This is a genomic window from Pedobacter xixiisoli (assembly GCF_900215335.1).
Classification (GTDB): Bacteria; Bacteroidota; Bacteroidia; order Sphingobacteriales; family Sphingobacteriaceae; genus Pedobacter; species Pedobacter xixiisoli.
Window position 1 is genome coordinate 1,441,535 of sequence record NZ_OCMT01000001.1, and the last position, 57,671, is coordinate 1,499,205.

Genomic DNA, 57,671 nt, shown 5'->3' on the forward strand with positions numbered 1-57,671 from the left:
ACTATCGCTTGGAGCAAAAATTTGATGGAAAGAATTTACTGGAAGAGAAATATTTTGGGAAGGATAATGAAATCTACAGAGAAATTAAAAACACTTACAACGATAAAAAGCAACTCATTAAAACGATTAATAATGACCAAGTTTACGCTGAAGTTTACTATACCTACAATGAGCATAACGATGTAATTAAGCGTAAACACACTGATAGAGAAGACTTTGTTTCGGAGATAACTTTTACCTACAAATATGATTGCTACGGCAATTGGATAGAGAAAACCGAGGAAGAAGTCACTAAATCGAACAGCAAAAATGAGGCGGAGCCTAAATACGTGGTAAAAAGAGCAATTGTATATTATTAAGAATTAAAATGAAAGATTAAACATGAAAATTATCTTTACATTTCTACTTGCATTAACTACTACCCTAACCTTTGGCCAAAAAAGCATTTATGTAAAAACGGTAGACGGTTTTTTGCTTGCTAACCAGCCCGATAAGGTACTGCCCTATTTGGAAGCACAGTTAAAGCAGCATCCTAAAAACGAGGAACTGTTGAGGATGCTAGGTTTCCATAACCTACAGCGCAACAATTTGGTGAATGCAGAGAAGTATTATCGAGAGGCACTGGTGGTAAACCCGAAATGCGCTCGTTGTGAAATGAACTTGGGAAATATCTTTGCCCTAAAAAATGATTTTAAAACCGCACTCACTTACTTAGAAAAAGCGGTAAAAATAGACGCCAAAGATGCGATGGTGTGGGTAACCAGAGGTCGTTTAAAAGAGATGTTAGGAGACGGAACTGGCGCTTTAAATGACTACAATACAGCTATTGAACTGGAACCAGCAAATGCGCAACATTATGTACAACGTGGCAGATATAATTTAAATGGTGGTTATAATTCTTTGGCATTAGCCGATTTTAACAAAGCGATTGCACTTGCGCCAACCGAATACGAAGGCTACTATTTTAGGTCTAATGTTTACTTTGGTCAGCAGAAATACAACGATGCACTACAAGATGTAAATAAGGCAATTGAAATTGATCCAAAGCATGACGAACTTTACATTAGCAGAGGTGTGATCTATAATAGCTTGCAAAATTACGAAAAGACTTTAGCGAATTATACGAAGGCTATTGAGCTAAATCCGAACTACTTTTTAGCTTACCTAAACCGTTCTAAAACCTATTATGCGCTAGAAAATCTAGATGCTTCGTGTACGGATTTGCAGACTGTAAAGCGCTTATTAAAAGAAAGTAATATTAACGACCAAGAGCTATTAAAGGAAATTGATGGCGAGCTGAATGATTATTGCGACGATAGCAAAGCCAGTTATTATTACCAACGGGGAATTGCCAACTACAACCTTAATGAATATGCAAAAGCGATTGATTTGTATAACTTGGGCTTAAAGAAATTCCCTAAGCATGTGATGTTATCCATCTTTAAAGGAAACGCCTTGTTGGCGATAAAAGAGAACGAAAATGCACTGAATACTTACGAGGAAGCGTTGAGCAACCAGAAAACTTTATTAGCGGAACTTAAAGAAGCTAGAAATTTAGAAAATGCTGGCGAAGCCGATGCTCAAAAAGCGTACGATGCTACTTTAGCAGATATCCATTTCGGAATAGCGAGTTCCAAAGCAAATTTGAATGATTTTGCAGCAGCGCTTACGCAAATCAATACAGCTATCAAACTAAAAGGCACTGTTAACGAAGGCTTAGAAAGCTACTATAATTTACGTGGAAATATCTATTTGGCACTTACAAATTACAAACTGGCTCAGACAGATTTTAGCAAAAGCATTGCCATTAACAAAAGTTACGCTATAGCTTATGTAAATAGGGCTATTGCCAAGGCCAGTTTAGCAGAGAAAAGCAAAATATCTGCTTATAGTTTTGGAGGAAAAGCAGTCCTTCAGCCTTTGCAGGTGGTTTGGGGAACAGCTAAAACTGTTAAGAAGACGATGGAAAGCAATTTAATTTCAGCTATTGAGGATTGTAATGTTGCTATTGGGATGGACAAAAACTTAGGCTTTGCTTATTACGTTAGAGGACAACTAAAGCAGCTCTTAAACCAAAAAGATTACTGCGTGGATTTATTAACAGCGCAAAAATTAGGGCTACAGATTGAACCGAATTTGCTAAAAAACTGCATCAACTAAATTGAAGTCTATAAGAATGAAAAACTATAAGTTAACAATCCACATGATGTGCTTAGTGCTCCTGCTTTTCTCCTGCTCGGAGCGAATACATGATTACCATGCAGGCTTTGTAGTAGATGAGCAAGGCAAACCTATAGATAGCGCATTGGTTTACGAAGATTTAGCAGAAAGCCATGTGACTAAAACTTACACGGATAGCACTGGTTATTTCAAGCAAAAACGACAAGCATTAATGGATTTAATTGTCGCTAAGGAAGGATACCTAACTGATACAATTAAGGTAGTTTGGCATCAAGCTGGAGAAACTACTGAATATTCGCCGATAGTAAAAAAAGACAGCACTAAAATTGTGTTGAAAGCCGATAATGCAAAACAACGGTCTACAATTGTTTTAGGTTTTTATAGCATTTGCTGTGGTACGCCAAATGGCGAAGAACTGTTGAAGTACGTGGGGATGTTTATTCAGCATCATGATTTAAAGGACGTAAAAATCACTTTAGTAAGCGGATTGGGCAAAGAAGGCGAACATGATTTCTTGATTGAAATACCAACTATTACCAAAATGCAGAAGGCGGTATTCCTTGAAAACCTTAAGAATTTGGCTAAAATGGCTCCAAAAAAAAATTCTGATGGTGGTATTAACGTAAGCGAAACCGAAAATATTAAGGGACGCTACACCAACAGTGATAGGTTGACCTTTAAAGAAATCGATTTAAAATCTCTACCAAATGAATAAATTACTGGCCATAATCTTTTTGGTGGTATCTTGCAATACCAGCCCTGCTCCTTTTCTGAGCGATTTTGTAGTGATTAGCTACAGCAGTCAGTGTTGTGGTGTACCCAGCGATAAACCGTTATTAAGCGCCATTAAACAGTTTAAACGAGCACACAAGATCAAAGTGATTAAAGGCGTTATCATTACTAATATTGGCGACGAAGGCGAGATAGAATATGTTTTAAATCTTCAGCCTTTAAACACAAAACAAAAGACTGAATTTATTAAAGCGCTTTATAAATTAACCAAACCCAGACTCTTGTTTAAAGAGCCTGGCTCGGTTGGAGTTAATGAGAGCCATGTCAAGTATTGGAATGAGCTACAGACAGAAAAATCCCATCGAAATATAGCTAAAACCGATTTTTAATGTTTTGCTTTAATGATATAGTAGGCTCTTTCATTTAATCTTAACAAACTAAAATTAAAGCCTGGAAGCTGATAGTATTCCAGCTTTTTCTCATAACAGTTTTGGATGTTATCAATATGTAAAAACACACTATCTATTCTAAATTTTAACGCTTCACTGCCAGTTCTAACTTCATAGTATTTGTTGCCGTTGTATTTCACATCGGTAATATCGTTACAATAAAAAGTATTGGTTTTGTAGAAGTGCACCATCTTTACAGCGTCAGAATTAGCTTTGATGGTATCAATTTTCCAATCATCTCTAAAATTGAATTGCTCTGCGGCTTGCTTTTCTATATTGCTATCAAACACCCAACTAATCAATTTCTTTCCTTTAAAATCTGTTAAAATACCATTTTTGCAAATCAGTGGAAAAAAATCATTATCGCTATCGTTAACGACATCACTTTCTCTAAGGGTTTCTATGATATCACCATTCTTATTAATTCGATAAACAGCGTAAACTGCTTGGTCTTTATTTGCATCATCATAATTTGTAATAATGATTAACTCGTTTCTATTTGGTAAAAAATAAGGTGGTTTGGTATGCATATAATCATTAGTATCGAGTAGTTTTCCGATGCTGAAATTTTCAGAAGTATTGATTTCATCTAAGCTTTTATAGTCAGCGTAATCGTTAGTTAAGGCAGATTGATTTATCTTTTTAGTAATAAAAATCAGCACTATACTCACCAAAAACACACCGAATGTAGCACCTAAATACCATTGATTTTTTCTTAATAAAAGCTCATTTGGTATTTTATCCTTTAAATTTGGGAAAAAGGTAAGTCCAATGGCAATAGAACAAATGGCAGTAAACAGTAAATGCTTACTTACAAAAACTTTGACCAGATGAAGGAACTCGCGATTTGGGCCAAATGGTTCGACGTAAAAAAGTCCGTAAATAAACCAGCCTAGAAGAGACATCACCGCAAATGGCCATAAAATATGAAAGGCTAAATGAGGATAAACTTTTCCGCTCGCTAAGGTGTGACCAATAAACTTAATGGTGAAGAAATATACAACCAGCGCAACTACTGCCAATACACCAAATACAATTACAGCAGCAAAAGCTATAAAATTCGGCTCAGACTTCATGTAGTAAGAATAGGTGAAAATGAGTAAGGCAATAGCAAGCGCAAATGCCTTAATATTCAGATTTTCCATAGTTGTATTTTAACTAACTTAGGCTAAACTAACAATTAAATAAAACGCATTTGGATTGCTTTAGTATTCGTTAATACTTTACCGATATTCGCTCATTTATATTTATTATCTGCAACATCAAAATCTCTGATGACATCCCTCATCTGCATTTAGCTAAAGAATAGGCAACGAATAATTATAGCTATCCCACAGATAAAAGCTTAAACACAGCGAATAATAAAGTGGCTATTTTTTATTGAAAAAGAGAGGTATTTTAGATTGGTAATCACTTGTAAACTCGATTCGCATGAAATGTAAATACCTTGTTTTTCTAGCGTTTTTAATGCCAATGGCAACCATTGCCCAAATGAAGTTAAAATCTGTTGGCACTGCTAAGCCCATTGAACTTACCTTGGGCTGGCAAGACAGAAAAGCTGCTTTTGTTTGGTACAAAGGACAAAAAGAACCCATTTCTTTAAAATTCAAATCTTTAGATATAGATAGCTCTGACAGGGAAAGCGGTCAACCGAACTTCAATTCTTATAAGTTTACCGAAATGTACCAAGGCAAAGCAACTGGTGAGTATGGTTTTACCGAATGGCCCAGAAACGTTGACGATATTTATTACATCCGTTACAGAGATGGAAAGAAGTTTAAGTTTGAATTGGTTGAAGATGAGGAACCTTATGATGGTAAGAGCATGGCATTCCTACATCAAGTACAGTTTCATTACTATTCATTTTTTAAAGATAGCTTGACGATAGTTTATCCAAATGGCAGTCGGTCTAAGCTGCTTCTAAATGAACTTGACGAAGGTAAAAGTAGACGAATGGACATTAAGGATTATAACTTTGATGGCATAAGCGATATTTCTTTCGACATTACCAGTGCTGATGGTTTAAATGTGGCCTACGATATTTTCATTTATAACAGTACTACCAAAAAATTTGAGAAATTAAAGGAACCTGCTAATGTTGGTTGTGGAAATATGGTTAATTTGAAAATCAATAATCAGCGTAAAGAGCTCATTACAATGTGCAAATCTGGCCCACGATGGAAGAGTTTTACTTATAAATTTAACCAATCAGGTAAACTTGTATTAGTTAGAAAAGAGTAAATCCAGTTGCTCAATTGGGTTTCACTTAATCCTGTAGTGAGCAAACAGCTATGCTCACCAGATATCATCAAACTAAATCAACTAATGAAGCAACATCCTTTATACATCCAGATTTTAATTAGACTAGCATTTTTAATTGTGCCTTTGCTCGGTCTGTATCTATTAATGGTATTTACTTACGATCCTCATAAATTATGTGACGGCGACTATCATCGTCATACGATGGGCCCAGTTGGCTATGTGCTTATGGGTGGTTTTATCTGCGTGATTTGGTTTATCGCCATGATTATTGAAATTATTTGGAGGTATTTTAATAGCGATAAGAAAGTGCTTTCCCTGCTTATTTTCCTATTGGCGATAGGGTTTCTAGCGGTGATGTTCTTTATTTAAGCTTTAGCTTACAAAAAAGCTCCCTCTAAAATAGAAGGAGCTTCGCCATTTTTATAAACACCAGAAGAATTGGTGAAGTTTACCACTCATGAAGTTTCTTCGGTAGTAAACCTTTCCCTCCGCTTCCTATTCCTTAACTCGATAGCTACTTGCGTACGTATCGAAGCTTGTATTTCATTGTAGGTAGCTGCAGTAAGTTGTGCCAAACGAAGCACCTGAATCGTCTCATCATAAGCACGTTGCAGATCATCTAAAACAGTTTTCCAATGCGAAGCTTGTTCATTTCCGTTAGAAAGGTGTAACAAACCTTCAATCAGCTTTTTGTGTGTCGTCTTATCTATTCCTACCGCCAATTTTTTTTAAGATTAAATCGTTATCGTCAACCAAATGCTGACGATAACGATTGTTAGATTTTATTTTAAGAATATCTTCCTTACGGCTTTATTCTGTGCATCCAAAATATAGATATTGCCATCTTTGTCTACAGCAATATCGTTCATAGAGCTAATTTTTGCAGTCGCGAAATCACCGTCGGCATATCCAGATCTTAACTTAACCAAGGTGGAAACTGTTCTGCTTTGAATATCGATTTGTCTGATAGCGTAGTTGTACATATCTCCTGCCACTAGCTTTCCATTACCGTACAACGCCAAACCACCAGCAATGCCATTAAATCTAGCTTGGTTTCCCAACCCATCAAAATAGCCCCCATCAGGACTGCCAATCCAACCGCCTAGGGTACCACCGCCCGCAGCAATACGTGAAATCGCATTATTGCTATCTGTTCCAGAATCTACGTAATAAACATTTCCGGCGGCATCTGCTACTGGGCGTGCCATAGGCCAAAGCGGACCTGTAACCTTTGAAAAACCTCCTGCAGTATTTACCTTGTTCATACCTGCAAATGAGCTATTGATGTTTACGTATAAATTACCACTGTTGTCTAATGCCATTAATCCTGGAGAAAAACCTGAAGCATATATCGTATTTTGTCCAGAGGGAGTGATTTTACGGATATGATTACGCCCGATATCAGCAACATAAATATTATTCTGTGGGTCGATGACGATGCCAAAAGGGGTATCAAAAGCCACATCTGATCCATTAACTTGTAAAACACTTACCACTCCACTTGGCGTGATTTTTTTTACTACCTTATTAGATCTATCTGTGATATAAACATTACCATCGCTATCTATGGCAATTCCACCTGCGAATGAACCAAATGTATTACTATTTGGTCCGCCAGCCAAAGTGGTTACCCCTGCCCTTTTGAATCCTTGTGGTGCCAAAGCTTCCTCGCTACCTACTACCACCTTTAGTTCACCTGTGGTTAATCCAGTCGGTGCATCTAAGGTTAAAGTATTTTCGGATGCTGTTTTAACCGTGGCCAACACATTGTTAAAATAAACCCTGTTATTACTTGCGGTAGCACTAAATCCAGAACCCTTGATGGTTACAGTAGTTCCTGCCAAACCATTATCTGGACTTACCGAAGTAATTCCCAAGGTTTGATCCTTAAACTGTGGTCCTTGTACGGCTTGATCATTCACCACAACGCGTATTGCCCCCGTACCTGTGCCACCAGGTATTACCAATTTAAGTTGACCTGCAGTAGCCGATTGAATGGGCACCAATACATTGTTGATGTAGACCTGATTTTCGTCTAATACCGTACTAAAAAGTGTACCAGAAATGGTCATATCTGAACCCCTTGGACCGCTTAACGGCGTCACAACCTCAATAGATGGTGCTCCAACAACATTAAAAACTGGTCCGGTAATTTTCTGTCCGTTAATGGTTACCGATAGTGGACCTGTGCTAACGCCATCTGGGGCCAATACCACTAAACGGCTATCAGTTGCTTCTACTACTGTTGCTGATTTTCCATTAAAATCTACAATGTTTCCTGCTACCAAATTCTCGAAGCCAACACCGTTGATGGTTACCTTCGTATTTTTACCACCTGTTAATGGTTTAATGCTACTTACAGCCTGATAAATAAAGTTCTGCCCAGTAGATTCTTTGCCATTTACTTTTACCGTGATTGGACCAAATCCGGCATCAGCAGGTACTTCAGCCACAATGATATTGTCCGATACGCTTACTACCAATGCGGGCTTACCATTGATAAGTACCGTTACTGGATCTTTAATACTACTGAATCCCTCACCTGTAATCCTAATCTGCGAACCAGCTGGCCCATTGGCAGGGAAAACCGTCTTTATGCTCAGCTCTTGGTAAGTATATTGTCCTACTTCAAAGCTCTGTTCTTCATATTTAAGCGAAAGCAAACCAGTACTCCCTCCAGCGGGCATGCGCATGACTAAAGTATTGGATGTTGCGCTAATCACTTCTACAGCCTTGCCAGAAACAGTCGCCGAATATTTATCAATTGCAGTTCCAAAGCCTTCGCCCTCTACCGTAACCAACGTACCTGCGTTACCACTGTTAGGATAATAGCTGTTAATTTTAAACGCCACTGTAGGTGCCTCGGTTTTATCCTTTTTACAAGCACCAATGAATAGCAGAAGAAGTAGCATGATAGCCACGCCAATTTTCCTTATATGTTGAATGACCATATTCATTTCAATTTTTTATGATTTAATTAAGAAATTAAAAACTATACCTTAAGCCCAATTGCATTTGGGTTCTCGATCCAAAATAATCAATACTGTAAGGCTGTCCTGGATTTGAAAACGTGAAAACCGGGTAGTTACCTGCATTTTGTTGTGGTGGAAATAATGTTGGTGTTAAGCCTACACTACTGGTAGAATTGAATGTATTTGGTGAAAAATACTGTATTCCCCAGTTTTTATGAATCAAGTTGGCCACATTCATTACATCCAATGTAAAACTTAGCGTTTGAGAACCTTTGTTATTCACAAATAACTCATGGGCAATGTGTAAATCGGTCTGGATATTCCAAGGTGTACGACCTTTGTTACGCTCCGTAAACATTCCTCTTCTACTACTCAAATACTCTTTTCCATCAATAAATTGGTTAAACGCCGTAGCTTGTTGAGCAGCCGTTTGACCTGCAGCATCTTTAAAGTAACGTACGGCCTCATCACGTAGTGGAATATAAGCTAAGCTCACCTGTTGTGGCAAACCTTGCGTACTACCATTTACGATACCGTAGCTAAAAGGACTGCCAGATTGAGCACTAAAAAATAAACTGATATTGGTTTTCCCAGCTCTTTTCCAATCGTAATTATAGCTGATACTTGAAACAATGCGGTGTCGAATATCAAAATTACTATAACTTAAGGCTGGGTTATTAGGTACTAAAGCTTGGTTCAACTGCCAGTTACTTTCCATAGAGTTACGTACACCATTACTCAAATCTTTAGATTGTCCATAAGTGTAAGAGGTACTCACATTTAATGCTTTTATAAAAGTTCTAGCAACAGTACCTATTAAACTGTAACGATAGCCTTCTTTGGTATTGCTTAATAAGTAGATATTCGAAAACCTCGCATCTACCGTACCGCTATATACAGGTTGTTGTTTTTCCTTGTCATAACCATAATAAAGAGGATTGTCTTTGGTATTCAGTTGTTGAAATAGCACATCTTTTAAACTTTTGGTGTACATCCCTTCCAATGTGAATTTCCATTGGTTATCGGTTTCGTAATCAATACCTAAGCTACCACGCAATACTTGTGGCATGGTAAATCCATTATCCACCAAATCTATTTGTGTACGACCACTGTTTGGATTGTTGACGATAGTTCCATTCTGTTCTATAAAGCCAGCAATTCCGTTAGGATTTGGTCTTACCGGATCCGTTCCTGGAATAAAAGCTTGTTGATCTGCTCTTTGGTCAATTGCTCCAAAACTATTACCTGTATTGTAATAGGCATAGGCTAGCCAAGCAAAAGGAATACGTCCAGTGAACATACCTACACCACCCCTAAGTATCAATTTTTGATTACCTAGCGCATCGTACCTGAAACCTAAACGTGGCGACAATTGCACCTTGTTTAAGAACTTATTGTTGATACGGTTTAGTGGTGTATAGCTGTAAGTATTGCTAAAATTAGGATCATCTAAAATGTCGCTAACTTTATCACTCAGGGTTGGCATAGTAGGCAAGTGAACCAAATCTGCCCTAAGCCCTGGAGTAATGCGTAATTTATCACTTACCCTGATTTCATCTTGTACATATAAACTATACATGTTTACATTAAAATCTGCGGCAGGATTAGCTAACAAATAATCCCTACTGTTATTGGTGTAATTGTAACTTCCTCTTACTCTGTAAGGATTATTATTGGTAAAATCTTCAATGCTTTGATAGTCTACACGACCATTCCACGCATTTACAAAGCCGTACTTAATGTTGTATAGCTCATTATGCGTACCAATTAAAAATTTGTGACGACCTTTGGTATAGTTCAAATTTGCTGTAAATTCCCAAGTCTGTTGTTTCATATCGAAAATACTTGCTTCACGATCTGTACCCAAATAAATGGTAGTTCCAGGCGTACGCCCCATAATTTGTACCTGTGGTAAAGTTGGATCACTCAACGGATCTCTACTATCATTTACATTGGTAAAACCTACCACCAAATTACCAGAAAGTTGATTGCTAAAACGGCTTTTCAGCTCTGCTACCGTACTGCTCTGGTTATTTTCTTGTTGAAATGCCATACTACTGAAACGGAAATCCTGTTGATCACGATCCATGTGCGTAGCCTTACTGAAAATGGTATTATTTCTAATCGCTAATTGGTGTTTATCACTGATATTCCAATCCAAACGATTAAAGAATTTTTGAGATTTGCTCCAGTTGGTATAAACACCAGCAGTGCCTGCGTCAAAAATATTTCCATATCTGTTTTTTACCGTGTTCGCTATAGACTGAGCATCAGCTACGCTAAAAATGTGGTTAGTTTCTTGAGTTCCCGCCAATAGTTGTGTAGGGTCTTGGCGGTTGGTTATTTCTTCGTTGCTAAAAAAGAACAGCTTGTTTTTGATGATTGGAAAACCAATACGAAAGCCGGCTTGGTAATCCTGAAAATCGCTGTTCATTTTACCTAAGCTACCAATGCGATCACTACCTGTTAAAGCTGCGTTTCGGCCAAATCCATAAACAGAACCACTTATTTTATTAGTACCACTACGGGTTACTGCATTCACAGATCCACCAGTAAAGTTACCAATCTTGACATCGAAAGGAGCTAAATAAACCTGCATGTCTTCAATTGCATCTAACGAAACCGGATTGGTTCTTGTGCTACTTCCATTCATCCCAGAAGTACCTGTTTGTCCTCCTAAAGATGGACTAAAACCAATCGCATCGTTATTTACAGCACCATCGATAGTTACGTTATTGTAACGAAAGTTAGTACCGCCAAAGCTATTATCGCGACTACCTTGAGGTGTTAAACGGGTAACATCGGTAATACTTCTATTAATTGTAGGCATATTTTTGACCTGCTCGGCACTGATGTTTTTACCCGTACCATAACTATCTGCCTTATTTTTTGGACCTGCTTTACCGGCAACAACCACAGTTGCCAAGGTTTGTGCATTTTCCTGTAGCACAAAATCCAATCGCTGGCTACCACCTAAACGCACATCTATGTTTTCACGTACTTCACTTTTCATTCCTGTTAGTGAAGCCGTTACAGTATAACCCGCACCAATACGCAGGTTGTTTAAAAAGTAACGACCATCAACATCGGCAGCAACACCATAACGTGTACCCGTTGGTGTATGGACAGCGACTACACTTGCACCTGGAACCACCTCTCCTTTAGCATCTTTAACCTGTCCAGTTAAAGCACCACTGGTTTCTTGGGCCATGCTATGAAATGACACTAAAGCAAGTGCACAAAACATAACCATTGCATATATTTTCTTCATTTTCTAGTTTTAATTATTTACGCATCAACTATTTATTGGGTCATGCGCAAAACGCCATCAATAATATGTAATACACCGTTGCCGGCCAGTAAATCCTGTTTACTCAATTTTACATCGGCAGTATTTCCAATTCCCCTTAATGTAATTCCGCTGAAACTTCCAGGTGCGTTGCTATCTGGCACTAATTTCATCGTCACAGAATTTCCGTCGAGCATGGCCTGTCTACTGCTGTTGGATGTTCCTGTACTTAAAATGTAGTCGTAAACAAACCTCCTATCTCTTAAGATGTGATAATTGACTAAACGCTTTAGTTCTTCTACATCTGTGTTAGTTACCTGTTCGATGGTTTGATAGCCAAAAGCTTGCATTGCTGTATTATTTGGAGCGAAAATGGTGTAAGGTCCAGCACCGTTAATGGTTTCCAATACGCCAGAAGTTTTTAATGCCTGTGTAAAAAGTGTGGCGCTAGCTTCCGCAGCAATCGCATCGCCTAATAAATCGTGTACATAAGGTGTAAGTACACGGTTAAGTACTTGTATCAGGCCATTTGATGCAGGAATATTTTGTGATACTACTCTTGAACCGTTCAAGGTGAGTACCGTATCCTGACCTTTTATCCAATGAGTGGCATACAATTTTCCACCACGAGAACGTAACTCCTGATTGAATAAAAACGGTAGTTTATTTAACTCATACTTACCATCGAGGGTATGATAGTTAGCGATGCCAGAAATGGTAGATGGATTAGCCGTTAATACCGCCACAGCATTGTTGTAGCCTGCCAAAGTAAAGGCTGCATCAGAAGGCACCAGCGTTGTGTAAGGACCATTGCCTTCTTGTAACTTTTTATCTAAACCACTAAGCCTTAAAGCCGCACTAAAAGCCGATAAATTAAAGTTATCAGCAATGACCAAATTGATTTTGTTATTATCATAATCGCTGAGTTTATTTTCGTCTTTTCTACAGGATACCCCTAGTGCAGCCATCAGCAGTAAAGCAAAAAGTTTATTTTTTTGATTGATTTTGATTCGCTGTGCCATATTATTTAAGTTTAAAACCTTTGGGAAAAAGTAGATGATCAACTACGTGGATGGGGCCATTAAGGGTATTGATGTCGCCTTCAATAACATTTGCTGCAGGATATTCAGATCCTTTTACTTTTAGTTGAACAGCATTTCCATTTTTAGTAAAATCCAGTGGCATTTTAAAGGCATATTCTATGGTTGGGTTACCACCAGCACTTACTAGATAATCGTTTAAGGAAGAACTAAGGACATTGCTGTAGAATACGGTGGCATTGCTAATAGCTCTATCGCCTCCCTGAGTTGCTGGCCTCAACATCCTACCAAAATCACGATGAAAATTAAAAACCGTGTCTAAAGGAAATCCGCCCACCACCGTAAACAGGTTCTCATCAAAGCGAATACCATCCAAACTGCGTTCATTAAAACTAATCACATCGGCCACGCTCATAAAACCTGCCTTATGAAAAGCTTCATCAGTAGGCGCAAATAAAGTAGATATCACAATGTTTGGACCACCTAAAGCATTTTCGTTGATCGTCCAGTTGTTTTTATAATAATTACGTTCGTAAGCGTATTGCACGATTTCATCAGGCGATGGTTTATAGCCGAACAAAGGTTCCATATCCGTGGCGATCTTATCGATAAAAAGATCATCGCCCATTCGCTGCGCCTCCAGAAACATGGTAAACCTACCATCAGCCTCTAAAGCCTCTAATATTGTTTTGGTAGGTATTTCTATCGCTTTCTCTATGACGTATATGCCGCCATTTGTAGCTGGCTGATAGTTCAGTTTCCCTACATTTTTGCCATTGATAAGTAATTGATCTTCTCTAACAATCATATAGTTACGATAGTGATAGGGATCTGCCCTTTGACCATTACCAAGGCCGCCTTCATAAAATGGTAGAAATAGCTGAGGATTCACCAGCATACTCTTCACCATAAAATTGTCGGTTCGCGTTTTTAATTCCTCCGGTGCAACTGGGCCTAAAGTGATGTAAAACTTCATCAAATCGGCTAATTCAGCTACAGATTTTTGGCCGATTTGACTTGCACCTAAACCAGCAGCCTGCATTGCAGCATCATTAGGAACAAACACCGTAAAAATTTGCTTACTAGTGGTTGCATTAAGGACATCCTTAATATTACTTTTTTGCCAAGCACTGTAAAATAACTTTGCTGGTGAAGCCGCTAGCAATTCTTCTACGGTTTGTGTGGCATCACTTTGAAAGGGAATTTTTGCACCTTCTGGCTCTGGCAGAAACTCGGTTTTACTACATGCACCCAAAAGGAAGATGGCAAATAGCGAAATTGCTAATGCAATATATCTTGATTTATTAATCTTCATGATTTTATTGTTTAATTGCTTGTGCAGGAGAAAGCAGTGCGGTTACCATGTGATGCACTATTCCATTACTGCATAAATTGTCATTTTTAGCAACGATGTCGCCAGTCCCACTTGTGATTACTGGATCAAATCCCCCCTTACCAGCACGTATAGAAACCCAATAGGCAAGTTTAAAAGTTGGATAGGCCTTTGAAGCCGAGAATGTCATATAATAACTGTCGTTATTCAGTATGTACTCGAAATTGGAACTTGAATTAATTCTTGAAAATACCTGAGCGTCTGAAACGAAGAAGTGTCTATGGTGCATCAAATAAGTGCCAAATAATCGCTCTCCAACATATTTATTAATATCCATTGCTTCTATGGAGGCCGATGTAATGCCAATTTCCTCCAAAGCAGCATTACTTGGTGCAAAAACAGTGAAAGATCCCTGTCCTGCCAGTTGATTCCATAGACTAAACTTTTTTAAGCCTTGCACAAATACGCTGTATTCTGCACGTTCAGCAAGCCATTGCTGTATGTTCTTGGTAAAATTAGGCTTCATTACACTTCCAAGGAGATGTAAGGTACCATTGGCAACCTGCACATCCGTACGGGTAACCTCTGCTCCAGAAAAATAAGTTTCATTCTCTACCCCGCCATTGGGGTTAAAACTAGCTCTCGAAACGTAGAGGTCAGAACCTTCCAAAGTGGTGTAACGTACATCAATGCCGTTGCTAGGAATATCATCCACTCTTAACCGACGTGGCAAAATGTGGTATCCTATTACTTTTTTCAAGCTATCTTGGTTCATCTTATCAAAATCACTTGCACTATAAATACCCAAGGCATTAAAAGCTGCATCTGTTGGTGCCAATACGGTGAAAGGCCCTGCTGCGTTTAACTTTGAAAAGTAGTCTGTTTTTTGAAGTGCGGCACTAAACAGTCGCATTTCGTAGTTGTTCTTTACAAAATCACCGGCTGGTCTCACATTTTCATTTGGAGCAGCCACCGTTAAGTCGTCATGCTTGCAGGCAGCAAGCAAAAGCATGCACAATGCCATCAGTATGTACTTATATTTTCTTATCGAGATCATCTTCTTAATAAATAGGTGCTGGATATTTTCTTTGAATGGTAGTGAGGTAAACGCGGCCATTTACCACCTCTATGGTATTTACAGTAGCAAAAGTGGCTGGGTTGTTTTTACCAGAATGGATATTTACCAATAAATTGGGCAAGAGGGCCCCGTTGTCGTTACTGGTTAAGCCCACCTGTCCATTAAACAAACAATTTACCGAGACCCAATTACCACCGTTACTAATATTTCCTGCATAAAATGGATTGTTGGTGATATCCATTCCTGGAATGAAAAAGTCGAAACGCTGCCAGATATTTGTTGCAATACCATTGGCATCTTTAGCTGCCCACAATGGAAAACTTGCATATGGACTCACTACCGGAGTTTCCGTATTACGCTTAACGTTAGCCAAGTATTTCCCCTTAAAACCTGGGATTGTAGGACTATTATGATCCAGATTTGTCTGACTTTCGTATAGTGATAAGAATACATTCATCTCATCCTTCATCCCTCCCTGAAAACTTCTTAATCTCCAATTCTCTGGTTTAAGTGATGCATCTGCTTCCCAAAAACCTTTTGAGCTCATATTATAGAAGTTTACGTAAGCAAGCGAGTCGGACAGGGGTAGTTTATGAAAATTCTCCTGACGCAATAAAACCCCTGTTTTTTTGGTTACGAAATCTTTTTGCAAAAGATGTAAGGTATACACCTCCTTGGTAGTAAGATCAATTGTAGTATCGATCAGGATATCCTTCTTTAAATGATTTTCTAACTGAAAAAATGGAATGGTATTTTTTGGACGGTAGGCAAACATAATGCGTACTCTTCCAGAAGGAACCTGTGCCCAGCTGCTCAAATCAAAACCATTTAATATGGGACCAACCAATACATTTTCCTTACCAGGATATTCTGGATTGTTTACCGAAGTACTGGTTCCAATATGCGATGGATATGGTGGTGCATAAGCCTCACGCTGATCTAAAAAATCACCTGTAATTTCTGCTCCTGTAGGTACTCCATTAGCATCAACAACGGGATTGATGAACATGCAGAGAAATGGGACTTTATCATCTTTGCTACCAAGCGTTTGCACATAATTAAGGTTATTAAACACACGCAGATACGCTGGATCATCTATCTTACTATATTCTACTTTAACACAGCCAGAAGCAAATAGCAAAAAGCTTAGTGCTAAAAGCCATGCGCTAAAACTAAAGCTTAGCTCATTTCTTTGGTATAATCTTTCGTTTTTCATTATTTGTTATGTTTAACAATGATCATTTTAGCTTGGGTTGCTAGCGAAGTTGCAGCTGTTTTGCCAATCAAAGCAATGGTATAGATACCTGCTTCCTGTACTGGGATTTTTCTCGAAGCTTGTGTGTAAAGCTCTTTTTTAGCGATGAAGTCGTCATTTTTAAGCTTATTGATGTCATTAGCCCAAATACCTGGCACCACATTAGGTTTAGAGCGGTAAACCATCAAATCAAATGCAGGTTGATTATAACTTCCACTAGCAAAAGGTCTTTCAAATAATGGAACACCAGGTTGCATATTTACGCCTACCGCCGAATTGCCAGCTCCTACCGGCTGTCCATTGTTTGACGTGAAGGTGATGTATGGATTATCACCAGAGAAATTCAGGAATCTTTTAAAGAAGAAAAATTTCTGTTGAGTTCTGGCGAATGTTGCATCATCTTGGTTGGTATTTTGAGAAGAAATAGCACCACTTAAATCGTTAGCAACGATCAACAATTTTGCCGCTCCAGAAGGATCTTGATAAAGCCAAGCAGTGTAGTTTTGCGCCGGACGCAATGTTTGTTGTGCGCTTGCAATTACTTTCCCTTTGGCATCTAAAGCTTCTACAGTGTGGTTTCCATGTACAAAATTCGCGTACTCACTTACATTACCGAAATCTAAGTTGTTGGCAATAACTTTTCCATTTGAACGAAAACTTATCTGCTGTGCATCCCAAGCATTGGCACCATGTATCCTAAAATAGGTATTGTTAGCTGGTACACTATTGTCGTTAATGATTTGAAACGAATTCTGATAAGTATCTGAGGTTTCGCCAATTTCATTGATTAAATAATTGTAACGCTGTGGGGCAACAAGAATGGTGTAAATGCCTCCAGGTTGGTACGTTTGAATAGGCGCATAAGTAAGCGCTGTAGAATTCATCAAGTTGTTGGGAATGGTAGATGTAGGTGGATCAATTAGCGTAAACTCATAAAGCTCGCTACCCAAAGCCGGCATTTGTCTGCCATTTTGCATCAAGATTTTAAACTGGTAAGTTCCATAAGGTATTTCTATGTATTCGGAACTTTGTTTAGCCGAACTAATGTTGTTCGTTTGCGGATCAACCAACGTTCCATCTGCAAAAGCCAAAGAAACACTTCCCGTTAAGTCTTCCAAAAGACCGCTGGCATTATTTCCCTTATTTTTAATTTCACCCGACAGGTTTACGATCCTGATTTTGAAATGATCTGGTTTTGATGGTGCAGCCACTCCTCTCTTAATAGGAACTACCTCTGGCTGCCCGGTCATAAACACGCTTGGCATCAAGAAATAATCAGTTGGATTGCTGTAATCATTTTTCACTTCAACTTTAATATCAGGCAGTAAGGTTGGTTGATATAGCCTACTCATGAAATCGAATTTTGCGCTTCCCTGTGCATCAAATAAATCTTGAGGGACATTCCAAGTTTTGCCCAATCTCCCATCTATAGGAAAATAAGAGGTACCTGGAAATTTATAGCTATCTGGTCCAATATTATTTCGTACCACAAAATTTGTCAAGCTATCGCCATTGGCTATTACTTGGTTAAAACCACCGAGGTTGATGATACGAGCCGTAGAATTGGCTCTATTATCGGTCAACACCCTGTTATCCAAAATATGATCTACCTTGTCTTTTTTACAGGCTTGCCCCATAAAAAGTAAGGTTAAACAAAGTAGACTAAGCAATTTATAGGTTATCTTCTTCATTAGTTTAACAGGTTATAGGTAAAGCCTAACATAATTTCGGCACCACGATTAAAGCTTCGGTTAATGTATTCGTTACCATACCATTTACCCCCAGTTTGCGGGTTAGCGTAAACAGTTTTGATTGCTGGATTCAGTAAATTTTTCGCGTAGCCTTTAAACTTGATGTTTTTGCTCAAACGTTGGCTAAACACAAAATCTAAAACAGGTACGGGCATGGTGTACAGATCAGGTTCGCCGGTAAGGTTAATTTGCACTAAACGTTCACCTACCACATTAAAAGTCATGGTAAAATCAGAACCTGATTTTTGATTATCGTAGTTTAAATAAGCGTTAATAGAATAGGGAGCTTGCTCAAACAGCGGACTATTTTTTGGCGTATAACGATCTAGGGAACGTATAGCCTCATAACGTTGTGGTGTTTTCTTGATTTCACTTTGTGCTAATAATAAGTTAGAACCGAAATAGAAGTTTTTCAATGGATCCCACATGGCACCTAAGTTTTTCACTACCTCTAACTCAATTCCCCAAACCTTACCAATATTAGGATCATTTTGGAATTGTATGGTTGGAAACTCTGGATAAGTGGCAGCTAAACCTGCCGTTTGCAAACTAAATACCTTTACCAATTGATTTTCTATTTGCTTCCCAAAAGCAGAAATAGCCAATACTTCGCCTTTTGCTGGAAACCATTCCCATCTAAAATCTAAGTTTTGGGTAAATTGATTTTTAAGGTTTGGATTACCTACCACTAAGCCCATTTGAAAGGCATCAAATTCGAATACATTGGTAATCTCCCTTAATTCTGGTCTTGCCAAAGTAGTATTGTAGGCCGCACGAAAATTCATGTTCTGATTAAGCGTATACGTTGCATTTACAGAGTAGAAAGGCTTGTATCCCGTTTTGTACACTGAATTAGGATTAATTGGGTTTAACGGGATCTGACTTCCACCTGCTGTTAGTGAAGGATCTAGAAACACATCTGCAGTATCTACCGCAGAACCTATATTGGTCATTTCAAAACGTACACCGCCCGCTACACGCAATTTCTCGGAGAGCTTCAAATCAACCATACCGTAAAAAGCATTGGTTTCGAAATAACCTTTGTAGTTATTTGGCGATTTCTGGCTATTGTACAAGAATCCACCAACTGGCATCATCCCTTCTCCCTGGTTTGCCGAAGGAAGCTTGACACCTATAAATTCGCTGCTTACTAAACGGTTAAGGTTACCTTCTGCATCGTATAACGGCACTGCCTTATTTGTTGTAAAATTAGAGCCTGGCAGAAAAAGCTGATTTTCTGCGAATGAACGGTCTCTGAACAAGTAATTCACCCCTGTTTTAAAGGTTTGCGTTTGCCCCAATAACTTAAAAGGAATGTTTAAATCTGCTTTGTAGTTATAGTTTTGCTCATCAAGGTTACGCCATCTACGTCCATTGGGCTCGGCCTGTATAATCCCAAAGGGACCAAATCCGTTAACATAGCCAGACGTTAGTGCATACAAATGCTTGCTATAAGTGGGTGTACTACCTGTACCACCAGCACCAACTACAGGTCTGTTGTACCAACCTCCGTTTCTTGGCATATAATCAGCCAAGCTAGAGAAGCGGAAATCTGGATCATTTTGTGTTGAGTTAGAACTAGCTACATTATAGCTTAAACGTGGCGACAATTCTTTATCAAAAAACTTATGCTCGCCCTGTAGATTAAAGGTATTAAGTGTGCGGAAAGTTTGTTTTAGTGAATTAGTAGTGGTTAAAACATCGCCTGGCAAACCAGTGTATTCGTAACGTCCCGAGAGATTGGTTGCCTTACTCTCTCCGCCCCAGCTGCCCAAATACTGCATACTGATCTCGTTACGGTTATTAAAGCGATAGGTTAAACCTGCCAAAGTACCGTAGTTAAGTGTTTCTACGCCTGTGTTCTCTTTATAGGTTTGATATTTACCCATATACAAACTATTTGGCGTAATGTAATTTGGAATATTACGGAAGCTGTATACATCTGGATTTCCAGTCACTACACCTTGGTAAATACTATATTGGGTCAAATCACCTCCATTGATATCTGTAATTCGTCTATAATAATTCCCTCCCAATATCAAGCCTAGCTTGTGCTTTTTAAACACATCAAAACTATTTCCGTAAGTAGCAGAGTACAATTGGTTAAGTGGTGCTTTTCTAAATTGAGTGGTCATTACGGGATCAAAAGACTGCATGATACCGTTGATACGACTTACCTCTTGATAGGCATTAGGACTATAATTGCTATTGGCAACCATTTGTTGTATAGCACTTAAGCCGCCTGGGTATTGCTTCGATAGATTTTTGAAATCTTCACTTAAATTCTTCTGGTTAATTTTATTTCCAAAAGCACCCATATCGCTGTTCCAAAAACTATTGTACTGGCCATTCATGCCCACATTAGAGTTGAGCCCCGTTTGAGCAATAATTTCAAAAGTTTCCTTTTCAGGAACAGACTTGGTTTTCAGTTCCACAATACCTGCTGCTGCATCTGCTGGCTTATCGGGAGTTACTGTTTTATAGATCGTGATGTTATCCAATAATGAAGCAGGCACTAAATCTAGCGGAATTGTACTTCTATCTGGATCTGAAGAAGCCAAACGAACTCCGTTCAATTGTCCAATTACACTTCTGTCTCCCAAACCACGGATAGCCACATATTTATCGTCGGTAACAGTTACGCCAGAAACACGCTGTAAAGCCTGTGTAGTAGTGATACTTCCTGTTCTTTCAATCAGTTGCGAAGAAATAGCGTCCTGTATAATAGAGGCATTTTTCCGTTCATCCAATACAGCAATATCTGTATTTGCTTTTCTACGAGCCTGCACTACCACCTCTCCCAATGTGGTAGAAGAAGCAGTTAATGCAATAGTCAGATTTTTGGTATTGGCATCAACTTTAATTTCTCTGGTTTCGTAACCGATGTAAGAAATAACCAAGGTAGCGCCTCCTTCTGGTATGGTTAACCTGAATTTACCATCAGTATCTGTAGAAGCAGCAACATTAGCTCCTTTTATTCTTACACCAACACCGATTAAAGTTTCTTTGGTTTTGGCATCTATTACTGTACCGTTAATTACAATAGGCACTGGTTTTTTGGTGATTACCACGTAACCTTCTACTACTTTATATTGCAAGTTGGTATGCGACAAAACTAATTTCAGTGCATCTGCCACGGTAATTTCGGCGTCAACATTGACTTTTTTAGAACTATTATCTAGCAGCGCAACTTGAGCATTAATTTGAACTTTGCTTTGCTTTTCTATGGTGGCCAAACTAGTACCTAAAGTTGCGTTATCTAACTTTAGCTTAATTTTTTGATTGAGATTTTGACCTAGTGCACTATTAGCCAAAAGTACTCCCACACAGGCAAGTTTGATAGCTATCAGAAGAAACGAGCACTTCATATAGAAATAAATTTTATCTGTAGACAGATGGTCTTTAAGCACCCGACTATATTTCTTTCGCATATTTGGGGCAAGTGCAAGCAACTGCCTTACATATCGAGAAGAAATATGCAGGTGTAATAATTTTTGCATATTTTTGATCGTTATGGGTTTTCGCCATTGGCGGATATCTATTACTTATCTTGGGGCTGATGCGTCTTCGAAAACAACCAACCTTAGGATATTCCCGTCCTCCTCTCAAGGGAGGGCGTTTTTTATTTCATAGTCGAGATATTACATAGTCGTCCTTTCCTTGTTTTTAATAATGATTTCCTTACCATTGATTTGATATTGAAAATCACCGGCTACACTTAAAATATTCATGATTTTTGCAATAGAAATGTTGGTAGTTAAATTCACCTTCACCAATCTATTTGCCAAGGTTTTGCTATTTATTTTGATATCTACATTATACCATCGTTTCAAAATTTCAGCAATATCTTCCAACTTGGTTTCATTGAAGAAGAGCCTTCCCTCTTTCCAACCTAACACATCAGCAACTGCTACACTGTTTAAAGTTTTCTTGTTAAGATGTTCGTCCCAGGTTACTGTTTCGCCTGGCAATAACATTGCAATTGGTTCAATTCTATTATCTACGTGACGGTCTACTCGTACTTTCCCCGTACTTACCAAAACAGATATCGGCTTACCTGCAAAAGCATCAATTTTAAAAGAAGTACCTAAAACTTGCGTGCTTACATTTCCAGTTCTGATAATAAATGGTTTGTGAGGATTCTTGGTTACTTCAAAAAATGCCTCGCCTTCTAGCTCTACCTCTCTGGTTTTACCTGAGAAATTTTTAACGAAACGTAACTTACTCATGGCGCCTAAATAAACTGTCGAACTATCTGGCAACACAATCTTACTTCTCTGTCCTTGCGGATTTAGTTTTTCTTCAAAAGCAATTGCTTGGGGTAGTTCGTCATTTTTTTGAGCGTTATTTAATTGCCATAAGCTTAACCCTACAACTCCGATTATTAACACCGCAGCATAACGCCAAAATGTATTACGTTGGTAAAAAGGTTTTATCACCTCCGTGGGAGTTTTGGCCGCGTCATCAAAAATGCGTTGTTCTAGCTTTTGTTTCCAGCGTAGCTTTTGGGAAAGTGGTGCGTTATTAGTTTCTGGCGTAATTTTATCTACCCATTCTTCATCCCATATTTGGTTAAAGATTTGCTGGGCATCAGTGCGCTGGAGTATATCTTTTACTGATTTTATTTCCTGCAGGCTACAATTGCCAGCTAGGTATTTCTTAATCAGTATTTTTTCTTCTTCTGAATTCATTATTGTTGTCCTTCATTTTAAAAGACAGCGATAACAAAGCGATAGGGTGAGTGGAAATGAAAAAAATTAAAAAAATAAATACAGGAACAGAACAAGTGTCATATCTACGTGTTCTCTCATGTTTTCTCTAAGGAATTTTAGAGACATCAACATTTGGGTTTTGATGGTGTTGATGGATAAATTCATATTTTCGGCAATTTGCGGATAAGTCATCTGCTCTTCTCTACTTAACCTAAATATTTTTTGACGTTGCGGACTTAACTGCTCCAACTTTTGATGGTACAGTTTCTCCAATTCCTTAAAAGCGATTTCTTGCGAAACGGTTTCAGAAGAAAGCTGAGTCATTTCAGGAAGTTCATCAATAGTAACCGTAGCCATTTGCTTTTTCTTGATATAATTGAAGAGTACATTTTTCATGGCACCAAATAGATAGTGCTTTACTTCTCCTTGTATCTCGATGGTATTTCGCTTTCTCCAAATGTTATGCATCATATCCATGGTTAGCTCTTCAGCAGCTTCCATATTTTTCACATAATTGAGAGAAAATTTATACAAGGGTTCAAAATATCTATCAAAAAGTTGATTGAATGCCCTAAGGTTATCTTGGCTGCACTCTAGCATCAAACATTTATCAGAAAGCTTTGTATAATCCTTGGCCATTTTGCTATAAATACTACAATGCCAAAAGTATCCTTACAAAACCTACTTTAAATTACGCCAATATTAACTTATGGTAAAGTTGAAAATAGATTTACCAAAAATTTTGATCAAAAAAAATCATTTACTCATATAAAGAATAGTTTTAGGGATAAGAATTATTAAAAACCAAAGAAATATCACTTGTCGAAACCTAACTAAAAGATAGAGGTTAGATTAAAATATCAATACTAACCACTATTTATCAATTTGCTGCAACGCTAATCTTATTATTTTGCAACATCATTCTGGTTGCCAAAATATGCTCGCAAGGTCCTTTCTTAAGTTTATTACTCTGAAAAAATGAACATTCGCAAGCGCCATCTATTAGACGCTGATCTTTATCAATCAAAGCTAGCGTACTTAAAGTCTCATTTTTTGTTTTCACTTTACCTTTAATCTCTAGTACATCGTTAGCTATTCTAGTAACGATTTTTACCTGATCTTGGACGATAAAATCGTTAGCTAGCTTTTCTTGTTCGCTACCAAAACGTAAAGCAGCAAAATCAAGCGGTTCTTGATTCAGTTCTCTCACTCGATAAACGCCATTTTTCAAATCATAAATCACTCGCCCAGCTTGTGTGAACGCAGTTAATGCCGATGATACTACTGCAGAACTTAATCCAGATTTATTTGCAATTTCATCTGTAGTTGCAAACCAAGTTTCTTTCAAAGTATTAAAAACTTGTTGCTTGGTTAATAAATCTACATGACCACGAGGTGCCATTAAGTCAAAGTTTCCTGCTCGGCTCCAATCATTATTTGTCCAGCCCGATAAACCAAGCGTAAAAGTCATATCACCTAAATCAGCCATAAAAAACGAAGGTAAACCAGAACCTAGCAATACCACTTTAAAGCTTTTTGTAATTGGAATTAAGCGTTCCAAAATCATCAATCTCCTCCTACCCCAAATTCTAATTGTTTTTTCTTCTGAACCTGTATAAATAGATCGATGAAAAGTCAAGGTTTCATACCAAGGCTCTACTACCAAACGCACTGGCTTATCTGGTTCCAAAATGAAACGCAATGCTCTCGGACCATTGGTTTCCTTAAAGCGACGTAAATACTGGCAAAGGCTAAAAACGTCCATCGGATGTAATTCGAAAGTAGTTGCAGGCAAAGTCATTGCCGCACTTACTTGTAAAAAACCACGTACCCAAGAATCTGGCAAATCTATTTTTACTTCTTTGTAAACCTCTTCATTGGTGGTTTTAGTTTCAAATCCAGAGGGATCAATTTTAAATGAAGTATCCTTGTAACCTCTTATTTTTTGAAATTCACCATACAACTCTGCAGAATAATCTATATTGGTTGTACCACACTTAAAATCACTTATTTCTGTAAACACGTTATAATTACAGCTCAATTTACCATAAGATGATTCATCTTGGCTAAAGCATTCGAAAAAAAGCTCGTCTGGATGAATAGTAATTACAGGATCTAGTACAATCCACGCATCACGATCATTTTTATATAAATAATCGAAGTATTTACTTTTTGCTCTGTTAAATGGCCCAAGTACTCTATCTTTCTCTTGATAGATAGACTTCAGATCTTTTCTAATTTCGTCAATACGATTTCTTACCTGGTCAATCTGAAAGTTGGCCATATATTCGCCAAGCCAAAGTTTTTCCTGTTCTTCTGCCCAAGCCTTATACTCGGTTTTATCCTTTGGTTGGTAACGTAAATCAGAAACAACCACATCATGCAAGGCTGAAATGGCTTCTCTAAAAGCGATTTTTTTATTTAGTTTTCCAACAAAAAATGTGGGTTCACGCAGCGCATCTGGTGCAAAATTCATTGCCGTTTCGTTTGCATCATTACTGATGGAGGTATCTCCACTGTATTTATAATTGAATAACATGCGCTTAATTTTTGATGGTCAGGTGCATATCCAACTCAGGATAATACGCTTTAATTTTTGTTAAAATATCAATACAAGTGGCCTTATCTTGAACAGTAGATTGAGCTGAAACATCATCTAAAATACCTACGGCCCAGGCGGCAGTTTCTTGATTAGTTAGTGCTTCTTCAGATATAAAGCTAAAGACTCGATTTTTGGCTACCCTAGCTTTATTGACACGTGTAAGCACCGAGCGGAAATAAAAGGTTAACTCCTGCAGTAAATGTGGTTGGTTTTTAGCGTAAGTTGATAAGTAACTACTCACAAAAGACTGAACGTTTACGCTTGGATGTTCGCTCAGCTTTGTTAAATACGTTAAAGCATTTTCTGCATTAAAAAACCTCGTAATCATCTCTTTACCAAAACTCTCTACATCTGGTCTAATCGAATCTACAATGCTTATTAATGTATCTGCATCCCAATCTGTAGCTGTAAACTCGGTTTTAAAGAAATGAAATGCGTAAGCTCTGGTGTCGTCCCATTTGGAATCTGTTAAATAAAGTGATTGATTTCTCTGTTCACGGATTCGTTCCACATTTTGTTTGAAATAATTCCAGCTCCATTGACGAATTGCCAGAATTTCGTGGCTACCAAAAGAAATGATTTGTCTTAAAGAAAAACGATTAGAATCGGCATAAGCTTTCAAAATTTCGTAACCAGCCAATTGACTTGTTCTATATTGAGCATGAACTAATTTTGTAATTTCTTTTGGCTGTAAACCCGTATTCCAATACCCTTTTAGTTGGTTCAGCAAAAACCCGCTCAGCTTAGCATGCGCACCCTCAAATTTCTCTTTACGCATTAAAGCATAAACCAAAGCTGGCACAACAGTATTTCCTATCTCTGGCTGATGAACAACCAGTCGGTTGATTGTAGCAAAAACGGCATCCAGAATTCGTTCATCACTTTGGTCAATCAGCTTGAGTAAAAAATGGATATGTTGACTTAAAAAATGGTCTGGATATCGGTTCAGTAAATCTATACCACCATCCCTCACTTCAGCAAACTCGCTCAGCAACAACATTTCAGTTAAAGTAATGGGTATTTCTGTAGCCGAAACATTTTCAACTTTACTCAACAATATTTTTGCGGCTAAAATTTGATTACTACTCAAAGAAGAAGCCATCAACTGCTCTACAATAGTCCAGCTGAGCTTCTCTGCCTGAGCTTGAGCAATTAAAAACAATCTATTAATGGCGCTTTTGGCTTGAAGATTATTTTCTTCTGTATTTTCAAGATTTAAGAGCTCAGCAATGGTTTTACCTAAAATAGCTTGTGCCCGTTCATCAGAAAACTCATGTATTTGTAGCCTTTCATCAATCCAACTTTTGGTTTCTTCCTTGATGTTGAAAAGTGTAGTCAGCACAAATTCAATATCATTGAAATACAATGCACTGTTTGTATTTACCAATTGTTGCGCCCAATTTCTAGCTTGCTCCGTATTACTTCCCAATATTTTAGCCACAAAAGATAGCTTTCCGGCAAATTTGCTTTCATCGCTTTTCAATATCTCGAAGCCGAACTTATTTGGTAAATCGAATTTACTATTGAGTAACTGTAATATCGCCCGTTCGTCAAATCGTTGGCTAATTTCTTCAAATTTAGGATGAGCTTTTAACCTTTCATAAGCGAAAAGATGAATCCTACCCATCTCCGCCTGCATAAGCAATTGCACATAAGCTTCAGGCATTGCATCCCAAAGTTCTGGATATAATTCTAAACGAGGTAGCATTTCAACCTCATTTTTTTGTTCAATTTCAGTATGAATAACTGGAGCCGCAGATGGTGGAGGAACTACATTTTTTTTCCCAAATAAATTTTTGAAGATATTTTTAGCTGCGTCGATTACAGAACCTGTACTAGTATGATCAACAAAACCACTGTTCTGAGCTGGTGCCGCAAAAACAGTAGAAGAATTATAATAATAACTAGAGCTAACCACTGTTCTACTATTGGTAATAAACTTTAAGTTAGCCTGCAATTTACGCTCTGAATCATTGCCGAACAGAATAGTTGAAAGCAGTAGAGCATCTGAACATTCTGGATAATTTACAATATAGTAGGTATAAAGTTTGGTCTTGTAATCATACCTTCCATAATCGCTTAACGGCTTTTCTTGAGCAATGGTGTAATCTTTTTCTTTATACTGCAGCAAAATATTCACCGCAAGTTTCAAATACGCAGTGCTACCCCCAGCAATAGCAGTCTGTTTTAAAAAATCGACTGCATTTTTCTGAAAATAAGCTTTAGTATACTGCGAGAAAGCCAATTTACTATCTTTATTTTTTAGCTCTGCGCCCACCTTAACAGCTTGGTCAATAACGGTTAAATATGGCCTCGAGTTAGAATCTAGCGCATATGTTCGTCTAAACATGGCGGGCTGCTTTTCAAAACCATAAGATAAAAGAGCCAATGTTACAGCATCATTTCTTAGTTGCGCTAACTTATAAATTGCCCTTAAATGTTTAAAATATGGAGGTCGATAGTTCCAAGTTTTTAGTACTGCACTGAATACGGATAATATTTGCGGTTTTATCTTGCACAATAAATAAATGGATGTAAAATGATCTACTTCTTTATTTTCCGTATTTTGATGTAAAGCGGCAGTTAATAACTCCAAATCATCTATTTCAATGGCATATCTTACCTCTGTGGGCAGTTTCTCTAATAACTGATTGCATAACTTTTGCTGTTCAGTTTCGTTAGCAATGGTTAAAAGACCTTCGAAAGCTACATTTAATATATGACTTTTTTGCTTCACGTTATTTGCCAAGGCTGTAAACAAAGGTTCGGCGGTGGTAGCATTTAATTTAATTAAAGCGTACAAAGCCGCATAAGTTTGCATTTCATTACCTCTTGTAGCTAACTTTATAATAAAGGGAATAGCCTCTTGCAAACCCAACAAGCCTGCTTTCCAAATTACTCTGCTTGTCTTCCATTCGGTCTTAAAGCTATTTCTGCCCACTATGGCATCTTGCAAGCGTTGTAAAATTACACCATTCAAAGTATCAGGTTCAATGGCATCCAAAGACGGCAGTTCCATAAACACTTCTGTTTCTGTTTGATACCCCTTTTTTCGCTTTTCATTTTCTAGTTCCGCAAAAAGGATTTCGGCTTTATCCAATTGCAGAGCAGATGGAGTTTTTGTGCCTTCCTTAAGTGTATTTCCTCGTCTTCCGTATCTAAAATTTACTAAGAACTCGTTTGTAGAAAGTTCGCAGAGGTCAATTTCGTAGACTTTATCAGATTTTCCTTCCTTAAAAAATAACCTGCTTTGTTTAATAAGTTTCATATGCAAATCGTTTTAAAGAACATTCCACCAATCGTACTGTTTGGCTTCTGTATCTGTTTTTAAGGGAGTTTCTATTTTAACTTCTGTAGCTTTTTCTTCTGCAATAATTTTGCTTTCTTCTTCTACCACAGCTTGTTCTACCGGTGGATGACCATGTTTAGCTAAAATACTTGTTAATTGGGCTTTAAAAACCATTGCTTTACTCTCGTTCACCATTTTCACAAAGTTGATATAACCCTCAATTGCGTTGATTAAATACTTGGCATTGCCCCATTTTTGATCCTTCCATCCTTCTTTTTCGATTTGATGTAATAAGGCCCTGAACTTACGTAACTGAACACGTTGAACGTTTAGTTTTTGGTTTACAACAATGCCAGTTACCTTTTGCAGATTACCTTTCCGCATAATATGCGTTTTGGCAGGATGAATAGCAAATCCTTCGACCTCTATTATCTTTTTAAGGAAGAATAGTAAGCTGGCTATATTTTTTTCATTTTCTTTTGAAGTAGAAAAAGTCAGATCATCAGCATAACGGGTATACGTAAAATTGAATTTCGCTGCTAATCCCTGAATTTTCTTATCAAGTTTATATGCTATCAAATTACTAATTGCCGGACTAGCTGGCGAACCTTGTGGCAAAAAACGATTTCCCTTTTGAACATAATAATTTACTCCATCCATTTCCACTTTTTCAGTTTCGGCATAGGTGCAAATAAGGGCAAATATCGTTGAAAGCTGTTCTGAATATCCCAACTTATGGAAAAATCCCTTTACCCGCTTATAGCTGATGCTTGGAAAGAAATCCTTTAAATCAACATTGATGACAATATCTTTCTGAAGATGCGGCCTCGCATTGCTGACAATAGAACGTTCCTTTATAAATCCGTGAACATGGTGGTTAATCTGTATACGATTTAAAACATTTTCTAACACCCATAACTGCAATCTTTTCAACTTTTGCTTAGGTGCAGTTATTGTTCTTTTTCCTCCAGATTTTTTAGGAATTTGAAAAGCATGATAGTGATTTATTCGAGAGACTTTTCTTTGGTAAAGCAGGTATCGCAAGGCAGATAAATCTGTTCCAAGTGCTGATGCAAAATCAGAGAGATTTTCAAAAACTGGGAGATTAAATCTCTGCAAGCTTTCAATTGCCGATTCTATTTCATTTAAGCCTCCAGACACACCTTCGCCCAAATAAACAATTTGTTGCTGTTGTGTATCTTTCCAAGCTTCTGCTTTATCGTCTTTCTTCTGTTTATTCTTTTGTTTGGTTTGTTCACGTTTTTCCTTTGCCAATTTCATACGGGCTTTCCGCATTTCTTTTAGCATGGCCTCTTGGTTTTGATACTTACGGTCTTGCGCCAAGAGATTGTTCAACTCTTGATTTGCGGCAACTTCCCGTTTAATCAGTACTTCTGATAAACTTGGTGTATCTGAAGATTCCCAAAAACCTAAGCGCTGCATTTCCTCAAGAACGTAACTGTCTTTAGACGTAGCTCTAATACGGTCGTATATTTGTTGGCGACTCAGTTTTTCTGACATAGGAACTAATTTAGATTAAAAAAGCCCTGTCTCTTTTAGGAAACAGGGCAGAATTTAAAATCCTTCGTATTTTCATAGGACTATATCAATCAACTCCAGAGAACACGTACTATACGTACGGTTAAACTCGCGGAGTATGGAACCGAAACCGTACGTATAGTACGTGTTCTCCCCATAAAGATTGCAGGTAGTGCCGTGTGTCAAATATCAATTCTTCGATGACGAAACATCATCATTTTCTTATGCAGAAAAAGCAAGGTATTTTTTAAATCCGAAAGCAATATAGAAATAAAAAAATCGATTTTAAAACTAAGATTCAAACTATTTTTTTCTTGGTAACCCTTAAACTAACAGGCCTATTCATAAATGATTATGCAACATTTAATTTGCTCATTTTCATTCTACCTATTGCTTTCCCTTCAAGATAAATTATAGCTATCGCACCAATACATAGGCTTTTTATCATACAGCGCATTATTGGCCAAATGTACGCTGATAGCAGTACGAGCTCCAGTTATCACATTACTATCTGGTATCTTTTTGGTTTGGATACAAGTATAAAACTCATTAAAGGCGTACAGAGTTCCATCTTCGGTAGGAGAAGCTAAAATAGGAATTCCTCCATCTTTGGTCCAGCCAATTTTAGATGCTCCGGTAACACCATCAACTATTTCATTTTTAATGATAGCTTTTTTTTCTGGATAGAAAACACCGTCATTAGTTAATAAAGAAATGGTGCCTAGCGTGCCCTTAATCTTGAATAGGAAACCATCTTTTGAATTGCCACAGGTTGCACCAAAATTACCGATCATAGAATGTTTGCCTTCGTATCTTGCAGTAACTTGTACGTTATCGAATGTTTCCCTCCCATCCTTAAATATATCTACCCCACCAGTGGCGAATATTTCTTGCGGATGCGTATCAAAAGCCCAATTGATAAAATCTATCTGATGTGACAGCAATTCGGCAACTAATCCTCCCGAATATGCCTTGTACATTCTCCAATTGATTTGACGTTCTAACGAAGCTTTGGGCACTGGCTGTCTCCAATCGTGATTTCTATCCCACCTGCATTCTATTTGTGAAATTGTGCCCAATTGGTTTTTGGCAATCATATCTTTTACACGATAATATAGCGGCGAGTAACGATATTGATGCCCTACCTGTAAAACCTGATTCACCTTTTGCTTCGCCAGCTTAACCAGTGCCAGCGCTTCCTCAATGTTATAGGTCATTGTTTTTTCGAGATACAGGTGTCTACCAGAATTTAGCACGTCTACAGCAACAGGATAATGCAGATTTAATGGTAAAGCTACTACCACGGCATCCACAGATTTATCATTTAATAGTTTTTGGTAATCGGTATAAGTGCGAGTTTTTGGTTCGGAAATTTTCTTTGCTTGGCCTAAACGAAAATCTAGGTTATCACAAACTGCGGTAACCTTAAACTTATCTGGTAATTGATTGAGGAGGTGAATAATCCCCCTACCACGATTACCACAACCAATTATTCCTACATTAATGATTTGTTGGCTATCACTACCAAAAATACTGTTTTCGGGGATTAAAAATGCTCCCGTAAGCAGTGCTGAATTCTTTACAAACGTTCTCCGCTCCATCTCTATAGCTTGTTTGAGTTATAATTTATGAAAACTATTTTTTGATTCCGTTAGATTGCAAGTAGTAGAAATCACTCGCATCAAATTGTACTTTTTGAGAGCTATCAGAAGGCATCGCTACTTTTAACAAAGCAGTTTTTCTTGGGCCTACCTTATTTTCTGATAAATGGGTATGAAAAACGTAGTACCAAATACCTTTGGCATCTTTGAAAAGATCGCCGTGGCCGCTACCGTTCATCTTGGTATGCTGTCTGCCGAGTATTGGATTTGTTTCATCTTTCTTCCAAGGCCCTAATGGACGTTTACTCACCGCATAACCAACTGCGTAATCTTTGCTCCTAAAGTCGTTAGCACTGTAAATCATATAATACAGTCCGTCTTTCTTCACTACCGTTGGTCCTTCTGTCACTGTCCATTCTGCTTTTTCGGTATTTTCCCATTGCGTATCGGCTGCTATACATTTCGTCAGTGTATTTTTACGGATTGCAGAAAAATCATCTTCCATTTCTGCGACGTAAATACGATTTCCTCCATCAGCTACGATAACATGATATAGATACTTTTTTCCATCATCGTCTATGAAAACATACGAATCAATATTTCTATGCTCTGGAATAATTGGTTGCTTCTGCTCTTGTTTAAAAGGACCTAAAGGGCTGTCACTTGTGGCTATTGCAATATGTTCATCCGCAGTGTAGCTCATGTAGAATTTATTCTGATAGTGAAAAACCTGAGGCGCCCAAAAACCAGCATTACCATAAGCATCGCCTTTTTTTAAGGCATAACCGTTAGTTGCACCAACTGCTTTACTCCAAGTTTTCAAATCTTTTGAAGTATGCACCACAAAACCTTCGTTATTAGATTTATTATCTCCTGTTCCGTATAAGTAATAGACACCTTCGTGATAGAACATTGTTGGGTCCGCTAAATAAATTGGAGTTGGATCGGTACTAAAAACCTTTACAGGAAAAATCAATCCTGATAATAGTAAAAGAAAGGCTAATGTTTTTTTCAATTTCAATATAACGAACATTATGGATATTTTCTAATGGATTAAAACTGTTTACTGTTGTTGGTGACGACACTAACAATTGAAGCGAAAAGACTAATTACTGAACGTTGGCGAGGACGCCAACGTGTAATATAATTGCCTAAACGATTTCGTGTCCCGAATTTCGCGACTTCGCTGCGGTCGAAATGACGAATGGTGCTCTACTTCACCGAAAATTTATAGATACAGGTTTGCGTATAAACTTCCCCTGGATTTAACCTTGTAGAAGGAAATTTAGGATGGTTAGGGCTATCAGGAAACTTTTGTGTCTCTAGCGCAACTGCTTCTCTGTATTTAATAGCCTTACCATACTTACCTTTTGTTTTGCCGTCGAAGAAATTGCCGCTGTAAAACTGCAATCCAGGCTGATCTGTATAGATCTGCATTAGCCTACCACTAGCTGGCTCAAAAATTTCTGCTGCCAATTGTACGCTATCTTTACCTTTCTTATCCAAAACCCAATTATGATCATAACCTAAACCATTTTTAAGTTGCTGATCTTTCTGATCAATACGCTCTCCTATTGCTGTAGACTTTCTAAAATCAAATGGCGTATTGGCTACCGATGCAATTTCTCCAGTCGGAATTAAAACGCTATCTACGGGAGTAGTATGGCTAGCGTAAATAGTTAAAAGGTGATCTGTAATGGTTCCATTAGCCTCACCTTTTAAGTTGAAAAATGTATGACTGGACAAATTTACCACGGTTGGTGCATCTGTTGTAGCACGATAATTAATTTTAAATTCGTTATCGTCTGTTAAGCTGTATTGTACATTGATTTTCAAGTTTCCAGGAAACCCTTCTTCACCATTTGGTGATAGATAAGAAAAATAAATGGTGTTTTTGTTTAGGCTGTCTACATTCCAAACTACCATATCCAACCCTTTTAAACCACCATGTAAAGTTTGTCCGTTGTTATTGATGGGCAACTGATAGGCCTTGCCATCTAAAGTAAATTTCCCTTTGGCTACTCTATTGGCATAACGACCCACAATTGGACCTAGAAAACGTTCACCAGCATTATTGATGTACCTATCAATGTTTTCATAACCTACGGTAACATCATCAAACTTTCCATTTTTATCTGGAGCCCACAATGAAACTACACGAAGACCTAAATTGGTCACCTGCAAAACCATTCCGCTTTTTGACTCTAATGTGTAAAGGGCTACTTTCTTACCATCCACCTCAGCAGAAAAAGCTTTTTCATCTAATAAGGTAAGTTTCTCTTTTGGCTTAGAACAAGAAAACAAGCCAAGCAAAAGGGCAAATACAATTACATTTTTCATAATTTATGCTTTATTAAATACTGGGAAACTATTTTTTATTTTGCTTGAAAAAATCTTCTACCCTTGTTGGGCTTAACATTTGCCAAAGTGAAGCTACAGTCCATCCAGGAGCAAAAATATTGTTGTAAAAGCCTTTACCATTTTTACCATAATCCCAATTGGTATGTTGTACTACTTCTGGATAATAACCAACTTTACCGATGTTAAACATGTGATCTTTAACTGGCATTAACTGTAGCATAGAACTTTTAATTACGCTAGAAAAATCAGAGAATCTAGTTTCTTTCTTTTGTTGCGCCAACCAATCTAGTACCGTAGCAAATTCGAAGATGAAAACATCTACGTGGTTATTTTCTACAGATACATTTCCCCATCCCCTAGTTTTAAAACCTACGTCGCCAAGCATTTGACCTTGTGCAAAAGGCACATCCCAAGTGTAATACCAAGTTAAACAGAAATAAGCAGCTTTCGAAGAAAGATCAATGTAATGCTGTTGTTCTTTCCCCTTAGTTACCATAGCCAAGTAATACATTGCTGTAGAAGCATATAGAGAAGCCTCTTTATCTTCGCAATTAGCATCCAAAGTAGAAGAGAAATAATCTGATTTTGCGATAATCTCTTTTTCTAAATATATTGCCGTACGTTTAGCTTGTTCTAAATATTTCTTATCCTTAAAGTAAGCATAAGCCATTGCTAGAGGTAATGTTGCTGATGGCGTACTGCCTCCACTAGCATCTTTAATTTGAAAATCGTTATCAAACTTTCTAGGAAAACTTCCATCTGCTTTTTGAATTTTAGCGAAGTTGGCTAACAAAGCTTTGATTTTGGTTTCCCATTCTGGATGTTTTCTACCTTTTTGTTTTTCATAGTTAAGATAGTTTAAAACAGCAAATACCGTTTCCGACTGACGACGAATACTATATACATCTGTTTCTTTATTGCGAGCAAAATCAACTACTTCCCTAAAAAGACCATTCGAGGTAAAGCCTTTCGCCAAATAACTATCAAAAATTGCGTTCGCGTTTTTTACTAAGGATGGATTATTGTTTTGTTCGCCATATTCTAAAGCATTGTAAGCATTTAACAATACACGACCCACAAAACCAACTTCAGCTAAGCCTGTGCTTTTGCTATCATCAGTATGTAGTTCTACGCCAGAATAATATTTCAAATCGTACTTATCTACATAACTCTCTGCAAAAAAGTTGGTTAATATTTTTTTTGCTTCTGCATTAGCATATTGGTTTTGCACTGCTTTTGGTTGGTAGGCATCGTAAGAATAAGTCCATGCTTTCGCAATGAAATCACCGTAATCTTGTGCCTTTCCGCTGTTCACTTCCCAAACTAAAGTTCTGGTTTCGCCTTTGGCTAATTTCTCAAATGCTTTTACCGCCGGTATTAAGGTTAATTTTCTTACGTAAGTTTTTGGTGCTTCGCTAAATGGAAATCCGAATACCAACGAAGAAGCTCCTTCTACATTTCTAAATCCAGTAAAACCGATAGAAGTTTTGCCGCTTAAGATGACCTCGCCAGAGTTGTGTGTAGTTAATGCTTCGTTCTTAAATTCATCTAACCTTATTACCGTAAAATAATCACCTGTTTTTTCATTAAAAATACCTGTTAATGGTGTACTCAACCTATCTTCTCTTACTTGCCAACTATCGCTGGTAGCAAATGATGGTGCTTCTTTTGGCGAGCGTAAATTTTTATGGTACCAAAATCCTGGCAAGAAGAATTGACAATCGGCGTGTTTAAAAGAAGGAATGCTAAACACTTCCTCTAAGTTATAGTAAACTGTTTCTTGAGCCGTAATTTTCACTTCTATTTTAGTACGACCAGCTTGGCTGGTTGTTTTTTGTACAATTTGTAGAGGTAAGTTCTCTCTAGCAGCTAATACGCCATTGCCTTTATCTGTTAATTGATAAGTTTTTGCCGCATTACCTGGCAACTTTAAATAGACAGTATATGCTTGCTTGGTTTCTTGTGCATTTGCAACGAAACCGTAACATATAACTGCCAGTGCTAAGAATACTTTCTGAGTTAACTTCATGTTGTTTTGTGTGTAGTGTTGGATTTAGGAAAGCCCAATTGTGCTTTAATTTTATGAACTTTAGGAATTAGTTTCCCTTATCAATAGTTAAAAGGAACAGCTAAAAAATAACTGTTCCTTTACTGAGGAATTAATTTAGAGGAATAACTTTTTATCTTGGATAACCTGGATTTTGCTCTAATACAGCGGTGTTGTTACGCTCAATTTCTGATTGAGGAATTGGCCACAAATTGTAATGTGGTAACGCCATCGCTGCATAATATGGATTGAAACGAGTAACACGATCGTACCATAAACCTAAACGCATTAAGGTTAAACGTCTTTTCTCTTCGTAACCCAATTCACGTAATCTTTCATCTAAAATATAATCGATGTCAAGATTAGCTTCTAACACTGGATTAGCATTTGAACGAGCTCTTACCGTATTGATATCATTAGCTGCTAAATCTTTTCTGTTTAAACCTAGATAAGCTTCGGCTCTGATGAAATAAGTTTCTGCCAATCTGAACATGTATTGATCTAGATACGTGCCACCAGCTCCGTTTTTCAATAAACCTGTAGCGGCATTTTCATATAGCGCTGCTGGATGACCGCCTGGCGTAGTTGCTTTAGCTTGGTAAGCATAGAAGTTTCTGCTCGGCACCGTTATTCCTGCTGGTGGATTTTCTGTAGAGATATTCTGTCCATTAAATGGAGAAGCGGGATTTTTAGATGGGATATTTCTTACGAAGTTGATGTTCGCATTACGGATATCATTATTCCAGTCGCTTTGCCAAATCGTATTACTAAAGTGTCTGGTCGATAAAGCCCATCCCACACCTCTTCCGCCAGTTAAATCACTAGTTGGATAAACGAATGGATTTGGACTGATAGGAGTTAAATTGAAGTGAGGACCAACATGCCTTTCTAATAAATAATTATTAGGCTGTCCGGCAGTGTTTGATGATCCACCAAGCACATCTGTTTCAAATTGAATTACCCATAAACCTTCTAGGTTAACACCGCCTTTACGATTTTGGTTACCAGGCTGGAATAAATCCCAATATACATTTCCCGTAGCTACCGTTGATTTTGTTCCAAATCGGGTTGTCATTAAACGTACATTGGTATCGCCAATTACATCGGTAGCTGCATCAACGGCATTCTGGAACTGACCTGCCGCCAAATAAACTTCTGCCAATAAGTGCGAAGCTGCCTGTTTACTGATTTCTCCATCTCTAACCGCTTGGATAGAAGGCAAATTAGTTACGGCAAACTTCAAATCATCAATTGCTTGCAGGTAAACTTGTTGTCTAGTGGCTCTTACAAAATCAGTTTTTGGACTAGTTACTTCATTTAAAACCAATGGTACTCCACCAAACAAATAAGCTAATGAACGATAAGCAAAGGCTCTGAAGAATCTAGCTTTTGCCGTTACAGCTAATTTTTCTGCATCGGTCATACTAGAACCAGGTGCTCTATCTATGATTGCATTGGCTTCTGAAATGATTTTGTAAAATGCAGACCAGTGTGTACCTGGTATATCTCCACCACCAACTGGCGCATAAGCGGTGCTCATTGGTGTATGTCTACCCGTAAATGGCTGACCATCGAATACAATATCACAACCGTACATGTAATCGAAAGGATGGTTTTCGTTTCTAGTATAAAATTCGAAACGAGTAACACGGTACATATCGTTAACTGCGATATTAAAATCTGCAGCGGTTTTGTAAGCATTACCCCCACTTAAAAAATCTCGTGGGGTTTCGTCTAAAAAGCCCTTCTTACAAGCAGTAAAACTTGCTGCAACAAAAAGGATGAATATGATGAATATCTTTTTCATGATGATTAAAAAGTTACGTTAAGTCCTAGTGAATATCCTTTTAACAATGGTCTGCCCGAAGTCGTCATGCCACCATTACCAATTTCTGGATCCCAACCTTGCCAATTGGTCCAAGTGTACAAGTTTTTACCACTAGCAAAAACATTTAAGTTTTTAATACCGGCCTTTTGGAAAATTTTACCATCTATTTGATAAGATAAAGTCACGTCTTGTAAACGCACAAAACTTCTATCGTAAAACAAAGCTGGTGCAATTGCTGGCGCTAAAGTAAAGCTTGGATATCTACCGTTCGGATTGCTAGGGCTCCAGAAATCTGTACCACTGATATGGTTCCAGCGAACGTTGTTATCATCTAAACGTCTAGTCTGTGTGTTGTTGCCCAAATAACCGTTAGATCCGCCTTGTATAGAGTTAACAAACACAGTTAAACTTAACTTTTTGTATTTAAATGTATTTAATACACTAAAACGATAAGCAGGTTGAGTTGCACCTAAAATCTCGCGGTCATTGGTATTGATCAATCCATCTCCGTTAATATCTTCTACCCTAATATTACCAGTAAAAAATCCTGGCGGCGGTACTTCATTTAACTGATAAATCCCATTAGTTCTGTAATCGAAAACTGGATATATTGGTTGGCCTATAAATAGATTACTTGAAACTAAATCTCCTGTACCTAATAAAGCTACCACTTTGTTTACGTTTCTAGAAACTGCAACGGTGGTACTCCAATTGAAACCATTTGATGACTGAATGTTCTTTGACGTCAAAGATAGTTCAAAGCCTTTATTGGCAACTTCGCCAACATTAGTGTTAATCCTATCATAACCCGTAACAGTTGGTATTTCTACCGGAAATAATAAGTCTTTAGTACGTCTGTTATAATAATCGAAACTACCAGTTATACGATTATTGAGTACGGTAAAATCTAAACCTACATTGTATTCTGTTGTTCTTTCCCATCTTAAATCTGGGTTTGGCAACGTAGCGACAAATTGGCCATACTGAGTTGTTCCTCCATCACCAAATACATAAGCAGGGTCGGAAGTAACTCTATCTAAAGAAAAATACCTTGAGGTAAGGTTTCCACTCACACCATAACCTACACGTAGTTTGGCGTAGTTTAACCATTTAAGCGATTTTGCAAAGTTTTCTTCATTTAATACCCAGCCTAAAGATAATGATGGGAATGTGGCAAACTTATTATTGGCTGCAAAACCTGAAAATCCGTCTCTTCTTATAGTAGCTGTAAGCAAATAACGACCGTCAAATGCATAATTTACTCTTGCCATTTGGTAATTCAACGCTTCTTGCCAAGCATTTGAATTGGTAAATTGTAATGCACCCAAGTTTAAATTATTGTAGCCTAAATTCATACGAGTAAAACCTGTAGCTCTTGCTTGGAAGTAATCGCTTTGACGTTCTACAGCACCATATAAAGCTGTTGCAGTAATACTGTGCTTGTTAAAACTACGGTTATAGGTTAAAATATTATCGATGGTGTAATCTGAGTACTGTTCGTTATTTTTGTATGCTTCTCCAGTTAAATTTGCACCATACTGATTTGCATTATAACGAAGATCAGTTCTGTAATTAACACCTACATTTAACTTATAGCTTAATCCTTTAACAAAAGGAAAATCTATTTGCGTATAAACGTTGGCAAAAAGCGTATTGTGTCTTTCCTTATCATCTACATCATAAGAAAGGAATGGATTTGTACCAGTAGTATTGAATGGTTGAGGTCTTAAAGTACCATCTGCATTGTATGGCGAGTTTAAAGGTGACTGTATCATCAACTCATTTAAAGTAGGCTCTTGACCATCGTTATTTACAAATGAACCAAATGCTTGTAATCCAACTTTAGCCCAAGGAAATATTTGCGATTCAATATTAGATCGGATAGATTTACGTTTAAACAAATCGTTAACGATAAAACCAGCCTGGTTGGTGTAAGCTCCTGATAACAAATAGCTAACTTTGTCGCCACCACCTGAAATACTCAATTGGTTATCATTGATAAAACCTCTTTTTGTACCTGCTTCCCACCAATCAAAATCGGTATCTACTAGAGTATTTGGTTGCCCAGAGGTTAGTACTCTTTGAGAAATATCTACATAATTGGCAATATTGAAAGAAGGATCTGGAACAGTATAGCCTGGTGCCAAAAAAGCCCTGTTATAGTACAAATTACGAACCTTATCTAAGTATTCCTCCCTTCCCATCGGGCGTAAATCAACTGATGGTTCTTGCGTAGCATAAGAAGTAGAAAAATTAATTCTCGGAGGAGTATTCTTACTGCCTTTTCTAGTGGTAATCAACATTACACCGTTAGCTGCCTGTGCACCATAAACGGCAGTTGAACTTGCATCTTTCAAGATATCTATTGACGCAATATCATCAGGATTGATGGAGCCTAAAGAATTATAGTATTGAACTCCATCTAAAATAATAAGTACGTTTTGGTTTCCATTGATGGTATTTTGACCGCGAATAGTGATGGTTGGCGTAGAACCCGCAGTAGTAACTGGACCAACGTTTAATCCTGGTACCGAACCTTGTAAACTTTGTGCGAAGTTAGTATTAGGTGCATCTTTAAAAGACTCTAAGTTGGCACTAGCTACAGCACCCGTTACATTTTGACGTTTTTGTGTACCGTAACCTACTACTACAACCTGATTAAGCTCGCTTCTTGAACTTTTTAAGATCACATTGATGACCTTTTGGCTACCCACAACTTTCTCTTGAGTATCATAGCCCAATATAGAGAAAACGATAGTTGCATTTTCATCAGGAACATTAATAACGTAAACTCCTTCTGCATTAGTAAATGTTCCAGCGGTAGAGCCTTTAACCCTAACCGTTACGCCTGGTACTGGTGTTCCAGTTTCCTCATCAACTACTTTACCAGTAATATTAATGGCTTTTGAAGCTGAGTTGGCATCTCTAACCTTACGAATAGCAATTACATTATCTGATGCTTCATAGGTTAATCCCATCGATACAAATAATTGATCTAGCAACTCTGATAACGGGCGCAATTGGCTAAAAACTCTAACTTTTTTGTTAGGATCTATCACCTGTGGGCTGTAAACGAAGTTGATGTTATAGTCTGACTCGAGTTTTTTAAGTACGTTGCCCATAGTCACATCAGACTGATCTATGGAGATTTTCTTGTTCAAAACATCTTGACCACGTGTTGGCGTTGCCAAAGCTGTACCAAAAAGAGAAAGAACTATAAAAACTTGTAGAAAAGTAATACTCATAATTTTTACGAGTAAAGGTTTATATTTCATAATTTTGTTTTGGGTTATTATTTGGTTAGTAACTCGCATAGTATGCCCTTATACACCTCTTGGTGTATCCAATAACTGTAAGAAGTTTAGGGCTCTAAAAATCGGCCAGCAGTACCGCGAATACTGCTGGCTTCTTTTTTATAATTAGTTTATGTCTTCATCATCTGACAATTTAGGTTCATTTTAAAAAGTTTAATTTATTGTGATTTGACCTTCGTTGAAATTGCAATCGGCATCTATGGCCTTGCAAATCATCTTAATTTTTTCTTCTAATGATAACTGCCCTAGTGAAGCCGTAACGGTTGCCTTGGCATATTTCTCTTGATTGTAATTGATTTTCACGTGATAAGCCTCCTCCAGTTTGGCAACTATTTCGCCTACCGGTGCATTATCAAATTTGAAAGTACGTAACGCTACTTCTAGCGACAAAACCAAAGGCACAGCTAGCGTTTGTTTGTTCAATTCGCCATCTTTTTTCGTTAATATCACCTGCTGATTAGCAGTGATAACTTCCTCAGAAATTGTACGTTGTTCTTGATCTTGATTTAAAACCTGAACACGGCCTGTGTTAACCACTACGGATTTTTTCTGACCTAAAAATGCGCTTACCGTAAAACTGGTTCCCAGTACTTTGGTGACCATGTTATCGCTGTAAACAACAAAAGGTTGATTTGGATTTTTTTGCACTTCAAAAAAAGCCTCTCCCTCTAACTCAACCCTTCTTATCGTATCATCAAACTTTTTAGGGTAATGTAATTTTGAATTAGGCGAAAGTACAACCATACTTCCATCTTCTAGTTTAATCAGTTTTGCTATTTTATCGTTGTTAACGTAGTCGATAAAGTTTGAGCTCACACTTGCCGTATCAGCCGTGCTGTGTTTTAATTGCGCATTGTATATCCAAATAGAAGATGCAAGAACAACTAACAATACCGCCGCAACCTTAAACCAGGTTTGCGCATAAAGTCTAACAGCTGGCTTTTCTTGAATATCGATAGTTCTACTATGGATATGAGTATGAATAGCTAACTTTTCATTTGCCGATAATGGTGCCGTAGCTGGTTGTAGCTGTAAGGATAATAATATCGTTTTAGCCCTATCTATTTCTTCTTGCTTTGCTGGATGTGAAGCCATAAACTCAGCCCAAAATTGATCTTGTTCATCGTTAGGCAATTTTACCCAATCAATGAATGATTCATCAGCTAAAAAGTCTTCTACTCCAAAATTCTCGTAATTTTTCATTTTTTTTGTGCGATAATAATGATGAATGGCCTATTTGTGTTTTTATTGGCACCATCCAACAAAGCTAATCAATTACAACATAGGTTATATTTAACGTTGCTAACCTCCTTAATCGAATGTGAAAGCACCCACTTCCGCTAAGCCCGGTTGTCTTTGTGCATCTGCTCCAGTTTTAGGTACCAACTTAAAATATCTTGCAGATATTTTAGCAGGCAATGGCAATAAGTGTTCTTCTCTATCTTTAGTTTTCAATGTAAAAGTACCTCTGCTAGTGAAAGTGATGTTATCGTCACTCGTTAATATCTCCATAGTGGCAATCTTTCTGTCCCCAGGCTTCTGTGCTACACTAAATCCATCTAATTCTAATTTCTCACCCATATCTATGGTCACAAAATGGTTAGGGTAGTTAGTTGCATTTACGGAATATCTAGTGATCCAAAAAGTGGTAGGATCATTATCCAACAACCTGTCAGCTAAACGATTATTAGACGGCTCTTCAGAGCTAAATTCTTTAACAGTCCATTTGGCTTTTGGAAGATTATGCACAATTCGACCTTCTTTCGTCCATACTTCGCTACTTCCATTAGCAAAACTTCTAGTGGTAGCCATGATGATATTTTTCTGATCTTTCATAAACATCTGGCTATAATATGCACCTTGATCAAGCGGCAAATCTAACCAAGGATCGCTTATCCTCACTGCATTTTTTGCAAGGCCATTTCCTCTGTAAACCAACATAATTTCTTTGTGGAAGTTGCTTACATTTCTACCATCTTTGGAATGAAACGAAATTAAAGTTTCGCCAGTTTCTAGTTGCAATAAATGCGGACCAGCACCGAAGATATTATCAACCGTAGATAACCACCTTCTGCCGTTAGTAGAAGTTCCCAATGTTTTATATTTCCAACGTGCCGCCATTGACGACCATAACACGTAAGGTGATTTACCATCTCTGATTGATTCGATGGTAAAGATCATCCCTTTGTTATCTTTCAAGATTACAGGAGTTGGCATCCCATCTCTCATGCCGTAAGTATACGCTACAGTTTCTGGGGTTGCCCAAGTAGCTCCATTATCTTTAGAACGAGCCATTAAAATCTCCTGCTGCACATCGCTACTAGGCCACCATTTAGCTTCGCTAGACCAAAACATTTCAATTTCTCCATCTGGCAGTTGAATCATACCTGGTTCCCAGGCTCTGCCTTTGGCTACAATTTGTGGCTGTCCCCAGGTTAATCCATTGTCTTTACTGATGATGAATTGCATGTTGTTCTTGTTGTTATCATCGGGCTTACCTTTGCCTTCAAAAGCCAACATCAACCAGCCATTTTTCATCACCAACATTTCTGGATTTGCAAAACCAGTATAGTTAGCTTGATTAACTCCATTCATTACCACATTAGGCTCTGACCAAGTTACTCCATTATCGGTACTTCTTTTAACCGCAATACTGATACGAGTATTATTCACATCCGGACCAAAACCGTAGGCCATCACTAAATTGCCATCTGCAGCACGGTGAATTCTTCCGTAATCTGAAAAGAAAGTAGTATGAGATACTTTTTTAGCACTAGCGTGGTTCCAAAGGATGTTAACCGAAGGTATGCTGTTGTCTATTGGTGGTAAATCATCTGGATGAATTTCTTCTATTTCTGCCCCGTTGTTATTGTTTTTTTTACAAGCTGAAAAAAATGCGACACAAGAAAGTGCGCCAATGATTAAGTACTTTTTGTTCATATATTAGGTTAGTATTTGGTTACATAAAGAAGAGACTTTAACTAGCCCATAATACCCTCCTAAATTTCATTTTATTTTAAAAAATAACTAAACAACTGACAATCAGTAATTAAAATTTAAATAAAAATAAATCCTGAACCTCATAACCGTACTTAGCATCATTCATTTTGCATAAATTATTAAATGTCAACTTTATATTTATTTTTGTAGCATTCGGTTATTGTAACCACATTTTCTGTATAGAACACTATTGATGACATTTGATAAAAGGAAGCAAGATCAACAAGATGATGAATTGCTCTGGAGCGGCCTTCGCAACGGAGACGCGTCTTCTTTCGATGCCTTAATCAAAAAATATACAGACATACTGTTTAATTACGGTTCGCGTTTCAACACAGATAGAGATATCGTAAAAGACTGTATTCAAGAGCTTTTTGTAGAACTTTGGAAAAAAAGAGAAGGTTTAACTTTACCTAAAACAATAAAATGGTATTTATTTGTAGCGTTACGAAATAGAATTTTCAGGGAACAAACCAAATGGAACAAAACAGAAACACTTACAGAAAATGATCATGATTTTTTTCTCGAATATAGTATTGAGGAAAAAATCATTGAAAATACTGAAGATGCCGAACTTGCCAACAAAATAAAAAAAATTCTTAATTCACTTCCTGCCCGCCAAAGAGAAATTATCTACTTACGGTATTACGAGAATTATGATTATGACCAAATTTCCGAACTGATGAACATCAACAAGCAATCTGTTCACAATCTTCTTCAAAAAGCCTACAAGAGCATTCGCTCTGACTGGCCTACACTTCTATTTTTGATATCTTTACTTGTACATCAACAAAAACAAATCACTATATTACAGTAAGTTACACCTACAAACGAAAAAACATAGTTTTTAAGGGGTAAGATTTGTGCTTTAAGGTCTCTTATAGTTGTAACCAAATTCGTAGACTTTTCGATTCAATTGCCACACAAAAGCAGTAAAAAGAAAAATTATTTGTCTACGCAATGATAAATGAACTGTATGAAACCAAAGATCAATCCCAGCTCTTTAGATTTAACTAAAGTTTACCGTGATGAGTTAGCACTTAAAAGTGTTAGGCTCAAGCACCATCTGCGCTTTCGTTGTGAAAATAAACCTGAACCAAAACATTAATTTTTTAAAAATTATCAACTTAAAATAAAGAATGGAAAATTCTAGAAGAAAATTTATCACGCAGGCCTCAATTGTAACGGCTGGCATGTTGGTATCAAAAAATACTTTTAGTGCAAAAAGCTACAATCGAATTATAGGTGCTAATGACCGTGTAAGAGTTGGCGTTGTGGGCTTTTCCGATAGACATCGCGGCTCTCACCTTCCCTGCTTTATGAACCACTACAAAGAGATGAATTTCGAAATTGTAGGTGTTTCAGATATTTGGAAAAACCGAAGAGAGGAAGGTGCAGCCATATGGAGCCAGAAAATGAATAATAAGGTAAATGCCTATCGCAACAATGAAGAACTTTATGGCAATGCCAAAATTGATGCGGTTTTTATTGGCACTGCCGATTTTCAACACGCCTTACACACCATCGAAGCTGTACGTGCAGGTTGTGACGCTTATGTAGAAAAACCATTTGCCGAAAGCATGGAAGATAATAGAGTAGCACTTAAAGCTGTTCGCGAAACAGGTAAAATTGTACAAATTGGCTCACAACGTAGAAGTGGTTCCAATTATCACGCAGCAAATGATTATATCAAATCAGGAAAATTTGGTCCAATTACCATGGTTGAACTTACTTGGAATGTAAACCAACCTGGGCGCTGGAGAAGACCCGAATTGCTGAAGACCTTGAAAGAGGAAGACACGGATTGGAAACGCTTTTTGATGAATAGGCCTTATGAAAAGTTTGACCCAAGGATATATCTAGAATACCGACTATTTTGGCCTTACTCGTCAGGTCTGCCTGGTCAATGGATGAGCCACCAAATTGATACGGTACATTGGTTTACCGGCTTAAAATACCCTCGTAGCGTAGTAGCTAATGGTGGCATTTATCAGTGGAAAGATGGACGCCGTAACTGGGATACCATTTTAGCTGCATTTGATTACGGACCTCAAGATGATCTAACAAAAGGATTTCAGGTAACTTTCGGATCGAGAATGCACAATGGTGATGAGCGTCCTGCGGAAATCTATTATTCTAACGGAGGAGAACTGAACTTAATCACCAATAAAATATCTCCAACAGGAGGATTGACAGAGCGTGCTGCTGCTGCTATGGGAATGAAAGCAAATCTCCTTACTGAAAGTGCTTTACCAAATAACGAATCAGTAGTGGCATCTGCCAATACTGGAGGCGATATCTTAACCTCTAACCATGTGAGAAACTGGATGGAATGTATTCGTAGTCGTAAACAACCAAATGCACCTGTAGAAGCTGGTTACAGCCACAGTATAGCTAACATTATGACCACGGCTGCAGCCCACACTGGCTCAAAAGCGACATTTGATGAGAAGAGACAGGAAGTAATGGTGAATGGAAAAGTCTTTAAATAATTAACGCTCTATTATTTAGCATCAACACACAAATTTAAAAAATGAAAAGAAATAACCTTTTAAAAACGCTGATTGCATCTCTCCTATTAATGAATGTAGTTAGCTATGCACAAGACAACAAATTAACATCTAAAGAAAAAAAAGCTGGTTGGAAACTACTTTTTGATGGCAAAACCAGCAAAGGTTGGAGAAGCGCAAAGGCAGCAACATTCCCAACTGGAGAAAATGGTTGGTTGATTAAAGACGGTATGATTACCATTCAATCTGCAAATGGTGCAGAATCTAAAAATGCTGGAGATATCGTAAGTATCGGAGATTATGCTGCATTTGAGCTTGCTTTTGATTTCCGCTTAACCAAAGGAGCAAATAGCGGTGTAAAATATTTCGTGACTTTAAAAGAAAACTCAAATGCATCTGCCATAGGTTTAGAATATCAAGTTTTGGATGATGAAGTTCACCCCGATGCTAAATTAGGCAGAGACGGAAACCGCACAATAGCATCGTTATATGACCTGAAAACTTCTAATAAGTTAAATGCCGTTCGTCCTATTGGAGAGTGGAACACGGGAAAAGTCATTGTTAACAAAAACAACCATGTAGAACACTGGCTAAACGGAGTTAAAGTATTAGAATATGAACGAAAATCGCCAGAGTTTCGTGAATTGGTGAAACAAAGTAAATACAAGGTGTGGCCAAATTTTGGAGAAGCTGATAGAGGACATATCTTGTTGCAAGATCATGGCGATAAAGTGAGCTTCAAAAACATAAAGATAAAAGAGTTGTAACCGCTTAGGTTTGATTTTTTGTAATAAAAGTAACATTAAGGGGCTTTACCGATGATTGGTAGAGCCCTCTTTTTTGGTTCTAAAATTATATGTTGCGATATAATCTCTACTTATATCCACCGAACTAAAATCCTCCTCTATAATCAATTATTCTAGATTGATTAGACGACACAATATCTAATGGAATTAATGCACGCACATGTAGAGTTCACTGCTATTTTCGAGTAAAATTAAAGTGTATTATTAACACGAGCAATAAGCGATATATTCAATATCAGCTAAAAATGGGCAAGTTCAAAAGAAAATTAAAAAAACTACCCATAAAAAAAATCGATTAGGTAAATTATGTTCTACCTAATCGATTTTAAAAGTTAAGCTATTAAGAGATTAACTTCGTGATTTCCTAAATATTCGAGCTTCTTCTTTAATTAAAATGCTCGATTGGATGATATTTGGAAAGTGATCATTCCTTAATATGGTAAAATATCAATCTATTTTTTGCTGGCTATTTAAATAAATTGATTTTTAAATTTAGTTCGAAACTACCATTTGTCTGACTTGCAAGTGCCGAGGTATTGGAAGTATACAATCCCAATAAACTGAAGGCCTTCGATAACTTGGCATTTACACCAAAAGAAGTGCTCTTGGTGCTGTGGTACATCGCCATCAAGCCAATCTTATCGTCTGCAAAGGTAAAGTTCGCCCCTACATCCAAAATGTTATCAAAACCACGTACCCCGCGGAAGGCTACTTTAGGTTCCAGTCCAACACCCTCACTCTCCGACAGGCGTATTCTGTAGCTCGCAGCGGCAAAGTATCTTGCCTCGTTCACCACCTCTTCTCCGTCCTTACTGAAACCAAGGCCATTTCTTAGGTTAGGCATTGCTGCCTGCAAACTCAATTTGCCACTGGTATAGGCTATTCCAAAATCTCCATCCACATATTGCCTACGTTCGTTGAAGTTTCTAGTCGAAGGGTCGTTCGGATCACCATCCATCATTCCTTGGTCTACCAGTTCGTCCATAAAACCTAGCGAGATACCAAAGCTAAGCTTGTCGCCTTTGCTATTTACTGGCAGATGGTAGGCATAACTTCCCATTACCCTGGTATGTTTGAAAAGTCCCGTTTGGTCGTTATACACGCTCAGCCCCAGCCCTGCTTTTGGAGTCATTGCATAGGAACCTGTCAATACCTGCACCTTAGGTGATCCTGGAAGCGTGCTCCACTGCTGGCGGTAGCCAAGGTCAACCTCTAGGCCAGGTCCCATCCCAGCAAATGCTGGATTGTTAAGGTACTGGTTATGGTAGTACATGGCACCCAATGGTGCCAATTGTGCACTTGCCGTACCAAATGCCATACCCGATACTAGCAACGCGATTATATGTCTTTTCATCTTCATGAGCTTATTCATTTTAGTAATCATCATCCCCCTTAATCTCTTACAATTGATACGAAACCTTTTTTCTTGAGCTTGCCATCACCAAAATCGATAATGTAATAATAAGTGCCCTTTGCCAATGGCGAACCGTTGAGCATACCGTCCCAAGTATTATTGTAGCTCTTTTTACTGTACACTACTCTACCTGCAACATCGAAGATTTTGATTTCGTTGTTAGGATACATATCGATGTTACGGATGATCAGGTAATCATTTTTACCATCACCATTCGGAGTAAGGATGTTTGTGCCTGAGATCAACTGGTAATCTTCCTGTACGGTAATGGTGATGCTTTTGGTTTCACTGCAACCATTTGCGTTAGTTGCTGTAACCGTATAGGTAGTGGTCTGAGATGGGCGTGCCGTTAGCACAGCAGTATTCTGCCCGCTGATAATACCATTTGCTGTAGACCAGCTGTAGCTTGTTCCACCTGTTGCCGTTAACTGAACCGTAGCTCCCTTAGAAACAGAAAGACCTAGGTTTGAATTAATCGCCACCACCGGCAAAGCATTCACTGTGATTACGAAAGCACGGCTATAGGTGTCTATTCCACCATTGGCCGTTCCACCGTTATCTTTAACTGTTACGGTAATGGTTGCCGTTCCCACAGCACCAGATTTAACCTGATAAACCAAGGTTCCTGTAGTGCCGCTACCAGATACACTTAATACATCAAACAAGTTTGCGTTGCTACTAGCTACTGATAAACTGGTGGTTTGGCTAGTTTCAGGACCCGCACTAATTCCGGTTAAAGCTACATTCTGCGAAGTTCTGGTATAGCATATCGTTTGATTAGCGATAGCAGCCAACGTAGGCACTTCATTTACATCTGTTAAATTGATTGTCAATACTCTATCCAAGAAGAATCCATATTGTGTAGTGCTTCTTACTCTAATACTGTAAGCAGCTTTGGTTTCATAATCCAGTAGAGCGGCAGTGTTCAATGAAGTTCCTGAAATAGCGAACAATGCGTTATCTGTATCACCAGTTCCACCAACCAAGCTATAAGTAAATGTTGCCGCAGGATCGTCAGAAGTACTGCTCAATGTTCCTGCATTGGTTCCAGCAGGTCTGTTCTCTAACAAAGTTACAGCAGCAAAGCCCACACTAGTTGGTGCTCCTGGTTTAACTTTAAGTATACCGTTTACATATGAAATGGTATAATTTGCCGCTGCTAAACCGCTCGCCGTAATTGGATAATCACCCATCGGGCTATTGGTTACCGCGGTAGTGGTGATGCTTAATGAGCCTGTCAAAACACTAGAAGTCTCACTGTTTACAAACCCGGCGTAGCTAACTGTTAATGGTGGATTAACCGTTCCTACAAATTTCTCTTTGTTATCTGCCGTAATGGTTAGCGCTTTTCTGTTTACAGTTAAAAGATTGTTTACATAACTGATGGTGTAATTACCTAATCCTGTACCAATAGCTGCCGAAACAACAATTGGATAGGTAGAGCCTGCCACGGTAGCGTTAGCTGCTGCTCCCGTACTATTTAAGGTCACACTGGTAATTGCATCGCTATTGGTCAAACCTAATGAAGTAAACTCAGTACCTGCAAAAGTCACCGCATCACCATAGGTTTTAGTCCTCGCCGAAGCTGTGATGGTTAATGCTTTCTGGGTAATGGTCATGGTACCTGGCACATAAGTGATAGCATAGTTTGAACTTGCTGCACCTGACGCCGTAATAGCATAAGGACTGCCCAACACAGACGATGCCGCTGTTGCCGTAGTGCTCAATGTTGGTTGCGTGGTTAAGCTCAAAGGTGTATCGCCATTCACAAAGCCGCTGTAGCTCGCCGTAAGCGTAGGCACTGGTGCGCCGTAAACCTTAGTCTGGTTATTGGCAGTAATGGTCAATGCTGCAGGGGTAACCGTTAAGGTACCTGCTACATAATTGATGATATAGTTTGAGCTTACCGCACCAGATGCCGTAATGGCATAAGGACTGCCCAACACAGACGACGCCGCTGTTGCCGTGGTGCTCAATGTTGGTTGAGTGGTTAAGCTCAGCGGTGTATCTCCATTCACAAAGCCGCTGTAGTTCGCAGTAAGCGTAGGCACTGGTGCGCCGTAAACTTTAGTCTGGTTATTGGCCGTAATGGTCAATGCTGCAGGGGTAACCGTTAAGGTACCTGGCAAATAAGTGATAGCATAGTTTGAACTTGCCGCACCCGATGCTGTAATGGCATAAGGGCTACCCGCTACAGAAGATGCTGCTGTTGCCGTAGTGCTCAGTGTTGGTTGAGTGGTTAAATTAGTCTCTGTATCTCCATTCACAAAGCCATTGTAGCTTGCTGTAAGCGTAGGCACTGGTGCGCCGTAAACTTTAGTCTGGTTATTGGCCGTAATGGTCAATGCTGCAGGGGTAACCGTTAAGATACCTGGCACGTAAGTGATAGCATAGTTTGAACTTGCTGCACCTGACGCAGTAATAGCATAAGGACTGCCAAATACAGACGATGCCGCTGTTGCCGTAGTGCTCAATGTTGGTTGAGTGGTTAAGCTCAAAGGTGTATCTCCATTCACAAAGCCGCTGTAGCTCGCCGTAAGCGTAGGCACTGGTGCGCCGTAAACCTTAGTCTGGTTACTGGCCGTAATGGTCAATGCTGCAGTGGTAACTGTTAAGGTACCTGGCACATAAATGATAGCATAGTTTGAACTTACTGCACCCGATGCTGTAATGGCATAAGGACTGCCCAATACAGACGATGCCGCTGTTGCCGTAGTGCTCAATGTTGGTTGAGTGGTTAAGCTCAAAGGTGTATCTCCATTCACAAAGCCGCTGTAGCTCGCCGTAAGCGTAGGCACTGGTGCGCCGTAAACCTTAGTCTGGTTACTGGCTGTAATAGTCAGTGGCGCCTTGGTAACCGTTAAGGTACCTGGCACATAAGTGATAGCATAGTTTGAACTTGCTGCACCCGATGCCGTAATGGCATAAGGGCTGCCAGCTACAGAAGATGCTCCTGTTGCCGTAGTGCTCAATGTTGGCTGAGTAGTTAAATTGGTCTCCGTATCACCATTCACAAAGCCGTTGTAGCTCGCCGTAAGCGTAGGCACTGGTGCGCCGTAAACTTTAGTCTGGTTGTTAGCCGTAATGGTCAATGCTGCCGTGGTAACCGTTAAGGTACCTGGCACATAAGTGATAGCATAGTTTGAACTTGCTGCACCTGCTGCTGTAATGGCATAAGGGCTGCCCGCTACAGAAGATGCCGCTGTTGCTGTGGTGCTCAATGTTGGCTGAGTAGTTAAATTGGTCTCTGTATCACCATTCACAAAGCCGTTGTAGCTCGCTGTAAGCGTAGGCACTGGTGCACCGTAAACCTTAGTCTGGTTACCGGCTGTAATAGTCAATGTTTTTTGGGTAACCGTTAAGGTACCCGGCACATAACTGATAGTATAATTTGAACTTGCTGCCCCTGACGCAGTAATGGCATAAGGACTGCCCGTCACAGAGGATGCAGCTGTTGCAGAAGTACTCAAGATAGGCTGACTAGTCAAGTTAGTTTGAGTATCTCCATTCACAAAGCCACTATAGCTCACTGTCATAATAGGTACTGCCGCTCCGTAAACCTTGGTCTTGTTATCAGCAGTAATAGAAAGTAAAGCTGGATTTACGGTCAAATCACCCCCTGCATAAGTAATAGTATAATTACTAATCAAAAATCCATTAGCACCAGTTAAGGCCGATGGTACGATTGCCCCAGTATATGTTGTTGCCGCAGCTGTAGCTACAGCGCCACTAGTATAATTGATCGTTACCGTATTTAATGTATTTCCGTTCTGCAAACTTCCGCTAGTTAGCGTGAAAGCTGAAGAGCCCGTTGTGGTTGACAATGTCTGACCATAGGTTTTACTTGCATTACTAGCAGTAATAGTGATTGGTGCACCACTAACTGTATTCGCACCATTAGTGGTGGTCGATACATTCACCGTTGAAGCTCCAGTACTGGTCAATTGGATATTTCCTGAAGGAGAACCCGCTGCCACTGTACTATTTAACCTCACATATATAGGTGTTGAAGTTACTGTACCTGCAGCACCAATGGTAACCGTAGATAGGAAAGTACTATTGTTTGTACTCACCTCGAAACCTGTTGGAGGAGTAACTGTGATGCCCGCAGTTAAATTAGTTCCCGAAACATTAAACTGTTGCGAAGAAGAATTTGTTCCATAAGTGGTAGTAAAACCACCTAGATTAGCGGAAGCAGTAATTACTGAATTAGTTACAGTTAACGTAGCGTTATCGGAATTTGTAGCTGGCGAACAGTTACCTGTTGCAACCACACGATACATATAACCATTCATGCCAAGCGTAGCGCCCGTTATCGTCAATGTTGCGGTAGTTACTCCAGCATAAACACCCCCATTAGTCAAACTAGTAAAACCGCTCCCAGTATTTACCTCCCACTGATAGCTATTTGTATTGGCCGCTGTGGCGGTGATTGTAGTATTACCTCCATTGTTAATAGATGTATTACTAGGTTGAGCAGTAAAAGACGGTGTAGGATTTATTGTTAAGGTAGCAGCATTTGAATTAGCTGCAGGAAATGCAGGAACTCCGTTAACAACGCAACGGTATTGGTAACCATTCATGCCTGCTGTAGCACCAGTAATAGCTAATGTTGCTGTGGTTGCATTACTATACACTCCGCCATTCGCAATATCCGTAAAAGCACCACCAGTGCTTACCTGCCATTGATAACTATAGGCATTAGTTGTACTTACCGAGAAGCTGGTATTTAAACCAGGGCAAATCGCAACATTAGAAGGATGCGCCGTAAATGCAGGTGCTAAAGCGCCCGACCAACGGAAAGCATCCAACGCGATGTAACCAAAATCTCCAGTCGTAGAAATGGTAATGGCATCAACATTTTTCCCAGTATTATTGTCACCTCCAAAAGTAGTTAGATCAATTAACTTAAACCCGTTATCGATTCCAGCATTTGTATTGTTAAAACCAGCAGTTGAATTTGCTTCAAATTGCATTACGCCATTATAATATCCAGTAATCTTAAGTGTTCCTGTAACATTCACGTCATTGGAAGCATTAGCCAGATAGATCCAAAAGCTGTTGACCCTAAAAGCGGTACCACTGGAGATTTGTAATGCTGGAGGTTGTGGATTATTCGCAAAACCATCATTATCAATGAATATGTCATCTGCAGCTGTTCCGTTCCAACCAAGCCCTAGACCTGTAAATCCACCTTGAATCTTAAAATCACCAGGGCTACCAGTTAGATTAGTGAAACTAAACGTTTTGTTATTACTTGTAAAAGAAGTGCTGCCGCTAACGGCAGTTTCAAACGTTTCCAGAAACTGAGCACTGGCCAAGAAAGGCAAGCTAAGTGTTAGAAACAATACGAGTAGTTTTATTTTCATATACCTTGTAATTAGTTAATTTAAATATTTTTTATTCTATATATTGTGATGCTCATATCCATACTAAAATGACTGTATCAAAGCTTAGCGCTATTACAAAAACTATTCTTCAATCGCGTACACCCAACGAAGAGGTGCATGCCATACAATCGCTCTCCGACTTCTATTTAGCTTTCCGCTCCAACCGTAGCCCTCAACCATCTGACCAAGCAGAAAAGGTACTTAAGGGCGGCATTGCCCTTTCCTTTGATCATGCAGCCGACTGCCTTCAGGATTACTACAGAACTGCCCGTTTTATCAAAGGAACGTACCTCGCTATCCAAGAACTACTGCTTCGCTTTCCCAATCAAAAAATAAATATCCTATATGCTGGCTGTGGCCCTTTTGCCACCATCCTACTCCCTATTTTGCCTCTATTTAAGCCAAATCAGCTACAGGTTACCTTAATTGACATCCATCCAGAATCCGTTAAATTTGTTAAAGAACTCTTTACCCAGCTCGATCTTTTATCTTTTGTGGATTGCATTTCCGTAGAAGATGCAATCTCGTATCGTTATCCTAACTCTAACCTGCACATGGTAATTTCAGAAACCATGTTCCATGCGCTTTTAGTTGAACCTCAGGTTGCTATCACCAGAAATCTAGCTCCCCAATTGGTAAATGGAGGGATTTTCATCCCTGAAGAAGTGACTATCGAAGCGATAATTACCTCCTTTTCCAAAGAACCTTTTCTTTACAACGCTGCAGCTCCTGTAGTTTCTGCCATTACTGAGCGTTCTTTAATGGCCAAACTGTTTTCTTTAAATAAGAATTCAGCATCCGTATCTTTTTCCAACCAAGAATATCGTAGTCCTAGGCTTAAAGTCCCAGTCTTTCAAAACTCCAGTCCCGATATCTGTCTATTCACCCATGTCAAGATATTTAGCAAGCTGGAATTGGGCCCGTCTGAGTCCCTTATCACTAACCCTTATTGTTTAGTTTCTATGTTGAATTTACCTTCTGGTTCTTCTATCAGCTTCATTTATGAGTTTACTGAAGTACCCTCTTGGTCATATCAATTAGCAGACTAATTTCTCGCTGGAAATACACCATACATACAAATGATATAGTTCATCCCAAGAGACGGCTGCATATTGTTGTGCGGAATACTCCCACCAGCAGTATCAAAAGTCAATGATGTATTATTTACCTTAATCGAGTCTGTATGCAATACCGTATTTGGAGTTGCATTGTTAAAACCTAGTGTTTTAGCCAGACCAGTGGCCACAGTGTAACCCGGTGTAGAAATTACTGATCCAGCAGTAGCTACAGCCAAAGTTGAATCCGCAGCACTTACCAATAGATTTGTACCAGATGCGGGTGCAGATACTGTGTTGTTATGGGTGTGCGCAGGCATTTGCGCTTGGACCAAGGTCTCAGTTGACGTTCCGCCCGTTTCTCCGATTATATATGTACTTAGCCCTGGACCTCCCCCTTGGCCTATTGCCGTTCGGCCAGCAAAATTCGGCAGTTGAAAAGTAGTTGTACCATTCCCACCGTAATAGGTGCCAATAATTGAAAATAAAGCAGTATTACTTCTAATTGCTACGACTTGCCCCCAACAAAATGCCCAATTTCTAGGTGCAAAAGTAGCCGCAAACAATCTAATTTCTCCTACATATCCGTCCATATTCTTTTATTTTAATTAGTTTCTTGATGGAAAAATTCCTAAAACGCAAATGATAAAATTAACAGCCAGGTAAGGCTGCATGTTATCGTGTGGCTGTGAACCTCCTGTAGCTCCATTGTTCACAGTAAATGTTAAATCAACCGTAGCAGGGTTTAGTGCGACTGCTGGAGTTGCTGAATTAAAACCGAGATTTGGTACAAATGAACCTGAATTCATGTAGCCCGCCGATGCAATAGCTGCTCCCGTAGTAGGCAGATGCGCATCTGCTTCTGCATCAGTAACGGATACCGTTGTTGTTGGAGTGACCGTTGTAGGGACAACTGCATGGGTATGAGCAGGTAATTGTGTCTGAATCAGAGTTACCGTCTCAGTACCAGCTTTCTGCCCAAGTACAACTTGTGATAGACCTAGACCTTGTCCAGTCCCCACGCCCACTCGTCCTCTAAAATCGGGTAGATTAAAAGTGGTCACACCATCTCCACCATAAGTAGTACCGATCAATGCGTATAAAGTATCATATTGTGCTATAGCTAGCTGGTCGCCATTACAAAAACGCCAGTTTAAAGGTGCAAAATTACCTGCAAAATACCTGATCTCTCCTAAATAATCGTCCATAATATTTTTGATTTAATTTCTTGATGGATATATTCCTTGTAAACAAATAATGTAGTTGATGCCCAGATAAGGCTGAATGTTGCTATGTGGTTGACCTGAACCAGCTTGAGCACTCGTTACTGTTAATGGCGATGTATTTAGTGAAGCATTATTCAAAGCAACAGTTGGCTGGGCATTATTTTTAAAGCCCAACAGCTGTGTTGACGATCTTCCCGTTGCTTTAACAGGACTTGCTATACTAGCTCCCGCAACTGGAGTTGCTGAACTGGCAGCAGCAGAACTTACTAACAGTTTACCTGAGCCTCCCAAACTACCGACGTGATTATGTATCGGCATGTTTGAGAGCAAAAGCGTTACGTTTTCTTGTCCTACAACTGCACCAAGAGGCATCTGAATTATGCCGCTAGTTACACCAGTACCTACAGGAACCCTACTTCTCATATCAGGGAGCATAAAAGTCTGTACACCATTACCACCATAGGTAGTACCCAAAAGTGAAAAAAGTGCTTGGTTTGTACTAATATTTAATGTTTGACCCATACACATTGCCCAATTTCTTGGTGCAAAAGGTGGTGCAAACATTCGGATTTCTGATATAGTTCCATCCATAATTCTCTTATTTAAATTAATTGTTCTCCTATTGCCACACCCAT

The 57,671-nt window shown here is 38.6% G+C and carries 39 protein-coding genes (2 of these 39 running past the window's edge); 10 read left to right on the top strand and 29 right to left on the bottom strand.

All coding sequences use genetic code 11. From position 1 onward, the window contains the following. The 4 genes in view from CRO54_RS05725 to CRO54_RS05740 are tightly spaced (at most 22 nt apart) and all read left to right on the top strand, a layout consistent with a single transcriptional unit that may run on beyond the window. Positions 1 to 359, top strand: partial view of a hypothetical protein gene (locus tag CRO54_RS05725; protein ID WP_097129657.1) — the 3' end only. Its footprint begins 526 nt before the window's first position; 359 of the gene's 885 nt are visible here — the last part of the coding sequence; the start codon falls outside the window, past its left edge; the stop codon is at positions 357 to 359. 22 nt (positions 360 to 381) lie between these two features. Beyond that, on the top strand, positions 382 to 2,160 hold the full coding sequence (locus CRO54_RS05730; RefSeq protein WP_097129659.1) for a tetratricopeptide repeat protein: 1,779 nt from the start codon (positions 382 to 384) through the stop codon (positions 2,158 to 2,160). Positions 2,161 to 2,176: 16 nt separating this feature from the next. Further along, positions 2,177 to 2,896: a carboxypeptidase-like regulatory domain-containing protein gene (locus CRO54_RS05735; RefSeq protein WP_138765754.1), complete on the top strand. Its 720-nt coding sequence runs from the start codon at positions 2,177 to 2,179 to the stop codon at positions 2,894 to 2,896. Further along, positions 2,889 to 3,302, top strand: coding sequence for a hypothetical protein (locus tag CRO54_RS05740; RefSeq protein ID WP_097129664.1), 414 nt, complete (start codon positions 2,889 to 2,891; stop codon positions 3,300 to 3,302). Before CRO54_RS05735 ends, CRO54_RS05740 begins: the two co-directional genes overlap by 8 nt. Here CRO54_RS05740 and CRO54_RS05745 read toward each other — a convergent pair. Then, positions 3,299 to 4,507, bottom strand: coding sequence for a hypothetical protein (locus tag CRO54_RS05745; protein WP_097129666.1), 1,209 nt, complete (start codon positions 4,505 to 4,507; stop codon positions 3,299 to 3,301). The two genes, CRO54_RS05740 and CRO54_RS05745, sit on opposite strands and share 4 nt — an antisense overlap. 286 nt (positions 4,508 to 4,793) lie before the next feature. Here CRO54_RS05745 and CRO54_RS05750 point away from each other — a divergent pair, with 286 nt between their 5' ends. After that, positions 4,794 to 5,603, top strand: coding sequence for an XAC2610-related protein (locus tag CRO54_RS05750; protein WP_138765755.1), 810 nt, complete (start codon positions 4,794 to 4,796; stop codon positions 5,601 to 5,603). An 84-nt stretch (positions 5,604 to 5,687) separates the two neighbouring features. Next, positions 5,688 to 5,993: a hypothetical protein gene (locus CRO54_RS05755; protein WP_144371946.1), complete on the top strand. Its 306-nt coding sequence runs from the start codon at positions 5,688 to 5,690 to the stop codon at positions 5,991 to 5,993. Positions 5,994 to 6,079: 86 nt separating this feature from the next. Here the strand turns inward: CRO54_RS05755 and CRO54_RS05760 are convergent, their stop codons facing one another. From CRO54_RS05760 to CRO54_RS05865, 22 genes are all read right to left on the bottom strand, one after another. Beyond that, positions 6,080 to 6,346 carry a hypothetical protein gene (locus CRO54_RS05760; protein ID WP_097129673.1) on the bottom strand — a complete coding sequence of 89 codons (267 nt, stop codon included), beginning with the start codon at positions 6,344 to 6,346 and terminating at the stop codon, positions 6,080 to 6,082. 60 nt (positions 6,347 to 6,406) lie between these two features. Further along, complete coding sequence (locus tag CRO54_RS05765) at positions 6,407 to 8,581, bottom strand: IPT/TIG domain-containing protein (RefSeq protein WP_097129676.1); 2,175 nt, start codon at positions 8,579 to 8,581, stop codon at positions 6,407 to 6,409. A gap of 28 nt (positions 8,582 to 8,609) precedes the next feature. Beyond that, positions 8,610 to 11,867: a TonB-dependent receptor gene (locus CRO54_RS05770; protein WP_097129679.1), complete on the bottom strand. Its 3,258-nt coding sequence runs from the start codon at positions 11,865 to 11,867 to the stop codon at positions 8,610 to 8,612. Positions 11,868 to 11,899: 32 nt separating this feature from the next. Continuing rightward, complete coding sequence (locus CRO54_RS05775; RefSeq protein ID WP_097129681.1) at positions 11,900 to 12,907, bottom strand: fasciclin domain-containing protein; 1,008 nt, start codon at positions 12,905 to 12,907, stop codon at positions 11,900 to 11,902. A 1-nt stretch (position 12,908) separates the two neighbouring features. Further along, positions 12,909 to 14,240, bottom strand: coding sequence for a fasciclin domain-containing protein (locus tag CRO54_RS05780; protein ID WP_097129684.1), 1,332 nt, complete (start codon positions 14,238 to 14,240; stop codon positions 12,909 to 12,911). Positions 14,241 to 14,244: 4 nt separating this feature from the next. Further along, positions 14,245 to 15,282, bottom strand: coding sequence for a fasciclin domain-containing protein (locus CRO54_RS05785; protein ID WP_171047829.1), 1,038 nt, complete (start codon positions 15,280 to 15,282; stop codon positions 14,245 to 14,247). A 37-nt stretch (positions 15,283 to 15,319) separates the two neighbouring features. After that, entirely contained in the window at positions 15,320 to 16,552 is a 1,233-nt protein-coding gene (locus CRO54_RS05790; RefSeq protein WP_097129690.1) for a hypothetical protein, read from the bottom strand. Then, on the bottom strand, positions 16,552 to 18,282 hold the full coding sequence (locus tag CRO54_RS05795; protein ID WP_138765757.1) for a DUF4397 domain-containing protein: 1,731 nt from the start codon (positions 18,280 to 18,282) through the stop codon (positions 16,552 to 16,554). The genes CRO54_RS05790 and CRO54_RS05795 overlap by 1 nt, the downstream gene beginning before the upstream one ends. Further along, positions 18,282 to 21,842, bottom strand: coding sequence for a TonB-dependent receptor (locus tag CRO54_RS05800; RefSeq protein ID WP_240775026.1), 3,561 nt, complete (start codon positions 21,840 to 21,842; stop codon positions 18,282 to 18,284). The genes CRO54_RS05795 and CRO54_RS05800 overlap by 1 nt, the downstream gene beginning before the upstream one ends. Before the next feature lie 141 nt (positions 21,843 to 21,983). Further along, positions 21,984 to 23,033: a FecR family protein gene (locus CRO54_RS05805; RefSeq protein WP_097129699.1), complete on the bottom strand. Its 1,050-nt coding sequence runs from the start codon at positions 23,031 to 23,033 to the stop codon at positions 21,984 to 21,986. Between the two features lie 66 nt (positions 23,034 to 23,099). After that, positions 23,100 to 23,693 carry an RNA polymerase sigma-70 factor gene (locus CRO54_RS05810; protein WP_097129701.1) on the bottom strand — a complete coding sequence of 198 codons (594 nt, stop codon included), beginning with the start codon at positions 23,691 to 23,693 and terminating at the stop codon, positions 23,100 to 23,102. Between the two features lie 241 nt (positions 23,694 to 23,934). Beyond that, positions 23,935 to 25,593, bottom strand: a complete 1,659-nt coding sequence (locus CRO54_RS05815; RefSeq protein ID WP_097129703.1) for an SWIM zinc finger family protein — start codon at positions 25,591 to 25,593, stop codon at positions 23,935 to 23,937. A gap of 4 nt (positions 25,594 to 25,597) precedes the next feature. Continuing rightward, positions 25,598 to 28,924 (bottom strand): WGR domain-containing protein, encoded by a 3,327-nt coding sequence (locus tag CRO54_RS05820; RefSeq protein ID WP_097129706.1) that lies wholly within the window; start codon positions 28,922 to 28,924, stop codon positions 25,598 to 25,600. Between the two features lie 12 nt (positions 28,925 to 28,936). Beyond that, the gene (locus CRO54_RS05825) at positions 28,937 to 30,466 is read right to left on the bottom strand and encodes a reverse transcriptase family protein (RefSeq protein WP_097129709.1); all 1,530 of its coding nucleotides are present in this window, start codon (positions 30,464 to 30,466) and stop codon (positions 28,937 to 28,939) included. A 419-nt stretch (positions 30,467 to 30,885) separates the two neighbouring features. Next, the gene (locus tag CRO54_RS05830) at positions 30,886 to 32,085 is read right to left on the bottom strand and encodes a Gfo/Idh/MocA family protein (protein WP_097129712.1); all 1,200 of its coding nucleotides are present in this window, start codon (positions 32,083 to 32,085) and stop codon (positions 30,886 to 30,888) included. A gap of 34 nt (positions 32,086 to 32,119) precedes the next feature. After that, positions 32,120 to 33,118 carry a glycoside hydrolase family 43 protein gene (locus CRO54_RS05835; protein ID WP_097129715.1) on the bottom strand — a complete coding sequence of 333 codons (999 nt, stop codon included), beginning with the start codon at positions 33,116 to 33,118 and terminating at the stop codon, positions 32,120 to 32,122. Between the two features lie 179 nt (positions 33,119 to 33,297). Further along, positions 33,298 to 34,425, bottom strand: a complete 1,128-nt coding sequence (locus CRO54_RS05840) for an aldose epimerase family protein (RefSeq protein ID WP_097129717.1) — start codon at positions 34,423 to 34,425, stop codon at positions 33,298 to 33,300. A 28-nt stretch (positions 34,426 to 34,453) separates the two neighbouring features. Beyond that, on the bottom strand, positions 34,454 to 36,475 hold the full coding sequence (locus CRO54_RS05845; RefSeq protein WP_097129719.1) for a hypothetical protein: 2,022 nt from the start codon (positions 36,473 to 36,475) through the stop codon (positions 34,454 to 34,456). Between the two features lie 151 nt (positions 36,476 to 36,626). After that, positions 36,627 to 38,300 carry a RagB/SusD family nutrient uptake outer membrane protein gene (locus tag CRO54_RS05850; RefSeq protein WP_097129721.1) on the bottom strand — a complete coding sequence of 558 codons (1,674 nt, stop codon included), beginning with the start codon at positions 38,298 to 38,300 and terminating at the stop codon, positions 36,627 to 36,629. A gap of 5 nt (positions 38,301 to 38,305) precedes the next feature. Beyond that, positions 38,306 to 41,566: a SusC/RagA family TonB-linked outer membrane protein gene (locus CRO54_RS05855; protein ID WP_097129724.1), complete on the bottom strand. Its 3,261-nt coding sequence runs from the start codon at positions 41,564 to 41,566 to the stop codon at positions 38,306 to 38,308. Positions 41,567 to 41,788: 222 nt separating this feature from the next. Next, positions 41,789 to 42,838: a FecR family protein gene (locus tag CRO54_RS05860; protein ID WP_097129726.1), complete on the bottom strand. Its 1,050-nt coding sequence runs from the start codon at positions 42,836 to 42,838 to the stop codon at positions 41,789 to 41,791. A gap of 108 nt (positions 42,839 to 42,946) precedes the next feature. Further along, positions 42,947 to 44,575 (bottom strand): exo-alpha-sialidase, encoded by a 1,629-nt coding sequence (locus tag CRO54_RS05865; RefSeq protein ID WP_097129728.1) that lies wholly within the window; start codon positions 44,573 to 44,575, stop codon positions 42,947 to 42,949. Between the two features lie 253 nt (positions 44,576 to 44,828). On the opposite strand from CRO54_RS05865, the gene CRO54_RS05870 reads away from it, so the two are divergent. The 3 genes from CRO54_RS05870 (at position 44,829) to CRO54_RS05880 (ending at position 47,912) form a co-directional block, all read left to right on the top strand. Beyond that, positions 44,829 to 45,452 (top strand): RNA polymerase sigma factor, encoded by a 624-nt coding sequence (locus CRO54_RS05870; protein ID WP_097129730.1) that lies wholly within the window; start codon positions 44,829 to 44,831, stop codon positions 45,450 to 45,452. Positions 45,453 to 45,774: 322 nt separating this feature from the next. Then, on the top strand, positions 45,775 to 47,127 hold the full coding sequence (locus tag CRO54_RS05875) for a Gfo/Idh/MocA family protein (RefSeq protein WP_097129732.1): 1,353 nt from the start codon (positions 45,775 to 45,777) through the stop codon (positions 47,125 to 47,127). Between the two features lie 41 nt (positions 47,128 to 47,168). Then, the gene (locus CRO54_RS05880) at positions 47,169 to 47,912 is read left to right on the top strand and encodes a 3-keto-disaccharide hydrolase (RefSeq protein ID WP_097129735.1); all 744 of its coding nucleotides are present in this window, start codon (positions 47,169 to 47,171) and stop codon (positions 47,910 to 47,912) included. A 505-nt stretch (positions 47,913 to 48,417) separates the two neighbouring features. On the opposite strand, the gene CRO54_RS05885 is transcribed toward CRO54_RS05880, so the two are convergent. Further along, positions 48,418 to 49,305 carry a PorP/SprF family type IX secretion system membrane protein gene (locus CRO54_RS05885; protein WP_240775027.1) on the bottom strand — a complete coding sequence of 296 codons (888 nt, stop codon included), beginning with the start codon at positions 49,303 to 49,305 and terminating at the stop codon, positions 48,418 to 48,420. Between the two features lie 38 nt (positions 49,306 to 49,343). Beyond that, entirely contained in the window at positions 49,344 to 54,734 is a 5,391-nt protein-coding gene (locus tag CRO54_RS05890; RefSeq protein WP_097129738.1) for an MBG domain-containing protein, read from the bottom strand. A 68-nt stretch (positions 54,735 to 54,802) separates the two neighbouring features. On the opposite strand from CRO54_RS05890, the gene CRO54_RS05895 reads away from it, so the two are divergent. Next, positions 54,803 to 55,804, top strand: a complete 1,002-nt coding sequence (locus tag CRO54_RS05895) for an SAM-dependent methyltransferase (RefSeq protein WP_097129740.1) — start codon at positions 54,803 to 54,805, stop codon at positions 55,802 to 55,804. On the opposite strand, the gene CRO54_RS05900 is transcribed toward CRO54_RS05895, so the two are convergent. The 4 genes in view from CRO54_RS05900 to CRO54_RS05915 are tightly spaced (at most 15 nt apart) and all read right to left on the bottom strand, a layout consistent with a single transcriptional unit that may run on beyond the window. Continuing rightward, positions 55,801 to 56,403, bottom strand: coding sequence for a phage tail protein (locus CRO54_RS05900; RefSeq protein WP_097129742.1), 603 nt, complete (start codon positions 56,401 to 56,403; stop codon positions 55,801 to 55,803). The genes CRO54_RS05895 and CRO54_RS05900 overlap by 4 nt on opposite strands. A gap of 15 nt (positions 56,404 to 56,418) precedes the next feature. After that, entirely contained in the window at positions 56,419 to 57,018 is a 600-nt protein-coding gene (locus tag CRO54_RS05905; RefSeq protein ID WP_097129744.1) for a phage tail protein, read from the bottom strand. A 12-nt stretch (positions 57,019 to 57,030) separates the two neighbouring features. Beyond that, the gene (locus CRO54_RS05910; protein ID WP_097129747.1) at positions 57,031 to 57,627 is read right to left on the bottom strand and encodes a phage tail protein; all 597 of its coding nucleotides are present in this window, start codon (positions 57,625 to 57,627) and stop codon (positions 57,031 to 57,033) included. An 11-nt stretch (positions 57,628 to 57,638) separates the two neighbouring features. Further along, on the bottom strand, positions 57,639 to 57,671 hold the final stretch of the coding sequence (locus CRO54_RS05915; RefSeq protein ID WP_097129749.1) for a methionyl-tRNA formyltransferase. It continues 894 nt past the right edge of the window; 33 of the gene's 927 nt are visible here — the last part of the coding sequence; its start codon lies beyond the right edge, outside the window; the stop codon is at positions 57,639 to 57,641.

Coding starts and splice junctions, on each gene's coding strand:
- CRO54_RS05730 (WP_097129659.1), top strand. CDS start 382: ATGAAAATTATCTTTACATTTCTACTTGCATTAACTACTACCCTAACC.
- CRO54_RS05735 (WP_138765754.1), top strand. CDS start 2,177: ATGAAAAACTATAAGTTAACAATCCACATGATGTGCTTAGTGCTCCTG.
- CRO54_RS05740 (WP_097129664.1), top strand. CDS start 2,889: ATGAATAAATTACTGGCCATAATCTTTTTGGTGGTATCTTGCAATACC.
- CRO54_RS05745 (WP_097129666.1), bottom strand. CDS start 4,507: ATGGAAAATCTGAATATTAAGGCATTTGCGCTTGCTATTGCCTTACTC.
- CRO54_RS05750 (WP_138765755.1), top strand. CDS start 4,794: ATGAAATGTAAATACCTTGTTTTTCTAGCGTTTTTAATGCCAATGGCA.
- CRO54_RS05755 (WP_144371946.1), top strand. CDS start 5,688: ATGAAGCAACATCCTTTATACATCCAGATTTTAATTAGACTAGCATTT.
- CRO54_RS05765 (WP_097129676.1), bottom strand. CDS start 8,581: ATGAATATGGTCATTCAACATATAAGGAAAATTGGCGTGGCTATCATG.
- CRO54_RS05770 (WP_097129679.1), bottom strand. CDS start 11,867: ATGAAGAAAATATATGCAATGGTTATGTTTTGTGCACTTGCTTTAGTG.
- CRO54_RS05775 (WP_097129681.1), bottom strand. CDS start 12,907: ATGGCACAGCGAATCAAAATCAATCAAAAAAATAAACTTTTTGCTTTA.
- CRO54_RS05780 (WP_097129684.1), bottom strand. CDS start 14,240: ATGAAGATTAATAAATCAAGATATATTGCATTAGCAATTTCGCTATTT.
- CRO54_RS05785 (WP_171047829.1), bottom strand. CDS start 15,282: ATGGCATTGTGCATGCTTTTGCTTGCTGCCTGCAAGCATGACGACTTA.
- CRO54_RS05790 (WP_097129690.1), bottom strand. CDS start 16,552: ATGAAAAACGAAAGATTATACCAAAGAAATGAGCTAAGCTTTAGTTTT.
- CRO54_RS05795 (WP_138765757.1), bottom strand. CDS start 18,282: ATGAAGAAGATAACCTATAAATTGCTTAGTCTACTTTGTTTAACCTTA.
- CRO54_RS05800 (WP_240775026.1), bottom strand. CDS start 21,842: ATGCAAAAATTATTACACCTGCATATTTCTTCTCGATATGTAAGGCAG.
- CRO54_RS05805 (WP_097129699.1), bottom strand. CDS start 23,033: ATGAATTCAGAAGAAGAAAAAATACTGATTAAGAAATACCTAGCTGGC.
- CRO54_RS05810 (WP_097129701.1), bottom strand. CDS start 23,693: ATGGCCAAGGATTATACAAAGCTTTCTGATAAATGTTTGATGCTAGAG.
- CRO54_RS05815 (WP_097129703.1), bottom strand. CDS start 25,593: ATGTTATTCAATTATAAATACAGTGGAGATACCTCCATCAGTAATGAT.
- CRO54_RS05820 (WP_097129706.1), bottom strand. CDS start 28,924: ATGAAACTTATTAAACAAAGCAGGTTATTTTTTAAGGAAGGAAAATCT.
- CRO54_RS05825 (WP_097129709.1), bottom strand. CDS start 30,466: ATGTCAGAAAAACTGAGTCGCCAACAAATATACGACCGTATTAGAGCT.
- CRO54_RS05830 (WP_097129712.1), bottom strand. CDS start 32,085: ATGGAGCGGAGAACGTTTGTAAAGAATTCAGCACTGCTTACGGGAGCA.
- CRO54_RS05835 (WP_097129715.1), bottom strand. CDS start 33,118: ATGTTCGTTATATTGAAATTGAAAAAAACATTAGCCTTTCTTTTACTA.
- CRO54_RS05840 (WP_097129717.1), bottom strand. CDS start 34,425: ATGAAAAATGTAATTGTATTTGCCCTTTTGCTTGGCTTGTTTTCTTGT.
- CRO54_RS05845 (WP_097129719.1), bottom strand. CDS start 36,475: ATGAAGTTAACTCAGAAAGTATTCTTAGCACTGGCAGTTATATGTTAC.
- CRO54_RS05850 (WP_097129721.1), bottom strand. CDS start 38,300: ATGAAAAAGATATTCATCATATTCATCCTTTTTGTTGCAGCAAGTTTT.
- CRO54_RS05855 (WP_097129724.1), bottom strand. CDS start 41,566: ATGAGTATTACTTTTCTACAAGTTTTTATAGTTCTTTCTCTTTTTGGT.
- CRO54_RS05860 (WP_097129726.1), bottom strand. CDS start 42,838: ATGAAAAATTACGAGAATTTTGGAGTAGAAGACTTTTTAGCTGATGAA.
- CRO54_RS05865 (WP_097129728.1), bottom strand. CDS start 44,575: ATGAACAAAAAGTACTTAATCATTGGCGCACTTTCTTGTGTCGCATTT.
- CRO54_RS05870 (WP_097129730.1), top strand. CDS start 44,829: ATGACATTTGATAAAAGGAAGCAAGATCAACAAGATGATGAATTGCTC.
- CRO54_RS05875 (WP_097129732.1), top strand. CDS start 45,775: ATGGAAAATTCTAGAAGAAAATTTATCACGCAGGCCTCAATTGTAACG.
- CRO54_RS05880 (WP_097129735.1), top strand. CDS start 47,169: ATGAAAAGAAATAACCTTTTAAAAACGCTGATTGCATCTCTCCTATTA.
- CRO54_RS05885 (WP_240775027.1), bottom strand. CDS start 49,305: ATGAAAAGACATATAATCGCGTTGCTAGTATCGGGTATGGCATTTGGT.
- CRO54_RS05890 (WP_097129738.1), bottom strand. CDS start 54,734: ATGAAAATAAAACTACTCGTATTGTTTCTAACACTTAGCTTGCCTTTC.
- CRO54_RS05895 (WP_097129740.1), top strand. CDS start 54,803: ATGACTGTATCAAAGCTTAGCGCTATTACAAAAACTATTCTTCAATCG.
- CRO54_RS05900 (WP_097129742.1), bottom strand. CDS start 56,403: ATGGACGGATATGTAGGAGAAATTAGATTGTTTGCGGCTACTTTTGCA.
- CRO54_RS05905 (WP_097129744.1), bottom strand. CDS start 57,018: ATGGACGATTATTTAGGAGAGATCAGGTATTTTGCAGGTAATTTTGCA.
- CRO54_RS05910 (WP_097129747.1), bottom strand. CDS start 57,627: ATGGATGGAACTATATCAGAAATCCGAATGTTTGCACCACCTTTTGCA.